Genomic DNA, 56,863 nt, shown 5'->3' with positions numbered 1-56,863 from the left:
GAGTCGACGAAGACGCCGGCGTCGCGGAGCTCGACGAAGTGCTCGACGCCCCGGACCGCGCCGGCGCTCTCCGAGATCTTGCCGGTGGAGAAGACCTTCGTGGCCTCGTCCTGGGTGATGAACCCCTGCATGATCTGCATGAGGAGCTTCTGCCCGCTCCAGTCGGAGCCGCCGACGGTCACCGGCCCGATGCCGGCGGCACGGAGCCGGTCCGCCGCGGCGACGAGCTGGTCGGACGTGGTCGGGATCTCGCTCACGCCCGCCTGCTCCAGCAGGGCGGTGTTGAACGACACCGGCCAGTTCGTCCTGGTGAACGGGAACGCCCGGACGCGGCCCTGGTCGTCGGTCCACTCGTCGATGGCCTCTGGGATGATCGCGTCCCGCAGCCCCCAGTCGTCGAGGTACTGGTTCACGGGGATCGTGGCGTGCTCCCCCGTCCAGGACAGGGTGCGCCCGACCATGTTGACGATGGCGACGTCGGCTTCCTTGCCCGCGAGCGAACTCGTCTCGAACACGATCGGCAGGTCTGACCCGTTCGACAGGAGCGCGACCCTGCGGCTCGTGCGTCGTCGGTATGCGGCGACGACGTCGGTGAACGTCCTGGCCCCCGCGACGGCACCGCTCAACTGGGTGTGCACGCTGAGGGTCCCCGGCCCGCTCGACGCCGGTGTGAGCGCGGCGCACCCGGCGAGGATCGGGGCCAGGACCCCGGCGCCGAGGCCGGCGCCGAGGAGGGTCCGCCTGCTGATTCCGTCCGTCACGGTGCCTCCTTGGCAGTGGAAGGTGGAGCGGTTCACGGGGTGGTTGGTACAGCGGTGTACTTCAGGTGACGAGCAACGTATACCGCTTTACACGAACCGGTCAACCCTCTACGCTCGTCGGCATGAGCGACACCACCGCCGGAGCCGTCGACCGTCGTCGTGTGACGATCGCGCAGGTCGCCAAGCGCGCCGGCGTCTCGACCTCGGCGGTCTCCCACGTCTTCAACGGCCGACCGAACGTCTCGGCCGCGACCGCCGCCCGGATCCGCAAGGCCGCCGACGACCTGAACTGGCGGCCGAACCTCGCGAGCCGCAAGCTCTCCGGCAGCGCTGGTCGCAGCCTCGGCCTCGTGCTCGCCCGCTCGCGTGACACCTTCCAACGCGACCCGTTCACGATGCGCCTGATCGCCGGGCTCACCGAGCCGCTCGCCGCCATCGGGTGGTCGCTCTCGCTGACCCTCGTCCGCGCCGAGGACGAGGCCGAGGTCTACCGCCAGTGGTGGACGGAGCAGCGGGTCGACGGCTTCCTGCTCGTCGACGTCCGGACCGACGACCCTCGCGTCTCGCTCCTGCAGCACCTGTCGGCGCCGGCCGTGATGCTCGGCGCCCCCGTCCCGGGCAGCACGATCCCGGCCGTCACGGTCGGGGACGCGGACGCCACCGGCGCGCTGCTCGACCACCTCGACGGCCTCGGGCACCGGCGCATCGCCCGCGTCGGCGACGGTCCGTCGCTCGCGCACACCGGCGCACGCGATGCCCGGTTCACCGCCGCCGCCCGAGCACGCGGCATCGACGCCATCGTCCTGGCCTGGCGCGCGGACGCAGAGGACCCGGTCGCCGACCTGCTCGGCCGGCTCGACGGCGCGACCGCGATCGTCCTCGACGGCGAGGCGATCGCGGCCGAGGTGATCGCGCACGCCCCCGAACTCGGCGTCCGTGTCCCCGACGACCTGTCCGTCGTCGCGTGGGAGGACTCCTGGGTGTCGTCGATCGTCCGTCCGACGCTCACCGCACTCGACGCGCCGGTGGAGGAGTCGGCGCGCACGGCGGTCGCCCTCGTCGAGCGTCTCGTCCGGGGCGAGGACGTCAGCGACGCCGAGGTGAGCGGCCGCGCGCTGCACGTCCGCGGCTCGTCCTGGCGGGCGCCGACGACCGGACGCCCGACGCCCCATGCGCCGACCGCACCGACCGAGGGAGACCGATGACCACCGCTCCGCGCTTCGGCGTGAACTACGTGCCGTCCACCGACTGGATGTTCCAGTGGCAGTCGGTGCAGGAAGACGCGGTCCGCCGTGACCTCGAGGCGATCGCGGGGCTCGGGCTGGACCACGTCCGGCTGTTCCCGCTCTGGCCCACGCTGCAACCGAACCGCACACTGATCCGCAGGCAGGCGCTCGACGACGTCGCGAAGGTCGTCGACGTCGCCGCGGAGTTCGGCCTCGACGCCAGCGTCGACGTGATCCAGGGGCACATGTCCGGCTTCGACTTCATCCCGGCGTGGCTCGTGAACTGGCACGACGGCAACATGTTCACCGATCCCCCGGCGATCCGAGCCCAGGCCGACCTGGTCGCCGCCGTGTACGACGCCGTGCGCGACCGCCCGAACTTCACCGGCCTGACGCTCGGCAACGAGGTCAACCAGTTCCAGCCGCCGAACCCGGCGGCGATGCCCGCTGACACGGACCAGGTCACGCACTGGCTGGAGTCTCTGCTCGGCGCTCCGCGGGACAAGGACCCGCGACACGTCGTCACCCACAGCGAGAACGACCACCTCTGGTACCGCGACGGGCACCCCTTCGTACCAGCCCACGCCAGCCGCCTCGGCGACGTCACCACGGTGCACTCGTGGATCTTCAACGGCGTGGCCGGGCGGTACGGCGCGCTCTCCGACGAGTCCGTCCGGCACGCCGAGTGGATGATCGAGCTCGCGAAGGCCTTCGCGACGGACCCCGGCCGGCCGGTCTGGCTGCAGGAGGTGGGCGCACCGGACCGCCACCTCGCCGACGACGAGATGCCCGAGTTCCTCGAGCGCACGATCGCAGCCGCCCTGAGCGCCGAGGACCTGCACGCCGTCACGTGGTGGTGTTCGCACGACGTCTCCCGCGCGCTCGGCGACTTCAAGGACCTCGAGTACACGCTCGGCCTGCTCGACGTCGACAACCGGGTGAAGCCCCTCGGCCGTCGCTACGCCGAGGTCGTCGCCGAGGCACGTCGGGCGACACCGTCGCCGACCCCGCGGACGATCGCCGTCGTGGTGGACGTCGACGACGCGGACCTGCCCGTCCGCCGCGCCGACCTCGCACCGGGCGGCGCGGTGTTCGACCGCTGGCACCGCCTCCGTGCCGGCGGCGAGGCGGTCACCGTGGTCACGAGCCGGACAGCGGCCGATCCAGCCGACCTGGCCGCGCGGGGTGTGACCAAGGTCGTCGAGACGGCGGCCGTCTGACGGACGTGCGCCGGGCCTCCAGTCCGGTCTGGAGGCCCTGGTCGGCTCAGTCGGTCAGCACGCGCTGGTACCGCAGCCAGTCCTCGCAGAGCCGGGTCCACCGGGACGTGTGCGGTTCGCGGACGGCGGTGCCGAGTCCGTGCCTGCCGTGCGGGAACACGTGCACCTCGACGTCCACCTCGTTGCGCACCAGCGCGTCCGCGTAGGACAGCGCGTTCGACGCTCGGACGATCCGGTCGTCCGCCGTCGTCCAGACGAACGTCGGCGGCGTGCGCGCGTCGACCCGCGTCTCCATCGAGAGCTCGCGGCGCGTCCGCCACGATGGATCGTCGCCGAGGAGCCCGACCATCGGACGCGGCCGCGTCGGGTGTTCCATCGAGATCACCGGGTAGTTCAGGACGCAGAACGCCGGCCGGTCGGCAGCGGGGTCGTCGATGCCGTTCGCGAGCGAGGCGGCCAGGTGCCCGCCGGCGCTCGACCCGACGACGCCGATGCGCTCCGTGTCGATGTCGAGCCCGGTGTCCGCGCCGGCCCGTCCCGAGCGGAGCCACGTGAACACCGCGCGGGTCGCGTCGATCGGCGCCGGGTGCAACGGGCCGACCGTCTCCGGCGTGCGGAGCGGGTAGCGGAACAGGAACGCGTGCAGGCCGATGCCGGCGTACCAGTCCGCCATCGGTTCGGAACTCGCCCGCCCGTGTTCCTCGTACCCACCGCCCGGGAGGACGATCACGGCCGGACGGGAACCGCCGACGGAGGTCGGGCGTACCGTGATGCCGTCGGGCGTGCTCATGGGGGCGACCTTACTGTTCGTCCCACGGAACGCTGCCGATCCACACAGGAAGCCGCACCTGCGTGACCGCACCGCTTGCGGCAGTTGTAACTTTGCAGACAGCGCAAAATTCTTGTCACCAGCGCTTCGGTACCCGGGAGACCCTGCACATGACCCAGACGGCGACCGCTCCAGCGGGACCCACCACGGCATCCAACGTCGTGATGAACCACCGGCAGATCCTGCTGGTGATCTACGGCCTGATGGCCGGTATGTTCCTCGGCGCCCTCGACCAGACGATCGTCGGCACCGCCATCCGCACCATCGGCGACGACCTGCACGGGCTCGACCAGCAGGCCTGGGTCACGACGGGGTACCTGATCGCCTCGACGATCACGACGCCGATCTACGGCAAGCTCTCCGACATCTTCGGCCGGCGTCCGCTGTTCCTCACCGCGATCGGCATCTTCATCGTCGGCTCCTTCGCCGCGTCGTTCTCGACCTCGATGCTCATGCTCGCCGGGTTCCGCGCGCTGCAGGGCCTCGGCGCCGGTGGTCTGATGTCCCTGCCGCTCGCGATCATGGGCGACATGCTCGCCCCCCGCGAGCGCGCCAAGTACCAGGGCTACTTCCTCGCGGTGTTCGGCATCTCGAGCGTCATCGGGCCGCTCGTCGGTGGTCTCTTCGCCGGCGCGAGCGAGATCGTGTTCATCTCCGGCTGGCGCTGGGTGTTCCTGATCAACGTGCCGATCGGCATCATCGCGCTGATCATGGTGCTGACGTTCCTGCACCTGCCGAAGGTCGGCGAGCGGAAGGCCAAGCCGCGCATCGACTGGTGGGGTGCCGCGCTCGTCATCGTGACGCTCGTGCCGCTGCTGCTCGTCGCCGAGCAGGGCCGTACATGGGGCTGGAGCTCGGCCGGTTCGATCGCCTGCTACGTGACCGGTGCCGTCGGACTCATCGCGTTCATCCTGGTCGAGCGCGCCATGCAGGACGACGCGATCCTGCCGCTCAAGCTCTTCGGCTCGCGGGTGTTCTCGATGTCCGCGATCCTGTCCGTGCTCGTCGGCTTCGGGATGTTCGGCGCGATGCTGACGATCCCGCTGTACCTGCAGATCGTGAAGGGCGTCACGCCGACCGAGTCCGGTTTCGCGATGCTGCCGATGGTCCTCGGCCTGATGATCGCGTCGATCGCCTCGGGTCAGATCATCTCCAGGACCGGCAACTACCAGGTCTTCCCGATCACCGGGACGGCGTTCACCGCGATCGGGTTCACCGTCCTGACGTTCCTCACCGCCGACCGTCCGCTGTGGTTCCTGATGCTCGGCATGTTCGGCATCGGCCTCGGGCTCGGGCAGCTCATGCAGACGCTGACCCTGGCCGCGCAGAACTCGGTGTCCCCTCGGGACATCGGTGTCGCCACCAGCGCCGCGACCTTCTTCCGCCAGATCGGCGGCACGATGGGCACCGCAGTGCTCCTCTCCGTGCTGTTCACCCTGATGCCGACGAACATCACGACGGCGATGCAGGACAAGTCCGACCTCACGAGCGCCCTGAACGCCGCCCTCACCCCGTCCGTGGCGAACGCCAAGGACAACAAGGGCGTGATGGACCAGATCTGGACGCCGATCACCGACCCGGTGAAGCAGAACGTGCAGGACGGCCTGAACAAGGGCGCCGTGCAGGCGAAGGAAGCCGCAGACGCCGCCGTCACGAAGCAGGTCACCGCGGGCGTCCAGCAGCAGGTCGCCGCCGGTGCGCTCCCCGCGGCACAGGCGCAGTCGGTCATCGACGAGCAGGTCGCGGCCGCGAAGCCGAAGGCCGAACAGCAGGCGCTCGAGACCGCAGCGTCGAAGGCCCAGGCAGACGTCGTCGACGGCACGCTGCAGGTCGACTACTCGAACGCGTCGCAGCGGAAGAACGTCGTCGACGAGGTCGCCCCGACGCTCATCAAGCAGCTCAAGAGCGGCAACTCGAAGGCCGACTCCTCCACGAGCTCCGCGACGAGCGACACCTCGTTCCTCAACGGTGCCGACAAGCGGCTGACCCGGCCGTTCCTCGTCGGGTTCAGCAGCTCGGCCGTCACGGTGTACTACGTCGGCCTCGGCGTGATCCTCATCGCGTTCGTCCTGACCTGGTTCTTCCGGGTGCCGCCGCTCCGCAAGACGTCGGCGCTGCAGGAGCAGGCGGACACCGCCCGGGCCGCGGCTGCCGGCGACGACCCCGATCGCCGCACCGTCGATGCGCAGGGCGCCGCGACGAACGCCGAGTCGCTCGTGTCGCCCGACACCGGGGGGATGGGGATCGTCCCCACGTCACCCGACGTCCCGGCGCAGCCGCGCTCGGCCCGGTCCACCGGGACGTCCGACGTGTCGGTGCTGCCGGACGACGTGTCGGTGCTGCCGGACGACGTGTCGAGCGACGGCACCCGCGCCCCGCTGCCGGACGCGCCGACGCACGGCGCGCACTCGGCCGCTGCGCCGGTGGACGAGCCCGCCACGACCACCGGGGCCATCCGCACCCGTCGTGCCGCGCACGCTGCCACCGTGGAGGCCGACCCCGCGACGGACGGGACGGACGCGCACGACGCGAGCCGGGCCTCCCGTCCGGCCGACGGCGACCACGCGCACGGCCGCCACTCGGCCGAGTAGCCGCGACCGCCGCGCCGCCCCGCCGCGCCGCGTGCCGACCCCGAACGACGAAGTCGCTGTCGTACGACAGCGACTTCGTCGTTTCCACGCGTCTGCAACAGTTGCACGCGCGTGAGGGCCACAGAACCGCTGTCGTACGACAGCGACCCTGTCGTTCCGAGTCGCCCCACGCAGCGCGCCCACGCACGCCCCACCACCTCACACGGCGGGATCCGCGGCCATCGTCGCCGGGGGCAGCACCTCGAACGTCGCGCCTGGCAGGCGTTTCCGCATCACCTCGAACGCCGTCGGGCTGTCGTCGACGAGCACGTAGCGGCGGCCGAGCGCCCCGGCGACCGCGCCCGTCGTGCCGCTGCCCGCGAAGAAGTCGAGGACCCAGTCGCCCTCACGCGACGACGCCTGCACGATCCGCCGGAGGATCCCCTCGGGCTTCTGCGTCGGGTACCCGGTCTTCTCGCGGCCGGTCGGCGACACGATCGTGTGCCACCAGACGTCCGTCGGGAGCTTGCCGCGCTCCCGCTTCTCCGGCGTGACGAGCCCCGGTGCCATGTAGGGCTCGCGGTCGACCGCCGTCGAGTCGAAGTGGTACCGGGCAGGGTCCTTCACGTACACCAGGATCGTGTCGTGCTTCGTCGGCCAGCGGGAGCGGGACTTCGCGCCGTAGTCGTACGCCCAGATGATCTCGTTGAGGAAGGCGTCACGGCCGAACAGCGCGTCGAGGAGGACCTTCGCGTAGTGCGACTCGCGGTAGTCCAGGTGCAGGTACAGCGTGCCGTCCTGCGCGAGGACCCGCCACGCCTCGAGCAGGCGGGGCTCGAGGAACGACCAGTAGTCCTCGAAGCGGTCGTCGAAGCGCATCAGGTCGCCGCGGACGCGTTCGTAGTTCCGGCCGTGGAAGCCCATCACGGGGCCGTCGGCCCTCGGGACCGCTGAGCTGGCGTGCCGGCGCTGGTACCGGCCGGTGTTGAACGGCGGGTCGAGGTAGACGACCGTGAACGCGCCGTCGGACAGGGTGGCGAGGGCGTCGAGGTTGTCGCCGAGGACGACCCGGTCCGGTGCCTCGTCTCCCTTGCTCACCCGATCATTGTCGCGCACACGGGCTCAGCTCTCGCACGTCACCGACGACACCTCGGCGTCGGCCGGCTGCCGGCCGTGGTCGTACGGCACGAAGACCTCGTTGTGGGTCGTGCTCGTCCCGTCGGCGAGCGGCTGCACGACCACGTAGTCCCGCGAGTGCTGGTCCGCGACGTCGTCGAACGCGTGCACCTCGATCGTCGCGGCGTCGCACGCGGACTCGGCGTCGAAGATGAACCCGTCGCACCCCCAGTCGTCACAGGCGGCCGGGAAGTCCGAGTCGGGCAGCTCCACCCCGGCGTCGTAGGTGCCGATCGGGTAGGGCGCGGACCCCGCGCTGACGCAGGTCAGGTGGTCGAGCCCGGCGTTGGTCTCTCCGCCGCGGAGCACGAGGGACAGCGGCACGCCAGGTGACAGCGAGACGAACCGTTCCTCGGTCCGGGTCGCCGGCGCGTTCGCATCAGGGCCGAACCGGGCCGTGACCTTCGCCTCGCACGCGGCCGGCGCGGTGAGCGACCAGGCCCAGCAGTGCGCCGGGTCCGTCCGGCCCGCCATCGCGACCCCGCAGTCGGCCTGCAGCGCCGTCCCGTCCTCGAGGACGGCGTCGACCGCCACCGTCGACGGGGCGGGCGCCGGTGTCGGATCGGTGTCCGGGGCCGGGTCGGTGTCCGGATCCGGCGACGCCGATGCCGTCGGCGGCGCCGGGGCGTCGTCCTGCAGCCCGAGGGCGAGCGTCTGGCCGACCCCGCCGACCGTCTCCTGCACGAGCGGGACGACGGCCACGGAGGCACCCACGATGGTCACGACCGCCGTGGCCGTCGCCGTCACGACGACCGCGATCCGGTTCCGACGTCGCACGGGCGAGCGGCGCTCGTCCCCGGACGCCTCGACGAAGGGGAGGGCTCCGGGGACGCCCCAAGCGGCCTCGGGGTCGATCGGGTCCGCTGCGCGACGCTCGCGGGCCACGGCGACGAGGCGGTCGGCCAGGGCGGCACGACGGACGCTGCTCGTGATCGCGACGGCGGCTCCGCCGACGACCGGCACCAGACCGAGTGCGGTGAGCCCGCGGAGTTCTCCGCCGAGGACGGACACGGTGATGACGACGGCGATGCCCACCAGGACGAGGGCGAGTCCGACCACGCTCCGTCGGTCGTGCCAGAACGCGCGCCGGTCCACCTCCCAGAAGCGCCAGCCCTGCGGGGCAGCCGGGAGGCTCGGGGCCGGGCCCCAGCCGTGTGCCGGCTCCGCCAGGTGGTGACGTTCGACCCATGCGGCCGACGGTGTCGGCCACCCGGGTGGGGTGCGGAATCGGGGCTCGACGTCGACGGGGTGCTGCTCGGTCACGCGCCGAGGGTAGCGGTCGTCACGGCAGGCGCACAGGCCCCTCTTCGGGCTCGCAGGGCTTCGGGCTCGCAGGGCGAGGCGTCCGCTGGTCAGGTGTGTGCCGCTGCCCCCGGCTGGGCGTCCGCATCGGGGCTGTCCGACGACGAGCAGGTGATCTGCGTGATCGTCGCGTCGCCGGCGAAGGACTCCACCCCGCCCGCGAAGACGGTCACGGGGACGCTGCTCTGCAACGGCGCACCGATCACCAGGTCGTGGGGATCCGGCACGTCGCGCCACTCGTCCGTGACCAGGAACTGGACCGAGGCGTCCGCGCAGTCCTCGCCCGGACGGAGCGTCCAGCCGATGCACCCGGTGAGGTCACACCCGTCCGGCTGCTCCTCGTAGGCGGGGTCGTCGGCCGGTGTCTGGTCGACGTCCACCCGGTGCGGGACCTCCCCGAGACACGAGGCGGTGTCGATGCCGCTGTAGTCCTCGTCCCCGAGCTCCGCGATGTACAGGGGTCGGCCCGCGGAGACGTGCACGGCACGGGTCACGGTCCTGGTGTCGTCCCCGAGCGCGGTGTCGGCGAACCCGATCGTCACGGAGAGGTCGCAGTCCGTCAGCGCGTCGACCTCCCAGCTCCAGCAGTTCGAGTCACCGGGTGTCGCCGCGCAGGTGGCGTCCCACGCGTCGTCGCTGACCTGGGTGATGTCGATCTGCCCGTCGTCCGAGGTGTAGGGGGCCGCGAGCTCCTCGTCCTCGGGGAGGCCGCCACGAACGCTCCCGACGGCGCCGGCCAGGGACCGCCCGGCGTCCGTCACGACCGGGGCGACGCCGGCCGATGCGCCGGCCACGAGTGCGGCCGCGGCGATGGCGGCCGTGATGCCGGTGGCCACGCGGGCCGACCTCCCGAAGCCGGCCCGTGCCGCCGGGGCCGAGACGGAGGTCGGTCCCCACACCCCGGCCGTCGCGGCGATCGATCGCGCCGTGTCCGTGGCGAGGTCCCACCATCGCACGCAGGGCACGATGTACAGCGCTCCCCCGGCCGCGATCGGGGCGACGGCGAACACCGCCGGCACGTCCGCCGCCGTCAGCACGACGACGCCGACGATCCCGAGGACCAGCAGCACGAGTCCCGCCGCGCCGAGCAGCTCGATCCGCCGCCGCCGGGTGGGCATCGCCGCCCGGAACGCCCGATGGTCGGCACGCCAGAAGCGCCACCCGGACGGCGCGGGCGGGATACCCGGGCCAGGGGAGAACCCCGGACCGGGTTCGGCGAGCTGGTGCGCCGCGACCCACTCGGTGGACGGCGTCGGCCACCCCGGAGGCGTCCGGAAGCGGAATGGCGGGCGGTGGTCGGTCACCCGCTGACGCTAGCGAGGCACACAGCGGGCGCACAGGCCCCTCTTCGGGGCCGCGGCGTAGCGTCGTCGACATGGCATTGGACGTCCGGAACGACACCGATCAGCAGCAGTACTCCCTGGTGGAGGACGACACCGTGATCGGGTTCGCCGCCTACGAGATCGCCGACGACGAGATCCGCTTCGTGCACACCGAGGTCGACCCCGCGCACCGGGGAGGGGGCCACGCCTCGGTCCTCGTGCAGCACGCGCTCGACGACGTCCGCTCGGGCTCCTCGCGCCGTGTCGTCCCGCAGTGCAGCTACGTCGCGGCGTGGATCGAGCGGCACCCCGACTACCAGGAGCTCACCACCCGCTGACGTCGTCGGTCAGGGTCGGCCGTCAGTCGGGTGGGCCGTCAGTACTGCCGGTGGTGGGTTCCGGCGCGTGCCTCGTGGCGGCCGCCGGTGCCCCTGACCGTCGGCACCTTGATGAGCACCGTCCCGCTCAGCAGGTCGTGGTCGTCGTCGGCGGGCGTCGGTGCTTCACGGGGCAGGCGGGCCTGCCGTTCGTACTCCGCCTGGGTCTCGTGGCGCGTCGGCGCGAAGACCTCGTCCATCATCGAGACGACTCCACCGGATCCCCCGCTGCTGGTCGACTTGTTCGACAGGTCGATCCACCCCAGACGATCGGCGATCCACGTCACGACGACCGCAGCGGCCACCGCCCCCAACAGGATCAACCAGTTCACGCAAGCGAGGCTACGTGCCGCCTCTGGTCGGCGGATCAGCCGCGCGGAGGATTCTCATGATCCACACGTCTCGTTCTTGGGGATGACGTCCACACTCGAAGTGCGGCGGCCGGGATCCCCCCTCTCCCGGCCGCCGACCAACGCCGGGGTCCCCACCGCACCCACCACGGCCCGGCCGCCGACCAACGCCGGGATCCCCACCGCACCCACCACGGCCCGGTCGCCGACCACGCTCACGGGACGCGCTGGAGCCACTCCTTGGTCGCGAACTTCGACTCGACGAGCTCCTGCGCCCGCTGTCGTTCGGCGTCCGTGACGGCTCCCGGCGTCGCCCCGTAGAGCGTCGTGAAGGTCCCGATCAAGGACTCGATGATCGCCGCCCGCGACAACCCCGTCTGCGACCGCAACGGGTCGACGCGCTTGGCGGCCGAGGTCGTGCCCTTGTCGCTCATCTTCTCGCGACCGATGCGGAGCACCTGGACCATCTTCTCGCCGTCCATGTCGTAGCTCATGGTGGCGTGGTGCAGCAGCGCTCCGGTGCCGAGCCGCTTCTGCGCGGCGCCGCCGATCTTGCCCTTGGTCGAGGTGATGTCGTTGAGCGGCTGGTAGTACGCGTCGATGCCGAGGGACTTCAGCGCCTCGATCACCCACTCGTCGAGGTACGCGTACGAGTCGGCGAACGTCATGCCCTGCACGAGGTCGGTCGGGACGTACAGCGAGTACGAGATGATCGCGCCGGCGTCCATGAACATCGCGCCGCCGCCGGAGATCCGCCGGACCACCTCGACGCCGTACTTCGCGGCACCCTCGGGATCGACCTCGTTCTTCAGCGACTGGAAGGAGCCGATGACCACCGCGGGCTGGTCCCACTCCCAGATGCGGAGGGTCGGCCCGCGTCGGCCGGCACCCACCTCCTCGGTGAGGACCTGGTCGAGGGCGAGGTGCTCGTTCGGGCTGATCGGCCCCTCGTGGATGATCTGCCAGTCGTAGTCGCGCCACGTCGACGCCCGGGAGAGTGCCCGGCGGACGGCCACGCCGACGGACTCCGGCGTGAAGCCGAGCAGCACGGCGTCGACAGGCAGGGCAGCGCGGACGGCTGCGGCGATGCCGGCTGCGTCCGTGGTGGCAGGCAGCCCGTTCACGGCGGCGTCGATGAGCGGGAGCGCGTCGTCCGGTTCGAGGAAGAAGTCACCCGCCAGCCGGAACTCCTGGATGGTGTCGTCGACCACGTCGAGGTCGACGACGACGAGCTTTCCGCCTGGGACCTTGTACTCACCGTGCACGGTTCGACCCTACGCGCAGCGGCCGGTCAGCGAGCGCCCCGTCAGCGAGCGACGCGCCCCAGCCAGGCGACCAGGTCCGCGACGACCTCGTCCCGGTTCGTCTCGTTGTAGATCTCGTGCCGAGCGCCCTCGTAGACCCGCACCACCACGTCGGTCAGCCCGCCGCGACGGCGGTACGCGGCTGCCAGCTTCTCGACGGACCGCGGACCGCCGAGGCTGTCGTCGGACCCGACCTGCAGCAACACGGGGACGTCGTGCGGGATCCCCCGGCGAGGCACCCCGAGCAGACGCAGCGTGTCCGGCAGTCCGAACAACCCCATCACGTCGGCGTCGACCGTGAGCGGGTCCGCGTCGAACGCGTCGACCACCGCCCGGTCCCGGCTGAGCCACTCGAACCGGGTCTGACCGAGCGCGGCGTGCCGCTTGTTGAGGTCGCCGCCGTTCATCCATCCGGGCAGGCGGTACGCGGTCGCCGACAGCACGACGCCGTCGTACGACTCGCTCGAGGTGTTCAGGATGCGCTGCGCCATCAGCGACCCCCACGACTGCCCGAACAGCACGAGCGGGACACCGGGGGTCTCCTGCCGCGCCACGGAGGTCATCTGCTCGACGACGTCGATCGCGGCCCGGAGCCCGCCGACGCCGAGCCTGCCGAGCTTCGCGTGGTCGCCGTCCCACTGGCCGAGCCCGGTCCGACCGTGACCGCGGTGGTCGTTCGCGACGACCGTCCAGCCGGCACGGACGAGCTCCTGCGCGAGCCGCTCGTACCGGAGCGAGTGCTCACCGACGCCGTGGGCGATCTGCACGATCCCCTTCGGCCGCCCGGCGCGCCAGGTCGAGTAGACGATCTCGACACCGTGCGCGTCGACGAACGAGGAGTCGCCGCGGGCGGCAGAGAACGTGGGCACGTGAGCATCCTCGCAGACGACCGGACCGACCGGACGGCCAGACGGCCTGACGTGTTCACCGGGCGTTCACCCGAGCGCGTCGCCGTGGGCCTACCGTCGCCGCCATGGACGTCCTCGTCATCGTCGTGCTCGTGATCGTGGTCGCGCTCGTGTTCGACTTCACGAACGGGTTCCACGACACCGCAAACGCCATGGCCACGTCGGTCGCCACGGGCGCACTCAAGCCCCGGACCGCCGTGCTCATCTCCGCCGTGCTCAACATCGTCGGCGCGTTCCTGTCCACCGAGGTCGCCAAGACCGTCTCGCAGGGCATCATCCGCGAGGGACAGGACGGCATCCACATCTCGCCGACGATGATCTTCGCCGGGCTGGTCGGCGCCGTCCTCTGGAACCTCGCCACCTGGTACTTCGGGCTGCCGTCGTCGTCGACGCACGCCCTGTTCGGCGGGCTCATCGGGGCGTCGATCATCGGCGCCGGCCTGAACTCGGTGGACTGGGCGACCGTCGTGTCGAAGGTCGTGCTGCCCGCGCTGCTCTCCCCCGTGATCGCCGGCGTCATCGCCCTGGTCGCGACCTACCTGGCGTACGCCCTCACGAAGAACGCCACGACGCACGGCGCTGCGACGGGGTTCCGCCACGGCCAGACGATCTCGGCCTCGCTGGTGTCCCTGGCGCACGGCACGAACGACGCGCAGAAGACGATGGGCGTCATCACGCTGACCCTCATCGCCGCGAACTACCAGGACGCCGGCACCGGACCAGCGCTCTGGGTGATCCTGGCGTGCGGCCTCGCGATCGGCCTGGGCACCTACATGGGCGGGTGGCGCATCATGCAGACGGTCGGCAAGAAGATCTCCGACGTGCAGTCCCCGCAGGGCTTCGCCGCGGAGACCAGCTCGGCCGCGACCATCCTGGTGTCCTCCCACCTCGGGTTCGCGCTCTCCACCACGCACGTCACGAGCGGCTCGGTGATCGGCTCCGGGCTCGGCAAGAAGCTCGCGGACGTGCACTGGAACGTGGTGAGCCGGATCGTCGTCGCGTGGGTGATCACGCTCCCGGCTGCAGCGGTCGTCGGGGCGCTGGCGACCTGGCTCGCGTCCACGTCGGTGATCGGGCTGATCGCCGTCGCCGTCCTGGCGCTCGCGGCCGGGCTCACCTTCTACGCCTTGGCGAAGCGCCGGCCGGTCTCGCACGAGGACATCACGACGGACGAGACCGAGCGCGAGCCGGTCGAGGCCAAGGGCTGAACGGGAGACGACGATGGACATCGACTTCGGGAGCATCGCGATCGTCGCGGGCGTCGGGTTCGTGGCGGCGGTCGGCGTCGTGCTGGTCTACACACTCGGTCTGCGGCTGCTCGGGACGGGGCAGCCCGTCGACACGGGCGGCGAGCGGACGCAGTACGGCGAGGAGACCCCGCGGTCCGGGCACACGCCCCCGGTCGCCCTCGCCGGCGCCGGCCTGTGCTTCGCGGTCTGCATCGCCGCTGTCCTGTACGGCATCTGGATGACGATCCCCCAGTTCCACTGACGGCGACGCAGCGGAACGCCTGTCGAACCGGCGGAACGCTCGCCTGCGATGATCGGACCGTGACCGCCCATCGCATCGACGCCTCGCTCGACACCGCCATCGACGTCTTCACCGCCGAGCGGGATCCGGTGCTCCGCGTCGCACCCGGGGACACCGTGACGATCCGCACGCTGAGCGCGGCGGGCTACACGGAGCGCCAACAGCACCCGGGCGACCACCCGCCGACGCTCATCGACGGGCGACGAGGACACTGCCTCGTCGGCCCGATCGCCGTCGAGGGTGCCCGGCCGGGACAGGTCCTCGCCGTACGGTTCGACGACCTCGTCCCGGACGACTGGGGCTACACGGGCTCAGGCGGCGTGGACACGCCCGTCAACCGGGCGCTCGGTCTGACCCAGGAGCGCGGCCCCCTCCTCTGGGACATCGACGACCGCACGGGTGTCGCCCGCAACCAGCTCGGCCTCGGCGTCCAGACGGCACCGTTCCTCGGGGTCGTCGGCGTCCCGCCGGAACCGACGGGTGAGCACTCGACCATCCCACCGCGACCGCTGGGCGGCGGGAACATCGACTGCCGCGAACTCGTCGTCGGGTCGACCCTCCACCTCCCGGTGACGGTGCCGGACGCGCTGCTCTTCGTCGGCGACGGACACGCGGCCCAGGGCGACGGCGAGGTCTCCGGCACGGCGATCGAGTGCGGCATGACGACGACGGTGACGCTGTCGCTCCTCGACGAGGCTCCGGTCGACGGCATCCACGCCGACACCCCTGCCGGCCGCATCACCTTCGGCTTCGACGCCGACCTGAACGCCGCGACGACGACCGCCCTCGACCGGATGGTCGACTGGATCGCCGGCCTGCACGCCATCACCCGCTCCGAGGCGCTCGCGATGGCCAGCGTCGCGGTGAGCATGCGCGTCACCCAGGTCGCGAACCAGACGTGGGGTGTGCACGCCCTGCTCCCCCACGACGCGATCACGGCCTGACGCCACGCGCGTTCTTGCCCATGTCGCCCGACTGGGAAAGCGGAATCGCGCGTCGGAGGTCGGAACTTCCGACTTCCTACGCGCGATTCGACTTCCTACGCGCGAAGGAGCCCTGCACGCGGAACCGTCAGTGGGCGGAGTAGCCGCCGTCGACCAGGTGGTAGCTGCCGGTGATGAACGAGGCCTTGTCGCTCAGCAGGAACAGGACCAGCGCCGCGACCTCGGCGTCGGTGCCGAGGCGCTTCGTGGCGTGCTCCTCCTCGAGGGCGCTGATCGCCTCCGGGGTCATCGCGTTCCGCAGCAGCGGGGTGTCGATGAAGCCGGGGCCGACCGCGTTCGTGCGGACACCCTGGGCCGAGTACTCGAGCGCGGCGACCTTGGTGAGCCCGGCGAGCGCGTGCTTCGACGCGACGTAGGCCGCGTTCTGCGCGATGCCGACGGTGCCGAGCACGGACGCCATGTTGACGATCGAGCCGCCGCCGGAGGCCAGCATCGCCGGGATCTCGTAGCGGAGCCCGTAGAAGACACCGTCCAGGTCCACGGCACGGACGCGGTCCCACGCGGCGATGTCGTACTCGCCGATCTTCTGCGGGGCGGCGCCGATGCCGGCGTTGTTCACGGCGAGGTGCAGCGCGCCGTAGGTGTCGACCGCGAACTGGACGGCCCGCTCGTTGTCGGCGGCGACGGCGGAGTTCGCCTCGAAGGCGGTGGCGGTCCCACCGGCCTGCTCGATCTCCCCGACGACCCGCTGTGCTGCGTCGAGCTTGATGTCGGTGACGACGACCTTCGCGCCCGCGGTGGCGAGCTCCTTCGCGATGGACTCGCCGATACCGCTGCCACCACCGGTGACGATGGCGACCTTGCCCTCGAACTCGGACATGAACTGCTCCAATCTTCTCGACAACACCTGTTGTCTACGGTCCAGAACCATACACCTGCATCGATGATTCCCGATGGGAACAAGTTCGTTCGCTGAACTAATTTGCTAGGCTAACGATCGTGACCATGCCCGAGACCACAAAGCGCTCCGCGCCGCACGCGTCGCTGAGCACGGACTTCCGCATCGCGGTGAACCGGCTGTCGCGGACCCTCCGCGCGCAGAAGGCCGACACGACGGTCAGCGACGCGATGTTCTCGGCACTCGCCCGGCTGCACCGCGACGGCCCGATGACCCTCGCGGAACTCAGCCGGAACGAGGGCGTCACACCCCCGTCGATGACGAAGACCGTCGCCGCGCTCGTCGACCGCGGGCTGCTGTCCAAGGGCGGGCACGGCGACGACCGCCGCAAGGTCCTCATCGGCGCCGCCCCGGCCGGTGCCGACTTCGTCGTCGAGACACGCCGCCGCCGCGACGGCTGGCTCTCACCGCGCATCGCCGCACTCACCCCGGCCGAACGGCGCGTCCTCGCCGAGGCCACCGAGATCATGAGGAGGCTGGCCCACCAGTGACGGCCATGTTCCGGTCCCTCTCGGGACGCAACTACCGCATCTGGTTCGCAGGTGCCCTGGTGTCGAACGTCGGCACCTGGATGCAGCGGACCGCGCAGGACTGGATCGTCCTGACGCAGCTCACGCACGACAACGCCATCGCGGTCGGCGTCACCATGGCACTGCAGTTCGGGCCGCAACTCCTCCTGCTGCCCTGGACCGGACTCGTCGCCGACCGCTTCGACCGCCGCCGCACGCTCATGGTGACCCAGGCCCTGATGGGGATGCTCGGCCTCGGGCTCGGCATCATGGTCGTGACGAACACCGCCACGCTGCTGTGGCTCTACGCCTTCGCCCTGGCACTCGGCATCGTGGCCGCGTTCGACACCCCGGTGCGCCAGGCCTTCGTCTCCGACGTCGTCACCGGCGAGCACGTCGCGAACGCCGTCGCGCTGAACTCCGCGTCCTTCAACGCCGCCCGGCTCATCGGACCCGCGGTCGCCGGCGTGCTCATCGCCGCGATCGGCTCCGGCTGGGTGTTCATCATCAACGCGGCCTCGTTCGCCGCGGTCCTCGGCGCCCTGCGGTTCGTCGACCCCGAACAGCTCGCGGACCGGGTCCGTGCGAAGCGTGGCAAGGGGCAGATCACCGCCGGCTTCCGGTACGTCCGCACGCGCCCCGACATCATCGTGGTGCTCTGCATGATCTTCGTCGTCGGCACCTTCGGCGTGAACTTCCCGATCTTCACCTCGACGATGGCGCGGGTGGAGTTCCACAAGGGCGCAGGCGAGTTCGGTCTGCTCAACTCCGTGATGGCGATCGGTTCGGTGCTCGGCGCGCTGCTGTCGGCACGACGGGACCGTCCACGGATGCGGTTGCTCGTCTTCGCCAGCGCCGGGTTCGGCCTGGCGTGCACGGCCGCTGCCTTCGCCCCGACGTACTGGACGTTCGCGATCGTGCTGGTGTTCGTCGGGCTCGCGTCACTGACCTTCATGACGACCGCCAACGCCCTCGTCCAGACCACCACGGCGCCCGCGATGCGTGGCCGGGTGATGGCGCTGTACATGGCGATCTTCGCGGGCGGCACCCCCATCGGCGCCCCGATCGTCGGCGCGGTCGCGGACGCGTGGGGCCCCAGGTGGGCGATCGGCGTGGGCGCCGCGTCCGGGTTCGTCGCCCTCGCCATCGCCCTGGTCTGGCTCGTCCGGTTCCAGCACTACCGCGTGCGCTACGACGCCGACAACCGCCTGCACATGGCCGTCACCCACTCGATCCCCGTGGTCGGGACGCGCGCGTCGCGCGCGGAGATCCGGCAGGACCTCGAGCGCGACGAGGCGGTCGCCGACCGCTCCAGCGCCGTCTGACCCGGCCCGGAACCGGACGGGAGGCCCTGCGCGGGGCCGCCACGAGCCTCCCGTCCGGCGCGACCTGCGCTCAGTGCGTCGGTTCCGCCGCCGCGAAGACGCGTGCGTCGAGCGCTCCGGAGACGCGGTCGGCGACCGCCGCGAGCCGCTGTCCCGCTGCGCGGGCCGCGTCGATCGCCTCGGCCGGGGCCAGCGCCTGGAGCGCGCGGCGGGCACCGCGGAGGTCGTCGAGCTCCTCGGTGACGGCAGCGGGCGCGACGTCGGCGAGGCACTCCTCGGCGCGGAGCGTGAGGAAGAGCATCGAGCGGGGACTGCGGTCGTCGAGCAGCAGGAACGCCGCCGCCTCGGACGCGGGGGCACCCGACCCGGTCGCCCGCTGGAACGCCTCGCCCGCCCCGCATGCCCGGAGCGCGGTCCCCCATGAGGCCGCGGACTCGGGGTCGAGCAGGTCGGAGGCCAGGAGCCTCGCGGTCGCTGCGCACCGTGCGAGGGACCGGCCGAGCGTGAAGAACTCCCACACCTCGTCACGGCTGGCGTCACCCTCGACGACACCGATCGCCAGGGCACTGCGCTCGCGGACCCACCCCAGGAACTCGTGCTCCCGGCCTGCGGCGATCTTGCGCGGCATCCGGGACCTCGTGACGTTGAGGCAGTCCCACAGCTCGGTGGAGACGACGTCACGGGCCCGTCGAGCGTCGTCCCGTGCGACGGCCACCGCTGCCGCGATCGAGGCGGGCTGGTGCCGGTCGAGGGCCAGGGACTCGAGGGTCGCGTGCCGATCGAGGGCCGTGGCAGGACGGACGGTGGCACCGGCGACCACGCGGAGCTCACGGCTGACGATCCGCTCCCCCGAACCGGAGGCCGCGTCGGATCGCGCCAGGTACACGTCGAGCAGCCGTGCGAGCACATCGGCTCGTTCGATCGCGGCACCGACGCGGAACACACTCCCGGCGAGTCGGCTCAGCACCGCGGCTCCTGCATGTCGCGAACCTACTGACCCCTCGTTGCAACGGTGTTTCCGGGCCGCGTCACGGGTGTTGCGCCCGAAACCCGTGCCCGTCATCACTAGACGCTCTAACTAGATCGTCTAGCATTGTCGCCATGACGACGGAGGTGACGACACGCGCCCCCGGTTTCTGGTACGACGACGGATCCCGGATCGACGCGGTCGACGTGCTGAACGCCCTCCGGCGGTACCGCACCGCCGAGAGCGCGTCCCAGCGCCGGGCGCGCGAGTCCCTCGGCATCGGCGAGAACGCGATGGCCGCGCTGCGGGTCCTCGTCGACGCCGACGCCGCCGGCCGGACGGTGAACGCCAAGCAACTCGCGGAGCGGCTCGGGATCACCGCCGCGTCGACCTCAGCGCTCGTGGACCGACTCGTCCGCACCGGTCACGTCGAACGCCACCCGGACCCGACGGACCGACGCGGTGTCATCCTCAGCGCGTCCGGACCCGCGATGCGCCGTGCACTGCTCGTCATCGACGACCTCGAGTCCGGGCCCCTCGGGGTGGCTGATCGGCTCTCTGCGGAGGATGCCGCTGTGATCGTCGGGTTCCTCGACGAGATGACCGCGATGGTCGACGCTGTCGACTCCGGATCCCACGCGTAGCCTGATCGCATGAGCGAGGCGCGGGACACCGATCACCCCCGGACGCACGAGCCCGAGGACGACATGCCCTTCGCCGAACTCGACAACCGGGCGCGGGCCGAAGCCGCACTCCGTCGCATCCGTGACGGCAGCGACCCGACCCGAGAGGCGTTCGACCTCGCGAACACCATGAACGACGAGGCCGTCGGGCGACTCGGGGCCCGCGTCAGGGGCTGGTTCCGCCGCTCCCGCTAGAAGGCCGTCCCGACCGCCGCGATGTCGTCGTCCCCGTGCCCGGCGGCACTCGCGTCCGCGTAGACCCGGCCGAGTGCGTCGAGGAGCGTCGTGGACACACCGGCAGACCGTGCCGCTTCGGTGATGAGGCCGATGTCCTTCCGGAGGCCGTCCAGCGCGAACTGCGCGGGGTACTCCCCCGACAGCATCGACTTGCCCTTGGTGTGGGCGTAGGCGGAGTCGCTCGCCGATCCCTCGATCGCCTGGAGGAAGAGCTCCGGGTCGATCCCGAGCCCCTTCGCGATCGCCAGGGACTGCCCGGTCGCGGCCGTGATCGAGGCGATCCACGCGTTGGCGGCGAGCTTCAGCGCGGTCCCTTCGCCGACACGGTCGCCGGCGCGGACGGTCTTCGCGCCGATCGCGTCGAGCACGGGGTCGACGCGGTCGAGCACCTCGGCGGGACCGGCCGCGAGCATCGTGAGCTTGCCCTGTTCCGCAGGTGCCTTCGTGCCGAGCATCATCGCCTCGACGAGGGTGATGCCGTACTTCGCGGCGATCTGCACGATGGTCTCGGTGCCGTCCACTCCGACGGTCGAGCACTGCACCCAGACCGCGGTCGCCGGTGCCTCGCCGGCGGACTGTTCGAGGACGTCGACCACCGCGTCGGTGTCGAAGAGGGTCAGCAGGACGACCTCGGCGTCCGCGACGGCAGTGCCCGGGTCGTCGGCGACCGTCGCTCCCTGGTCGCCGAGCGGCAGCGCACGTTCGCGGCTGCGGTTCCAGACGGTGACCTCGTGTCCTTCGCGGAGCAGCGACCCCGCCACGCCGGCTCCCATGGCCCCGGTTCCCAGTACCGTCACGCGCACGTGCGTCTCCGTTCCGTCGCGACACCCTGTCGTCGACGCATCGCACGCTACGCGCCGCGGGTCAGAGCAAGCCGCGGGTCAGAGCAAGCCGCGGGCTCCGAGCCAGGCGGCGGGGTCGCGCGGGACGCCTCCGATGATGACCTCGAAGTGCAGGTGCGACCCGGTCGACACCCCGGTGCTGCCGACGGCGCCGATGCGCTCGCCGGCAGCGACCACCTGGCCGACGCGGACGCCGATCTGCGACAGGTGCCCGTAGCGCGTCTGGGTGCCGTCGGCGTGCTGCAGGAGGATCTGGTTGCCGTACCCGCCGAACACCCCGGCCGAGACGACCGTGCCGGGCATCGCCGCGACGACGGTGGTCCCGGTCGGTGCTGCGAAGTCGAGACCCTGGTGGTTGGTCGAGCACGCGGCACAGCCATGCACCCAGCGCCCGCCGAAGCCGCCGGCCGCCGGGATCGTCCCGGCGACCGGTCGCACCACCGAGACGCCCGGGGCAGGCACGCCGGCAGCCCCGACCAGACCCCGGGCGGCCTGCGGGGCACGAGCGATCGAGAAGCCGTCGCGGTCGACGGAGAGCGCGACACCGTCAGGGGCGACGTACTCCTGCGTGTCCATCACCGCCATCGCCCGGTCCTCGGGCGGCGCCGCCATCGCGGACTGCGGCGAGGCGACCGTCACGAACAGGCACGCAGCGACCGCGGTCGCGGTGATCGGAACGGTCTTGGGGGTGCCGATGGCGCTGCTGATGCTGCGCAGCGGGATCGTGAGCGCCTGTGTGGCCGTCCGCAGCGCGAGGGCGGCAGGTGCGGGCCTGACCGGACGCACGTCGCGACGGCTCGGCAGGACGGTGGGGGCGGGACCCGCGGGACGCAGGTCACGACGGCTCGGCAGCACGGTGTCGGGACGGGCGAGTGGCGTCGCGACGGTGGCCGGACGGGAGGCTCGGATCCACTCCGCCCCGGATCCGTGCGTCACCCGCATGGTCGGTGCAGCGGCACGCGCGGAGTCGCGCCCGCGGAGGCGTCCTGCTGGCGTGGGTTCCGGAACGGCGGGAGTCGGCACCGCCGCTCCGGACATCGAGGACGCGACGGCTGCGTTCACCGCGTCGCGAGCCGGGCCGCGCGGACGCATCGGGAGGCCGTCGATCGTCATGTCGGGTGCCGTGGCGGATCTCAGGAACGGACGACGCCGTCGGCGACGATCCGGTCGAGCTCGGTCACGACGGCGTCGACGACGGCGCGGGTGATGGCGTCGGCGACGGCTTCGACGAGGGCGAGCTGTTCGGTGCCGACGGCGTACCCCTTCGGGAGCGCGGCACCGATGCGGGCGGGGATGTCGTCGATGGCGGCGACGAGGGCGGCCGGGACGAGCGCAGACGGCGCGTCGACCGGGGCCGTCGTCGGCGACGTCGGCGCCGGGGTGATCGTTGCGCGGACGGCGACGGGGCGCTCGCGGTGGCGGGCGATCGAGTCGAAGAGGGGCGTGGTCGACATGCTGCGTGCCTTCCGGGTCAGGTCTGCGGTGCGCCTGGTCCGGTTCGGGCGGTCAGGCGGTGCCGATCGGCACAGCCCTATTCAATCACTGATATTTCGTATGTGCAATAGGAGACTCCCAGCACGCAACGATCAGTCTGGTTCGACGGCCTCACTCGGGTCGTCGCGGTGCAACACGCGGCGCACCCGCTCGACGATCGTCGCCGGCGGGTTGTTGTACGCGTTCGCCGGCTCTTGCCCGCTCATCTCCTGGATGGCCGCCATCACCGCGTCGGTGGCGTGACGCCTCGCCCGACCGGACGACGCCTCGCCGAAGGTGGACAGGTCGATCGGCTTGCCGAACTCGATCGTCACGCGGGCGAGCTTCGGGATCCGAGAGCCGACGGGCTGGACGTCCTCGGTGCCGGTGAGCGCGACGGGCACGACGGGCGCACCACTCGTCAGCGCCAGCCATGCCACGCCGGTCCGACCGCGGTAGATCCGGCCGTCCAGGGAGCGTGTGCCCTCGGGGTAGATCGCGAAGGCCTCGCCCTCGTGCAACCGTGCGAGGCCGAGGTCGAGGGCGTGCTGCGCCGCTGCTCCTGCTCCCCGCTCGACCCCGATGGCGCCGATGCCGCCGAAGAACGCGCGGGACAGCGCACCGCGGAGCCCCTTGCCCGTGAAGTACTCCTGCTTCGCGAGGAACGAGACCTTGCGCGGCGCCATGATCGTGATCGCCGGAGAGTCGATGAACGACCGGTGGTTGCTCGCGAGGATCACCGCGCCGCGCTTCGGGACGTTCTTGCGGCCGATGATCTTCGGGCGCCAGACCGCGCGGGCGAGCGGTGCCACCACGGCACGTGCGAGCACGGTGGTGAACATCGTCGAACCGGGCACCTGCTGCCTCCTCGTGGCGGGAGGTTCCGAGTGTAGTCAGGCACCAACGGGTTCCATGCCGCGCGGGGCATAGGTCGGCAGGTCACTCGGCGGCGGCCACCACGTCGAGCACGGCACGTCCGTACGACTCGAGCTTCGCGGCACCGACACCGGAGATCTCGGCGAGCTGGTCGACGTCGGACGGCCGAACGGCCGCGATGCCCCTGAGGGTCGCGTCGTTGAAGACCACGTACGCCGGGACGCCCTGCTCGCGGGCCTGCGCCGCACGCCAGGAGCGGAGCGCCTCGAACAGGCCGAGCGCTTCCTGCGGCATGTCGGAGACCACCTGACGACGCGATCGGCTGGCACGGGGCGCCTTGACCGGGTCCCGACGCATGAGCACCTGCACGCGTCCACCGAGCACCTCCGCGCTGCTCTGGCTGAGCACGAGCGTGCCGTAGCCGTCGCCGGACACCGCGGCGTACCCCTGCGCGAGGACCTGCCGCGCCACCGTGCGCCATTCGCCCTCCGACAGGTCCGACCCGATGCCGAAGGTCGCCAGGGATTCGTGCTGGAGCTCCTGCACACGGGGCGAGTGCTTGCCGACGAGGATGTCCACCAGGTGCGCGACGCCGTACCGCTGTCCACGCTCACGGTCCAGGCGGACGATCGTCGACAGGAGCTTCTGCGCGGGGACCGTGCCGTCCCAGGACTCCGGCGGGGCGATGCACGTGTCGCAGTTGCCGCACGCGGTGGATTCCTGCCCGAAGTACGCGAGCAACCGGACCCGCCGGCACTCGATCGTCTCGCACAGCGCGAGCATGGCGTCGAGGTGCGCGCTGAGCTGCCGACGGTGCGCCGCGTCCCCCTCGGACTGGTCGATCATCCGGCGCTGCTGCACGACGTCGTTCAGCCCGTAGGCGAGCCACGCCGTCGACGGCTGCCCGTCACGACCGGCACGACCGGTCTCCTGGTAGTAGCCCTCCACCGACTTCGGCAGGTCGAGGTGCGCCACGAACCGGACGTCGGGCTTGTCGATGCCCATCCCGAACGCGATCGTGGCGACCATCACGATGCCCTCTTCGCGGAGGAACTGCGACTGGTTGCGCTCGCGCACCCGCACGTCGAGGCCCGCGTGGTACGGCAGCGCCGGGATGCCCTGGTCCACGAGCGCCGCGGCCGTGCGCTCGACGGAGTTGCGCGACAGGCAGTAGACGATGCCGGCGTCACCCTTGTGCTCCGTCCGGATGAACGTGAGGAGCTGCTGCAGCGCCCCGGTCTTCGGCTCGATGCGGTACTGGATGTTCGGCCGGTCGAAGTCCGCGACGAAGTGCGCCGCGTCGTCCAACCCGAGGCGCGCGGAGATCTCGCGGTGGGTCTGCGGCGTGGCGGTGGCGGTCAGGGCGACGCGCGGCACGGTCGGCCAGCGCTCGTGCAGCACGCTCAGTTCGAGGTAGTCCGGACGGAAGTCGTGGCCCCACTGCGCGACGCAGTGCGCTTCGTCGATGGCGAAGAGCGCGATCTGCGCACGGTCGAGCAGCGCACGGGTGGACTCGAGCCGCAGCCGTTCCGGCGCGAGGTAGAGCATGTCCACCTCGCCCTGGACGACGGCGCGCTCGACCCGAGCACGCTCGTCCGGGCCCTGCGTGGAGTTGAGGAACGCGGCCTTGACGCCGTTCGCCGCGAGGGCGTCGACCTGGTCCTGCATGAGCGCGATGAGCGGCGACACGACGACCCCCACGCCGTCGCGGACGAGCGCGGGCACCTGGTAGCAGAGCGACTTGCCGCCACCGGTCGGCATCAGGACGAGGGCGTCCCCACCGGTGACGACGCGGTCGATGATCGCCGCCTGTTCGCCGCGGAAGTCGTCGTAGCCCCACACCCGGTGCAGGACGTCGAGTGCGGCGGCGCGCGACGGCGACACCGCGGGGGGCGCAGCAGCGGCCGAGGTGGTGCTCATGCCCACGAGCCTACGGGCGACCGGCGACACCCAGTGCGTTGTCCACAGGGTCGGCCACGGCGGTGGAGCCGGCCACGCCCTCGGAGCGAGCGGGCGCGCCCGACCAGCCCGTGCCTCCCGGCCGGACCCAGCGCGACCCGCCTGCCCAGGCAGGCACCGGGCCGCGGAACCGCGGCGCCTCGGACCCCGGGAACCGGCGGTCGAGGCCGGAACGCCGGGCCATGAACTCGATCATCCCCCAGTAGAGGAGCGAGGTGCCGAGCGTGATGAGCCAACCGACGGCGGAACCGTTCGACGAGTCGAGGTCGATCTTCGACCACCCGGGCGCCTGCAGCACGAAGATCGTGACGTTGTTGAGCGCGTGCTGCAGGATCGTGGCTTCGAGGCCTCCGGTGCGGAGCACGATGATCGCCGCGATGAGCCCGAACGACCCGACGTCGAGGATGCCCCAGATGTTGTAGCCGTTCGGGACGTGCAGGATCGCGAACACCACCGTCGAGACCAGCACGGCGATGACGGCGCCGGCCTTCCGCAGCGGGATCCACGCGCCGATCGTCTGCATGAGGAAGCCGCGGAAGACGTACTCCTCTGCTGCGGCCTGGAACGGCACGAGCAGCACCACGAGGACGATCGTGAGCGTCAGCGTCCCGAGTGTCACGGTGGACTGACCGATCGCGTCGGTGTTCCAGTGCACCCCGGACCCGTCGATCGTGTACGTGCCGGCGGTCTGGATGCCGACCATGATGAGCGCCAGGACGAGGAGCGGCAGCAGGCAGCGTGCCATCCACCTCCAGCGGACCCGCATCCGCACGCTCGACAGCTGTCCGATCGGTCCGAGTCGGGCGATCCGCACCGCGATCATGATCGACGGCAGCAGCACCACCAGGGACACGATCGTCATCGAGAGCACGACCGGGTCGGTCGGGTCGAGCGCCCCTGACGACAGCTGGTCCTGGAACGCCCGGAGCCCGTCCGGGCCGCGCTGCACACCGATCGGAACGAGGTACGCGACCGCGATGAGGACCTGCGTCGCCAGGTAGAACCCGAGGAAGACGGCCAACGCCACGAGCGGCCGCCACCAGCGCCAACGGCCGTCGACCCGGAACATGCGCTGGTAGGGAACACTCACGCTGGGCAGGCTACCGGGCGGGGCAGGATGGGACCCGTGCTCACCGTGATGCTCGGCCTCAGCGGCGCGCTCGTGTACGGGTTCGCGGACTTCCTGGGTGGGCTCGCGTCGCGGCGCGTCCGACCCGTGACGGTCGCCGCGATCGCCGCTGCCGTGGGCATGGCGCCGCTCCTGGTCGGGCTGGTCGTCGTCGGGGCACGGTTCTCGTGGCAGGCGACGCTGTGGGGAGCGGTCGGCGGGGTGTCCGGCGGCGTCGGGGTGCTGCTGCTGTACGCCGCCCTCGCGATCGGGCCGATGAGCGTGCTCTCACCGCTGACCGCCGTGTTCTCCGCCGTCGTCCCCGTGGTGGTCGCACTGATCAGGGGAACGGTGCTGTCGCCGGTGGCGATCGGCGCACTGGTGGTCGCGGTGGTCGCGGTCGTGCTCGTCGCGTCGGTGCGGGACACCGGCGGCGCTCGGCTCACCACGCGCGGCGTGCTCGCGGCGGCGGTCGCGGGGTGCGGGTTCGGCGGGATCGTGCTCGCGTTCAACGAGACCCCTGGAGACTCCGGGGTCGCGCCGCTGGTGGTCGCGCGGGTGCTGCAGGCGCTCCTGCTGGGTGCGGCGGCGGTGCTGTCGGCGCGGGCGGCTCGGTCGGCGCGGCCCGCTCGGTCGGCGGGGGCGGCTCGGACCGCTCGGTCGGCTCGGTCGGCTCGGTCTGGAGGCGCGGTGGTCGTCGCGTCGTCGGCCGCGGCCGACGGGGTGGCCGGGTCCACGGCCCGCGGCGGCTCGGTTCGCGGGCTCGCGCTGGTGATCGTGGCGTGCGGGGTGTTCGACGCGATGGCGAACGTGTTCATCCAGACCGGACTGCACTCGAGCACGGACCCGGCGACGCTGCCGGTGATCAGCGTCCTCAACGCGCTCTACCCGATCGGCACGGTGGTGCTCGCGGGCCTGGTGCTCCGGGAGCGGCTCACCGTGCTGCAGGGGGTCGGCATCGGGTTGGCGCTGGCTGCGTCGGTCGCGCTCGCCCTGTCCTGACACGTCGGGCGGGGCGAGACTCGGGCTGGGCGACAGTTCTCGCGACGATCCGCCCGAGAAGTGTCGCTGAGCGCGAGACTCGGGCGGGGGACGGCGGGCGGGGTCCGTCAGGCGTCGGGGATGAGGCGCTTGCCCATCGACACCGTGTGGTCGTCCGCGTAGCCGAGGGCCTCGTAGAAGCCGATGACCTGCTCGTTGCCGGCGCGCACCTGCAGGTTCAGCTTCGGGCAGCCCATGTCGGCGAGCAGCCGCTCGAACTCGGCCATGAACGTCCGCCCGAGCCCCGATCCCTGCAGGTCGGGCTGCACGGCGAGGTAGTTGACCCAACCGCGGTGCCCGTCGAACCCGGCCATGCCGGCGGCGACGAGGCGGTCGGCGCCCTCCGGGTCGGTCGCGACGAGGAAGAGCTCCGGCTGCACCGAGAGCTTGCGCGCGATGTCCTTCCGCGGGTCGTTCCAGGGTCGGACCAGGCCGCAGGTCTCCCAGAGGGCGACCACGGCCTCGGTGTCGTCAGGGGTGAACTGCCGGATGACGTACTGCACGACACCACGCTAACTGGGGTGTGCAGAACTCCGTCAGCGTGGCGTCCTCGTGGTCTGATAGACCTGAGCGTCGTCGACCGCGACGACTGTCCCCTCCGGATCGGGAGCCACGTGACCGCACACGAGACCCTTCCCTCGCGCCGCAGCGCGCGGGACGAGCGTGCCCGGACGAAGCGGGGACCTCGTCCTCGGCAGACCGTCGGCGGCGCGATCGTGTCGCTCATCGCCGAGCTGCTCATCATCGCGGGCGCCGTCACCGGGTTGTACGTGGTGTGGACCGCGTGGTGGACCGACGTCGTGGCGAATCAGCACCAGACCTCACTGGTGAAGGACCTCGGGCAGACCAAGGCGAAGCCGACCGTCGGGACCGAGCACCGAGGTACCGCACCGGTGTTGGCGGAGCCGCCGAACGTCACGGACGTCTTCGGCACCATGCAGATCCCGCGCTTCGGAACGGACTACAACCGTCCCATCGGCGAGGGCACGAACCGCGAGAAGGTGCTCAACACCATCGGACTCGGCCACTACCAGGACACCGCGATGCCCGGCGCCGAAGGCAACTTCGCCGTCGCCGGCCACCGCGTCACCTACGGCAAGCCGCTCAACCAGATCGCCGAACTCACGACCGACGACGCGATCGTCGTCCGCGTCACCGACAAGGCCACGAACTTCGACGTCTGGTACGTCTACAAGGTCACCGACAGCCAGATCGTCACACCCGACCACATCGAGACGATCGCACCCGTCCCGAACAAGCCCGGCGTCCAGCCCACCGCCGACGACCGCTGGCTGACACTCACCGCCTGCCACCCGATGTGGTCCGCCAAGGAGCGCTACATCACCCACGCCAAGCTCGACTACTGGATGCCCGCGTCCGAGGGGACGCCCAAGGAACTCTCGGAGACGCCCAAGTGATCTTCCCGCTCGTGTGGCGACTCCTGCCCGGCCCGACCGCCCTCAAGGTCCTCGAACTGATCGTGCTGCTCGCCGCACTCGTGTTCGTCCTGTTCACCTGGGTGTTCCCCTGGGTCGCAGCCGACATCCTGCCCCCACCCGACGGCACCGTCGACACCTCGGCGACGCCGACACCCTGAGGTGGGACCGGCGGATCGAGGTCGTCCGGGTCAGACCGTGGTGCTGACCTGTGAGCCACCACCCGGAGCACGGCGGACAGCGATCCGCTCCGGGATGCGCTGCTTGAGCTCTTCCACGTGGCTGACGATGCCGACCTGCCGGCCGCCGGCGGTGAGCTTGGACAGCTGACCGATGACGCCGTCGAGCGTCTCGGGGTCGAGCGTGCCGAAACCCTCGTCGACGAACAGCGTGCCGAGCGCGACACCACCGGCTTCGGCCTGGACGACGTCGGCGAGCCCGAGCGCCAGGCAGAGCGAGAACGTGAAGGTCTCGCCCCCGGACAGGCTCCGTGGATCACGCGTCGTGTCGGTCGTGTGGTCGCGGACGGCGAGCGCGAGACCGGTCCGTCGAGCTCGGGCACCGGATTCTCGTTCGTCCGAGGTCTCGAGCGTGAAGCGGCCGCCGAGCATCGTCCGGAGACGGTCGTTCGCGGCGGCGACGACGTCCTCGAAGCGGCGCATGAGCACGTACGTGCCGAGGGTGATCCCGGTGGGGTTCTGCCCCGGTACCCCGGCAGCGATGTCGGCGAGCCGCACCACCGCTCGGCTGCGTGCTGAGGTGGATTCCCGCGCGGACACGGCACGCTCGAGATCCCCGGCACACCGCTCGCTCGCGTCGGCCCGCTCACCAGTCGTCGCCGCCGTCCTGGTCGCCTCGTCGAGGACCTGCGCGGTGCGGGACGTCTCGGCACCGGCGGCGTCGAGGTCGATCGTGGCCGGATCGTCATCGGCAGCCTGGACGACGGCGGGCTCCGCCAGCCCGGCATCGACGACCGCGCGCTCGCGATCCGCATCGTCGACGATCGTCCGGAGCCGCTCGGCGTCGTCCGCTCCGAGCACCGCTGCACGAGCAGCGGCGACATCCGCGAAGTCCTGGGCACGGACGGCTACGGTGACCTCGGTCGCACGCTCCGCGACGGCCGCGGTGGCGATCCGGACCCGCTCGACGGCCTCGGCGACCGCGCGGAGTGCCTGGATCCGGTCGTCGACGGCGGACACCGCCTCCGGCAGTCCATCCGGCTCGACGTCGAGGTGTCCGGCGAGGGTGGCGAGGGCGTCGACGACGGCAGTGGTGTCCTGCTCCACGCGATCCGAGTCGTTCGCGGTCGTCGCGAGGAGCACCTGCCGACGGGCGTCGACGTCGTTGCGGTCTTGTTCGAGGGCCCGTGTGACGTCGTCGTGCGCGGCGCGGTCCCGCTCGCGTTCGGCGACCGTCGTGGCCGCGGTCCGCGCCGCCCGGACCCGCTCGTCCGCGATGGCCGCGCGGCGATCGAGTTCTTCCGGCTCGACGCTGCCGACCGCGGCGGTGAGCCGTTCCTGCTCCGCGCGCTCGACGGCGAGGGTGGTCGCCGCGGTGGCGAGGGCATCGTCCGCCCGTCGCGCGGTCGCCGCTGCCTCGGCGATCTGCGCCGGCGTCGGGTGGTCGTCCTGCGGCGTGGCGACCGCCGGGTGCTCCACCGAGCCGCACACGGGACAGGCGTCGCCTGGCTGGAGTGCCTGACCGAGCTCTCCGGCGAGCCCCGCGATGCGCCGCTCGCGCAGGTGCTGCTCGGCGACGAGGGCGTCCTGCGCCGCCGATCGCGCCGACGCCACCGATGTCTCCGCTGCCTGGACGCGTGTACGCGCCGCCGCGAGATCGACGACCAGCCGACGGAGGTCGCGCACGGCGTCGGCTTCGTGACGGGCGGTTTCGGCGTCAGCGGCCGTCTCGGCAGCAGCGCGAGAGGCATCCACGATGCGCGCACGTTCCGCCGGACGGGCTTCGAGCGCCGCGTCGAGTTCGGCGAGCCGCGTGCCGAGTCGCTCGGCCTGCGCGCGGGCGTCGTCGACGGCCCGTCGCCGTTCGGGGAGGGCGAACGCGACGGGGACGAGGTGTCGGACGGCTCCGACGAGCTCCGAGAGGCGGTCACGCTCCCCCGCGGTGTCGTCGGCGGTGACGTCGTGCCGGAGTCGGAGCGCCGCGAGTTCCTCGGCGACGGTGTCGGCACGTGCACGAGCGGCATCGAGGCCGTCCGCGACCGCCACCACCCGCGCTGCTCGCTCGGCGAGGGACAGCCGGGCCCGGGACTCGGCGACGGCGTCCGCTCGTTCGTCGAGTGCCGCGGACCGGGCGAGCAGGGCACTGCGGCGATCGAGTGCGGCGCGGCGCTGGACGACCGACTGCTCGTGCTCGACGGCTGCACGGGCCGCCGCTGCCGCCGCGGTCCTGGCCGTGACCGCGACATCGGCGATCCGCCGGAGCTCGAGGACGATCGCCGGGACCTCGGACTCGTCGACCCCGGGGAGATCGAGCGTGGTCCGACCGGAGGCTTCGGCGAAACGCGCGAGGGCGTCTCGCACGCGTGCGTCGGCTGACTCCACTTCGGCTGCCGCTGCCCGCCGCCGTGCCGCGAGCTCGTCGGCGGTGCGGTCGTAGATCTCGGTGCCGAACAGCGACTGCAGGAGCTTCCTGCGCTCTTCACCCGGTGACTTCAGGAAGCGGGCGAACTCGCCCTGCGGCAGCACCACCGTCTGCAGGAACTGCGCGCGGTCGAGTCCGACGATCCGGGCGATCTCGGCGCCGACCTCTTGCGCGCGGGCGGAGATCGGCTCTCCCGCCGGGTCCGTCGGGTGCGCGAGCCGGACGAGCTGCGCCGAGGATTGTTGTCGCACCGTGCCGGTGCCGCGCTGCTTCGGGCGGTCGTACTGCGGCGTGCGCCGGACACGGAAGACGCCGGCACCGGTCTCGAACACGAGCTCGACGAACGGCTCGACCGCGGGGTCGGCGTGCTGGCTGTGCAGCCGGTCGGAGCTGGCGTCCGAGCCGGCGAGTCCGCCGTACAGCGCGAAGACGACGGCGTCGATGATGGTCGACTTGCCGGATCCGGTCGGTCCCTCGAGCAGGAAGACCCCCGACGCGGCGAGCGCGGCGAAGTCGATCGAGACCAGGTCCGGGTACGGACCGATGGCACGGAGTTCGAGGTGGTGCAGGTACATCAGCGCACGGTCCCCTCGTGCACGGGCCCGTCCTGCTGCGACAGGGCGGCGGCAGCGGATTCGTACGCTTCTTGCAGCACGACGAGTTCTTCGGCCGTCGGGGCCCCGCCGGTCGCGAACGTCACGAAGTCGGCAGCGACCTCGACCGGGTCGGACGTCGCGGTCACCGCTCTGGACGCCGAGCGCGCCGGAGCGTCAGCGGGTTCATGGGTGATCGCGAGTGCGTGGGGGAACCGGTCCTTCACCCTGGCGTACATCCGCTCCGGGTGGACGGTGTCGGTGACGGCGACGCGGACCCAGGCATCGGCGTGCTCGGCGAACACCCCGGACTCGATGTCGTCGAGCGGGCCACGGACGTCCACGAGTCGGCGGGGCACGGGTGTCGGGACGAGTTCGACCGAGACCGTGCCGGCGGCGTCGAGGTCGACGAGGGTCACCGACTTGGTGTGGTGCCGCTCACCGAACGAGAACGCCAGGGGCGACCCGGCGTAGCGGATCCGGTCCGAGGCCCCGACGCGCTGTGGCCCGTGCAGGTGGCCGAGGGCGACGTAGTCCACGCCGTCGAACGCGGACTCGGCCACGCGGTCGACGCCCCCGACGCGGATGTCCTGCTCGCTGTCACTCGGCTCGGCACCGCCGACGAAGGCGTGGGCGACGACGACGCTCCTGGTGCCGGACCGCTGTGCGAGGTCGCCACGGACCCGGTCCATCGCGGCGCCGACCACTGCCTGGTGCGATCGGGCGAGGGGTTCGTCCGGAACGTCGGCGAGGGCGTACCGAACCATGTCGGGCTGCAGGTACGGGATGCCGTAGACCGCGACCGGCCCGTCGGCGTCGTCCACGAGGACCGGTTCGGCGATGCGTGCCGGCTCGGCGAGGATCCGCACGCGGGCGTTCATCACTCCGGAACCGAACCCCAACCGGGCGGCGGAGTCGTGGTTGCCGGGTGTCACCACGACGGTCGCGACCGCTGCCAGTCGTTCGAGCGTCGAGGACAGCATGCGCACGGCGTCGACCGGCGGGATCGCGCGGTCGTACACGTCCCCGGCGATGACCACCAGGTCGACCGATCGCTGCACGACGACCCCGACGAGGTGGTCGAGGAACGCCGCCTGGTGCTCGAGCAGATCGGCGCCGAGCAGGGTGCGGCCCAGGTGCCAGTCGCCGGTGTGCAGGATGCGCATGCCCGTCACGGTAGCGCCGTCCTCGGACATCCCGGGGCACCGCGCCACCGGCTGTGGACAACTCAGGCGCAGCTGAGGTTCGTGCCGACGAGGGCCGTCTGGATCCGGGCGGTCGCGGTGCTGGTCGACGTCCAGTTGCCGACGAAGTTGACCCGCACGGTGACCGTGTAGACCTGGCCGAGGCTCAGGATCCCGGAGCCGACGAGCTTCACCGGGCTGGTCGTGCCCGTCGCGAGTACCGTCGTGCCGTTCATGACCGAGAACGACGTCGCGGTCGGACCGCCGTACGCGAACCCGATGTTCACGGAACCGTCGCCGTTGGCGGTGCACGCGAGCGTCGTCGCCTGCGGGACGGTGAGGGTCGCGAACGACGACGTCGGGTTCACCGTCGTCTTGGCGAACGGTGCCGCGACGGCCTGCGCGGGCAGGAGCACCCCGAGTCCGCCCGCAACGAGCACCACCGCGGCGGCGCCACCGGCACGACGGAGACGCCGCACCCGCCGGACACGACGGCGGAGCGCGCGACGCGACAGGAGGTGCCGACCGGACCGGCCGTCGGCGGCGCCGGACGGGGCGGAGGTGGGATGAGCCTCCAGTCCGTCGTCAGCAGCCGGACCGTCACCGTCGTCACCATCGGAGGACGGGGACGCCAGCCGACGCAGCGAGCCGTCGATCGTGCAGAGGAACAGGGCGGCGGTGATCGCGAGTGCGAGGAGGACCACCCTGTGCCACTCGCCGTCACGGAGCCAGACGATGGGGGCACCGATGGACGGGATGCGGAGGAAGGCGACGCCGTGCACGGCAGCCCGGTCGATCGCGGTGGAGTCGCGCTGCGGGTTGGCGTCACCCTTGGTGACGAGCGTGCCGTCCGGTCCGGCCTTCACGAAGCGGTGCATGCGGAGGTGCCCCGGCTGGTCGGGGTCGTCGGCGAGCAGGATCTGCCCGAGCCGGATCTCCGCCTGGGCGACCGGGCGGGAGACGACCACGTCGCCGGGAGCGAGCCGCGGCTCCATCGAGCCGGTCATGACGGTGGTGGGGTGCCAGCCGATCACGGCGGGCGCGGCGGCCCAGAGGGCGAGGCCGAGGAGCGTCGCGACGATGCCGCGGGCGAGGGTGGCGACGACGACACGCCCCCAGTCGAGGACGTCACGGAGCGCATCGTGCGGTGTGCGTCCACCGCTGACTTCGATGCTGACCATGACTGCCTTCGACTGGGGGCGTGCTGGGGGTGACGGACGGGCCCGCATCGGGTCCGGTCCCGGACGTCACCGGTGGAGCCGGTCGGGCGTGCTGATCACGCGCCCGGCGTCGGTTCCGAGCCTCAGCTGTTCTGGGCCTCCCACGTGAGACCGAGGGAGGCGGTGCCGCCCTGGATCGAGTTCGGGGCCGAGGTGGGGACGGTGTAGGTCACGCGGAAGACACGCGACTCGGACGCGGACCCGGTCGGGGCCCAGGTGCCGACGCCGGTCGCGAAGTTGGTCGACGCGGTGCCGAACGCGGCGAGCGTGCCCGAGTAGAGGTTGCCGCTCGTGCTCGCCGGGGTGAAGCCGGTGCAGGAGCCGAAGCCCCCGCCGGTGCCCTGGTCGATCGAGATGGTGATGTTCGACGCGAGGGCGTTCGTGGTGGCGGCGTTCGTGCCGTAGAGCTTGACCGTGGAGGCCAGCGAGCCGGTCGACGTGACGGTGATGCAGTTGGAGCCGGTCGAGCCGGGCTTCAGGCCGGTCGCGGTGAACAGCGCGGTGTTGTTGTCGTCGTCGGTGAGGGCCACGCTGCCTGCGGTCCAGTTGCTGGTCGGGTTCACCGTCGTGGCGGAGAACGCCGAGTACGAGGCGGTGGAGACGACGACACCCGATGCGACGAGTGCGGCGGGGATGGCGATCCAGGCGGCCAGACGAGCGGCGCGAGGGGTGACACGAGACATGGCGGTACTCCGGAAGTCGAGAGATCTGATCGGTTGGTTCGGCCGGGGCCGCGGTGGTTGGCCGCGCTACGTGCCGTGGTGGTGCTGAGCTCCGTTGCTACGACGATCAAGCTACTTGCCCTCCAAGCCACTCACAAGCCGAGACAACCCCCCACTGCTGGGGGTAGTTCGACGAGTGAGATACTTGTTCAATGAGCAGTACGACGGCAGGCCCGTGCCGTCGGCGTCACACGTACCCGAGAAGAGCCGCCCGATGACGGACACCCGACCACTCGAAGTCGACGCAGTCGCGCCGACCACACCAGCCGCACCCACCTCCCCCGCACCCACCTCCCCCGTGACCGCGTCGCCCGTGCCCGTCGGGCGCCGCACCACCGACGGGGTGGAGGACACCGACCTCGGCCGCCTCCTGACCGCCTTCCGCCTCATGCAGATGCAGCACGCACGCGTCCTCCACCACGAGAGCGTCGCGCGCGGCCTCAACGCGACGGACAGCCGCTTCGTGTTCTTCCTGGCGGCGGCCGACGGCGAGGGTGTCACCCCGAAGCAGTCGGGCGAGTACCTGGAGCTGTCCACCGGGGCGATGACGTCGCTGATCGACCGGCTCGAGAAGCGCGGCCACCTCGAGCGCCGCCCGAACCCGGACGACCGTCGCAGCATCCTGATCCACCTCACGGCATCCGGTGCCGCCGTCGCGCAGCAGATCGGTGCGCGCTACGCGGCAGCCTTCCGCGAGGTGACCACTGCGGAGGAACGGCAGCCCCTGGCCGACGCGCTCGCCCGGCTCGGCAACGCGCTCGAACGCCGCTCCGGACTGCACGCGGGAGCGTCCGCGTGACCGCCGTCGTCCCCGAGGACCCGACGGCACCGTTCTCCCCCGTCACCGGCGCTGCGCCGTCGACCGACCTGGAGCGCGTGCTCGAGGTCTACCGCCGCCTGCAGATCCACCACGCTCGACTCGTCCACGACGAAGCATCCGCCAGGGGCCTGGGGCTCACCGACCTGCGGTTCCTGTTCTCCCTCGCCGCACGACCAGGCGGCAGTGTGCTCCCCAAGGAGGCGACCGCGTACCTCGGGCTCTCCACCGGCGCGATGACGTCGCTCGTCGACCGGCTCGAGCGCGGTGGGTTCGTCCGACGCGTCCCGAACCCGAACGACCGGCGCAGTGTCGAGGTCGTCATCCTCGACGAGGGAGTCCGTGCCGTCGACGAGGTCAAGGAGATCTACCGGGACGCGTTCACGGCTGCGGTGCCGAGTGCGCAGATGGGGCTCCTCGCCGACGTGCTCGAGGCCTTCGACGCCGAACTGGCCGCCCACAGCCGGGCGTAGGTTCGGGGGCATGACCCCCTCCGAAGTCCTCATCGAAGCGTTCTCCCGCGTCCCGTCGACCGTCGCCCGTGCCGTCGAGGGGCTCTCCGAAGACCAGCTCGCATCACGCCCGGCAGCCGGGGCGAACACCCTCGCGTGGCTCGCATGGCACATCGCCAGGGGCCAGGACGCGCAGATCGCCGACCTCGCCGGCAGCGAGCAGGTCTGGACCGCCGACGGCTGGTACGACCGGTTCGGGCTGCCGTTCCCCGCCGAGGCGCTCGGGTACGGCATGTCCCGCGACGACGTCGGCAAGGTGCGCGCGTCCGCCTCGCTGCTCACCGGGTACCTCGATGCGGTGCACGAACGCACGGTCGCCTACCTCGGCACGCTCGGGCCCGACGACCTCGACCCGGTGGTCGACGACGCGTGGGACCCGCCCGTCACGGCCGGCGCGCGGATCGTCAGCATCCTGAACGACTGCACGCAGCACGCGGGCCAGGCCGGCTACGTGCGCGGCCTGCTCTTCTTCAACCGCTGAGCGGGAGCGCTGACGCGCAGACGGACGGGAGGCCCGGTGCCAGCTGGCACCGGGCCTCCAGTACATCCTGTGGTCGCGACTAGCGCGCGGCGAGCTCCGACACGATGCCGTCGCCAGGGGCTGCCTGGACGAGGTCGGCCTCGATCTCGGCGCGCTCGAGGATGCCCTCGATCTTGCGGACACGTCCGCGCGGGACGATGGTGACGACGGTGCCCTCCTTGCCGGCACGACCCGTGCGGCCCGAGCGGTGCATGTACGCCTTGTAGTCGTCCGGTGCGTCGGCCTGCACGACGAGCGAGACGTCGTCCACGTGGATGCCGCGGGCGGCGACGTCGGTGGCCACGAGCACGTTCACCCGACCGCTCGTGAGGAGCTGCAGGTTGCGGGTCCGGCGCGACTGGTTCAGGTCGCCGTGGAGCGAGGTCGCGCGGATGCCGGCGTCCTCGAACTGGTCGGCGAGCCGCTCGGCGTACGCACGGGTGCGGGCGAAGACGATCGTCTTGCCGTCGCCGGCGACGAGCTCCTCGAGGAGCTGGTCCTTCTGGCGCTGCTCGACCACGAGCACGCGGTGGTCGATCGTCGAGGACGCCTGGTCCTCGCCGGCGACCTCGTGCACGCTCGGCTCGTGCAGGAACTGCTCGACGAGCGCCGCGACCTGGGTGTCGAGCGTCGCGCTGAACAGCAGCTTCTGCGCGCGGTTGCCCTGCGGGGTGACCTGGGCGGTCGCCTCGAGGATCTCCTGCACGGGCTCGAGGAACCCGAGGTCGCACATGTGGTCGGCCTCGTCGAGCACGGAGATGACGACCTCGCTGAGGTCGAGCTTCCCCTTGTTCATGAGGTCCTGCACGCGACCGGGGGTGCCGACGATGATGTCGACGCCGCGCTCGAGCGCGCCCTCCTGGCGGCCGTAGGGGACGCCGCCGTAGATCTGCGTCGTGAAGAGGCCCACCGAGCGGGCGATCGGCTGCACGGTGCGGTCGATCTGCAGTGCGAGCTCGCGGGTCGGGGCGAGGATGAGCGCACGCGGGGCGCGGCCCATCTTGCGCTTCGTGCCGCCGCCGTGCTCCATGAGCTTCTCGACGAGGGGCGCGCCGAACGCGATGGTCTTGCCGGAGCCCGTGCGGCCGCGGCCGAGGACGTCCTTGCCGGCGAGCACGTCGGGGATCGTCGCCGCCTGGATCGGGAACGGGCTGGTCGCGCCCAGCTCACCGAGCGCACGGGAGATGTTGCCGCCGATGCCGAGGTCCGCGAAGGTCACGCCCTCGACGTCGGCCGCGACGGTCGCCTCGGCCTGGAGCTTCTCGAGCTTGACGTCGTCCGCGGGGACGAACCCCTTGCGCGGGGCGTCGTCGTGGTCGAACTTGCGCGGGGCACGGTCATCGCGGTCGAAACGGCGCGGGGCGCGGTCGTCGTTGTCACGACGGGGCGCACGGTCATCGCGGTCGAAGCGACGCGGTGCGCGGTCGTCACGATCTAAGCGACGCGGAGCACGGTCATCACGGTCGAAGTTGCGACGCGGACGGTCGTCGTTGTCACGACGGGGCGCACGGTCATCGCGGTCGAAGCGGCGCGGCGCACGGTCATCGCGATCGAAGCGACGCGGGCGATCGTCCTGGTCACGACGGGGCGCGCGGTCATCGCGGTCGAAGCGGCGCGGAGCGCGGTCGTCACGATCGAAGCGACGCGGGCGATCGTCGTTGTCACGACGGGGAGCGCGGTCGTCGCGGTCGAACCGACGGGGCGCGCGGTCGTCGCGGTCGAAGCGACGCGGGGCGCGGTCGTCGTTGTCCCGACGGGGCGCGCTGGGCCCCCGCGAGCCGGTTCCGGCGCGACGCGGAGCTTGCGGAGCGTCGGGGCGGCCGTGCGAGGAGGGAGCGTCGCGGTCGAAGCGACGGGGAGCGCGGTCGTCGCCACGGGCCGGACGGCCGGCGCCGCGGGGCTCCCACGAGGAACGCCCGCCGTCGCGGGGCTCCCAGTTAGGACGACCGGTGCGCTCGCCCTGCGACGAGCGGTTGCGGCGGTCCTCGGCGTCCCAGCGCTGCTTCTGGCGCGGTGCGGCGGGCTCGGCAGCGCGGAAGCCGCGGTGCTTGCTGCTGCGGGCGGCGGGGGTGCCGTTCGGGTGACGGGGACGGTCGGAGGCGCGCGAGTTCGCGCCCTTGTCGTACGGGGCCATGGATTCTTTCCGGGGTGCGGACATGCCACGCAGCCCGGCAGCGACATCGGCGGGGGCGGTTCGTGGAGAGGGGGTTCATCCCGTCGTCGGATCGACGGGATTCCAGCCCTCGAACTACACAACACCCAAACACGTCCGCGACTCACTGGCCGCGGTGTCGAAGGCCGACCGAGCGAGTCTACGCGACCACGCGCTCGGAAACCAGCCCCGCCGGTGTCCGAGGGTCCGTGGCGGAGGTGATCCGGGCCTCCAGGCCGGTGCGGATCAGGACTCGGCGAGCCGCTGTCGCTGCTCGGCCACGTCGAAGTCGGCGGCGGGCCACGAGAGGTGCATGTCCTCGAGCGCGCGGAGCAGGAGCTGCTGCACGGCGAGGCGGGCGTACCACTTGCGGTTCGCCGGCACGACGTACCAGGGCGCGACGGCGGTCGAGGTGCGGTCGAACACGATCTGGTACGCGTCCTGGTAGTCGTCCCAGAGCAGGCGCTCGTCGATGTCGCCCGGGTTGAACTTCCAGTGCTTGTCGGGGCGGTCGAGGCGGTCGCCGAGCCGGGCGCGCTGCTCGTCCTTCGAGATGTGCAGCATCACCTTGACGATCGTGGTGCCCTCGTCGGCGAGCCGGTTCTCGAAGTCGACGATCGCGCCGTAACGACGCTCGATCTCCGCCGGCGGTGCGAAGGAGCGGACACGCTGGATGAGGACGTCCTCGTAGTGGGAGCGGTCGAACACGCCGATCTGCCCGGCGGACGGGAGCTGCTGCTCGATGCGCCAGAGGAAGTCGTGCTCGCGCTCCTCGGCCGTCGGCGCCTTGAAGCCCGCGTAGTGCACACCGTTCGGGTCCACGGCACCGATCACGTGCGACACGATGCCGCCCTTGCCTGCGGTGTCCATCGCCTGCAGGACCAGCAGCACCCGGCGTTCGTCACCGCTCGTCGCCGCTGCCCAGAGTCGTTCCTGCAACGCGGCGAGGCGGTCGGCGCCGGCGGCGAGCGCCTCGAGCCCGTCGATCTTGCGGCCGGGAAAGCCCGGCGTGGACTCGGGGTCGACGTCGGCGAGGCGGAAGCCCTCGTCGACGCGCAGGAGCGGTTCCGGATCGGCGTTCCAGGCCTTGCGTCGACTCACGGGTCCTCCAGCGGTGGGTGTCCGCTCATCCTGGCACTCGTCGGTGAACGGTGTCATGCGCCGTCCACTCGCTCGGGTTACCGTTGTCGGCGATGAGGTCAGGCCGTCGCACGCTGTTCGCGCTCGTCGCCGCGGTCGTGGCGCTCGGCGCGATCGCGTCGTGCAGCGCGGATCCGACGGGCGACGAGAACGCCACCGTCACCGCCGATCCCGTCATCTACCCGCTGTCGCTCCGGTACCACGGCATCGACGTCGTCTCCGACGTGCCGTACGGGTCGGACCGGTTGCAGCAGCTCGACGTGTGCCTGCCCGCGGACAGCGCACCGGAGACGACCACGACGCCGACCGGGACCGCGGCCTCGGCGTCCGCGACGCCGGATCCGTCGGCGCTCGAGAAGGCATCGGCCGGCACCCGGCCCGCCGTCCTGATGGTGCACGGCGGCAGCTGGTCCCACGGCGACAAGGCCACCGCCGCGTACCGCTCGGTCTGCCAGTACCTCGCGTCCGAGGGGTTCGTCACCTTCAACGTCGACTACCGGCTGGCGCCGACGGACCCCTTCCCGGCCGGGCTCGACGACGTGCGACGGGCACTCGACTGGGTGTACCGGCCCACGACGCTCGAGACCTACGACGTCGACGTCGACCGGATCGGCGTGTTCGGGGGCAGCGCCGGTGGGAACCTCGCCGCGATGCTGGCCGTCGAGGACCACGCCTCCCCCGCCTACGCAGCCGGGGATCGCATCCGCGCGGTCGTCGACCTGAGCGGCCCGACGGACCTGACGACGCGGTCGACGGAGTCGGACGGGGTGTCGGCGTCGTTCCAGCGCAAGCAGCTCCTGTACCTCGGGTGCAGCGCGTACGACGCGTGCCCGGCAGCGCAACGGGCGTCGCCCGCGTACAACGTGACGTCGGAGACGGCGCCGTTCTTCATCGGGCACTCGACGCACGAGTTCATCCCGCTGTGGGAGTCGCAGGACTTCGCGGCGACGCTGCGCTCCCACGACGTCCCGGTGACGTTCGTCGCGGTGCGGGGGACGGCGCACTCGATCGCGCAACTCGACGAGGCGATGAGCAAGCGCGTGGTGTCGTTCTTGCGGCGGCACCTGGGCTGAGCGGGCGGGGCGGGCGCGGCCCGCGAGCCCGAGTCTCGGACTGAGCGACAGTTCTCGCGCTCCGGGGCCCGAGAAGTGTCGCTGAGCGCGAGACTCGCAGCGGCGCGGGCGGTCGGCAGGGGTGCGGCCGTCGCGCGTACCCCGGGTGGGTGGCACCCGGAGTCGGGACTGCCGGTCGAGCCCAGGTCGGCGGAGACTTCCGGGGTGACCGACACCACGACCAGCCCCGCACGCCCGGCGACCACCTGGGAGCAGCACTCCCCCGTCCGCACCGCCGCGGAACTGCTCCTCGGGCTGTCGTTCTTCGTGACGATGGCGTTCGGTGGGTACGGCGCGGCGACCGGTCACACCTCGATCGTGGCTGGCCTCAGCGCGATCGTGTTCCTGACGACGCTGACCTGCGTCCTCGTGTCGTGGTTCTCCGGCGCGGGAGACCCCGCTGAGAGCGACCGCTAGACGCCTGCACCGCCGGCACCAGCACCGTCGGCACCCGCACCGTCTGCCGCTGCCCGACGGTCCGCTCGTCGCTCGAACACCCGCTCGACGAGGAAGTACAGCGCCGGCAGCACGACGAGCGTCAGCAGCGTCGAGGACACCAGTCCGCCGATCACCACGAGCGCGAGCGGCTGCGAGATGAAGCCGCCCTGCCCGGTGAGCCCGACGGCCATCGGGAGCAGCGCGAAGATCGTCGCGAGCGCCGTCATCAGGATCGGCCGGAGTCGTCTCGTCGCGCCCTCGATCATGGCCTCCCGCACGCGGAGTCCTCGGCGCCGGTACTGGTTCACGAGGTCGATGAGGACGATCGCGTTCGTCACGACGATGCCCACGAGCATGAGCACCCCGATCAACGACGCGACCCCGATCGGGATGCCCGAGACGATCTGCAGCAGGATCGCCCCGGTCGCGGCGAACGGCACCGAGACCAGGAGCAGCAGCGGCTGCCGCAGGCTCCGGAAGGTCGCCACCATCACCACGTAGACGATCAGGATCGCGACCAGCGCGGCGAGCAGCAGCTGGCTGAACGCCGACGACTGGCTCGAGGCAACGCCGCCGATCGTGGCCGAGGCGCCCTTCGGCAGGTCGAGGTCGTCGACCGCAGACGTCACCGACTGCACGGCGGCCCCGAGGTTCGCGGAGTCCGGCGTCACGGTGATCGTCGCCGTGCGGACGGCGTCCGAGGTCGTGACGGACGTCGGGCCGTCCGCCTGCTCGACGGTCGCGACGTCGGACAGCGGCACCACGCCGGTCGACGTCGGCAGTGACAGGTCACGGAGCGCCTGCACGGTGGTCGGCGGTTCCGGGTCGGCGATGTACACGTCGAGCGAGGCGTCGCCGATCTCGACCGTGCCGGTGTCCCGCGGGGAGACGGCCGCGGCGACGATCCCGCCGACCTGGGTCTCCGTCAGCCCGAGCGCCGCCGCCTTCGACCGGTCGACCCGCACGGCCAGGTACGGCTCGGCCGCCGAGAGGTTGCTCGACGCCCCGGTGGTGTGCGCGACGTCGCGCATGGTGGCGAGGACCTTGTCCGCAGCGGTCCTGAGCTGCGCCTGGCTCGGCGCCGTGACGTCCACCTCGATGTCGCTGCTGCCGCCGAAGCCGCCGCCGGACGACGACAGGGAGATCGTGCCGGCGTCCGACAGCCCGTCGAGACGCTTGCGGGTGTCCGACTGGATGCGGGTCTGGTCGGCGTCCGAGTCGGTGGTGACGGCGTACTGGATCGACGCCGTGCCAGACCCCCCGAACGCCGCCTGGATCGACTGCCCGCTCGACCCGATGGTGGTCTGCACGGTGTCGACGCCGCGCACCGCCCGGAGCTGCGCCTCGACCTTGCGGGCAGCGTCGGACTGGACGTCGAGCGAGGCACCTGGATCGAGGTCCTGCGTGACCGTGAAGGTGTTCTGCCCGGAGTCGCCGAGGTAGTTCGTCTTCACGAAGGGCACCGCCGCCGCGGTTCCGCCGAGCACGAGCACGGCCAGTAGCACGACGAGCAGCGGGAACCGCAGCACCCAGTGCAGCACCGGCAGATAGCCGCGGCGCAGGCGGTCTGGAGCCCCGGCGTCGTGGAGGTCGTCGGCGGAGCGGAGCGCGGAGTCCGTGGCCGAGCCGCTGACGGCGGTCCCCGTACCCGCGTGCTTGTGTCCCTTGGGCGCGCGGAGGAACCAGTACGCCAGCACCGGCACGATCGTCAGCGCGACGAGCAGCGACGCGATGAGCGCCATGGACACGGTGAGCGCGAACGGCCGGAACAGCTCGCCCACGAGCTCCGCGACGAAGGCGACGGGCAGGAACACGACGACGGTCGTCAGGGTCGACGCCGTCACCGCGCCGGCGACCTCGCGCACCCCGTCGAGCACCGCCTGCCGCCGATCGACCCCGGGTTGCAGGTGCCGTTTGATGTTCTCGATCACGACGATCGAGTCGTCCACCACGCGGCCGATCGCGATCGTCAGTCCAGCGAGCGTGATGATGTTGAGCGTGTAGTCCGCCGCGCGCATGCCGATCGCAGCGAGCAGCACCGAGGTCGGGATCGAGATCGCCGTGACGATCGTCGACCGGACGGACAGCAGGAACACCAGGATCACGACCACGGCGAACCCGAGGCCGAGCAGCCCTTCCTCGGCGAGCGAGTCGATCGACTGCTGGATGTAGGGCGCCTGGTCGAACACGACCGTGAACTTCGGATCCCCGGTGATCTTCGACTCGATGCCGGGCAGGGCGTCGCGGACGGTCTTCGAGACGTCGACGGTGTTGGCCTGCTGGGTCTTCGTGATCGCGATGGTCAGCGATTCCTCGCCGTCGACCCGGCTGATCGACGTGCGAGGCGACTCGGTGATGGCGACCTTGGCGACGTCGCCGATCGTGGACGCCGAAGCGCCCCCGGTCAGCGGCAGCGCCTCGATGTCCGCGACCGAGGCGATCCGCTGCCCGGTCTGCACCGAGAGCGTCGAGCCGTCCTGGGTGATCGTCCCGCCGGGGATCAGCGTGCCGTTGTCGTCGAGCGCATCGGAGATCGCGGTCTCGGACAGCCCGCGCGCCGCCAGCTCGTCGCGATCGGGCGTGATGAGCACACGGCGGCCCGGGTTGCCGAACACATCGGCTTCGCGCACCCCGTCGAGCTTCTCGAGGTCGGGCACCGCCGTGGCGTTCAGTCGGTCGACGAGTTGTTCCTGGTCCTCGCCGCCGGACACCGCCAGCTGGATCACGGGCAGGTCGTCGAAGGACCCCGTGACGATCTGGGTCTGCACCGAGTCCGGCAGGGACAGGGCGTTCACGACGGTCTGGATCTTGTCCTCGGCACTCGCCAGGTTGGACCCGTAGTCGAACTCGGCGGAGACGACGCTCTGGCCGGTCGACGACGTCGCGGTGGTGGACTTGAGGTCCGGCACCGCCTGGATGCCCTGCTCGATCTTGGTCGAGACGTCGTTCGAGACGACTTCCGGCGTGGCCCCCGGGTACGCGCTGACGATCGCGATCTGCGGGAACTGCACGCTCGGGATGAGTTCCTGTTTGAGGCTCGACAGCGATATCCCGCCGAAGATCGCCACCACGATCGTCACGAGCGCGATGAGCGCACGGTTGCGGAGGCTGAAGACCGAGAGGAGGTGCACGGTCCGATCCTCGCAGCAAGTCCCCGCAACGGTTCACCGGGGAGCAGATCGGTGGAGAACGGCCAGCTACCCGCCGACCAACAGGTACGCGCCGAGGACCCCGACCGTGCCGACGACACCGACGCCGAGTGCGACCACCCGTCCGGCGGGTGACCGCGCGACCACGACCCCGGCGATCAGCACGGCGACGCCGACCGCGATCTCGACGACCCAGGCCACGACCCCGGTCGTCGCCGCGACCCGCAGCAGCGCGCGCATCCCCTCACCGATGAGCACGGCGGCGACGGCGCCGAACGCGGCTCCGCGCCACCGTCCGTCAGCCGAGCGCACGAGTCCGGCGACCGCGCCCGCGAGCGCCCCGGCCGGAACCGCCATCAGCACCCAGAAGTTCGTGATCGACAGGAAGTCCGGGTACCCGCGGAGGTTCGACGTCGCCCAGTACCCGATGTGCATGAGTTCCAGCAGCACCACCCCGGACACCATCGCGACGGGCAGCCCCACGCGGCCGATGCGGACCCCCATGAGCAGCAGCAACGCGACCGCGACGACGAACCAGGGGCCCGCCGAGTTCGAGACGGTCGACAGCCCGGGCACCGCCTGCCCGTACGAGGTGAGCACCCCGGCGAGCAGCGCGCCACCGAGCGCCATCGTCAGCCGGGCGAACGCGGGCACGGTCGGCACCGGAGCAACGGAGCGGGAGGACACGAGCGGGGTCATGCCGTCGAGCATGACGGAACCCGGACACGAGGACATCACCCCTCTGGCCGAACCGACGTCACCCCATCGGATGACCCACCACCGCGCGCCACAGCCCACGACCGACCGCCCCCGACCGACCGACGTCACACCACCGCGGCCAACGACCCCTGCACCCCCGAGGACGCCCCACCGACCCGGTCCCACGCCCGCTCGAGCACGTCGACGAGCCGCACCCGGTCCGCGGGCGGCATGGTGAACGGCACCCGGAGGAACCGCTCGAAGCCGCCGTCCGGCCCGAACACCCCGCCGGACGCGAGCACCACCCCCTCGGCACGCGCCGCGAGCACCAGCGCGCTCGACACGGGCCGCCCGAGCCCGACCCACGTCGTCAAGCCGCCGGCCGGGGACGGGACGTCCCACTCCGGGAGCCGCGCGCGCAACGCCCCCACGACCTCGTCGCGACCCTGTCTCAGGTACCCGCGCCGAGCCTCCAGGACGGCGTGGGTCAGCGGGACCAGCTCCCTGGCGACCAACTGGTCGAGGACGGGCGTGCCCAGGTCGCCCGTCGGCCGGGCGAGCAACAGCCGCTGCAGCAGGTCGGGCGACGCGCGGATCCAACCGATCCGCAGGCCGCCCCAGAAGACCTTGTCGGCGGACCCGATCATCACGACGGACGCACCGGAACCGGCGGACCCACCGGAACCGGCGGACGCACCGGAAGCACCGGAAGCGCCGGAAGCGCCGGAACCGGCGAACGCCGCCAACGGCACAGCAGCGTCCCCGTCGATCCGCAGCTCCCCCATCGTCTCGTCCGCGATCACCGTCGTGCCGGTCGACGCCGCGACGGAGAGCAGCACGGACCGCACCGACGCCGACATCGTGGCCCCCGTCGGGTTGTGCAGCTCCGGCATCACGTAGGCCACCGCGGGTGCCGACCGCCGCAACGCCGTCTCGAGCACCCCGACGTCCCACCCGGAGCGCGCGTCGACGGGCACGCCGACGAGTCGCCCGCCGGCTTCACGGAAGGCCTCGTGCGCGTGCGGGTAGGTCGGCGACTCGACGAGGACGGCGTCGCCGCGCCGGACGAGCACCCGCGCGAGCAGGGCGATCGCGTGCTGCGCCCCGATGGTCACCACGATCTCCGACGGGTCGGTCGGCAGACCGCGAGCGGTGTACCGCGCAGCGATGGCCGCACGCAGCCCAGGGTCCCCGACGGTGTCGTACCCGATGCCGGCGAGCGCCGCCGGCACGTGTCGCATCGCCCGCTCGACGGCCTCGGCGACACCGGGCGCGGAGTGCAGGGCCGCCTTGCGGAGGTCGAGCACGTCGCCGGACACCACCCCGCCGAGCCGTTCGGGGTCCGGCCGCCCCGCGAGGTCCCGCGGCAAGCGCACGACACTGCCAGAGCCCCGCAGGGACACCAGGTACCCGGAGTCGCGCAGCCGGGCGTACGCGTTCGCCACGGTGGTCCTGGAGACGCCGAGCGCCTCCGCCAGCCCACGCTCGGCGGGCATCCTGGCGCCGAGCGGGATCCTGCCGTCGATCACGAGCACGCGGATCGCATCGGCGAGGGCCTCGTACGCGGGGGCGTCGGAGCCGTCGCGCCACTCGTGGAGCAGGAGCGCCACGGAGCGGGAACTGAGGAGGACCGGCGTCATGGATCCACGCTAGCGCAATTGGCTCTCGACCAGCAGTCCAATCACGGCGAGCATCGGAGCCATGTCCCGCCCCACCGCCCTCACGCTCCGCTTCGTGCAGCTCTTCGTCGGCCTGTTCCTCTACGGCGCATCCACTGCCCTGCAGGTCAGGGCGATCGTCGGCGTGAGTTCGTGGACGGTCCTGACCGAGGGTCTCGAGAACGTCGTGCCGTGGTCGTTCGGCCTCATCACCGTGGTCTCGAGCGGCGTGATCCTGCTGTTCTGGATCCCACTCCGCCAGAAGCCCGGCATCGGCACGTTGCTGAACGCCCTGGCGATCGGCCCGTCGGCCGACCTGGTGCTGTGGCTCGTCCCGACGCCGGCGGACCTCCTCGGCAGGATCGGGCTGTTCGTCGCAGGACTGCTCCTGCTGGCGGTCGCGACGGCGTTCTACATCGGCGCCGGGTTCGGCACGGGAGCACGCGACGGGCTGATGGTCGGGCTGCACGAGCGACTCGGCTGGCCGATCTGGCTCGCGCGCACCCTGGTCGAGGTCACGGTCGTGATCGTCGGCTGGTTCCTCGGCGGGGACGTCGGCGTCGGCACGGTGATCGCGGCGTTCGCGATCGGCCCGATGGTCCAGCCGCTCATGCCGCTCTTCCGCCGGTTCCCGTGGAGCCCCGACCGGGCACCAGGCCTGGAGGCCCGCCCCACCCCCGCCTCGGAGCCCACGCCTGTCCCGTGACGGCTCCAGGGCCGTGACGACCGCAGCGCACCAGGCGCCTCTTGCGGATCCTCGAGACGCGATATAACGTGTCGTCACCAGACGCGATACATCGCGAGTTCGAGGAGACAACATGGCTCAGGAGAAGTGGCTCGTCGAGGAGCCCAAGGTCATCGACACCGGCATCGTCCGGTCACTGCGCGTCGGCCTCGTCGGCGGGCAGGTCGACGTCGTCGCACACGACGAACCCACCGCACGCGTCGAGGTCCACAGCGTGTCCGGCAAGCCGCTGAAGGTGGAACTGGACGGCGACACCCTGACGGTCGACCACCCGCAGATCCGCTGGGACGACCCGATCGGGTTCCTGAAGTCCTTCCGGGGCAAGGCCCACGCCGACGTCAGCATCCTGGTCCCGCGCGACGCCGGCGTGACCCTCGGTGTCGTCTCGGCCGGCGCACTGCTGTCCGGCACGAACCGCGGCGCGACGCTCAACACCGTCTCCGGGGACGTGGTCGTGGACGGCGTCGCGGGTGACGTCACCGTCAACGCGGTGTCCGGCGCGACCACCATGCGCGACCTCGACGGCGCCCTCACGGTCCACACCGTCTCGGGCGACGTCGTCGCGACCGGTGCGATCCCGCGGTTCTCGGCCGACGGCGTCTCCGCCGACGTCGTGCTCGACCTGCACGGCACGCCGGACTCGGCGCGTGTCAACACGGTGTCCGGCTCGGTGAGCGTCCGGCTCGAGGACGGCGTCGCCTTCCGGTGCACCGTCAGCACGGCGTCCGGCAAGCTCCAGTTCGACGACGCGGAGATCAAGGGCGTCAGGGGCTCGTACGTCAAGCAGGGCGGGGAGCTCTCCGGCCAGTGGCTCGACCTCCGGGTGAACTCGGTGTCCGGGGACATCGCCGTGCTGCACGCCCCGCCGGTGACGACGCCAGCGGACACCGAGAGCGAGGTGTTCGAATGAGTCCGGTCTTCGCCCACGGCCACCTGCGGCTGTACCTGCTCGTCCTGCTCGCCGACCACCCGATGCACGGGTACGAGGTCATCCAGGCCCTCGGGGACCGCTTCGGCGGCACGTACGTCCCGAGCGCCGGCACGGTCTACCCGCGCCTGGCGAAGCTGGAGGAGGACGGCCTCGTGTCCAAGACCGCGGACGGCCGCAAGACCGTCTACGCGATCACCGATGCGGGCCGCGCCGAGCTCACCGCACGCGCGGAGGAGATCGCCTCGCTCGAGGCCGGCGTCAACGACTCGGTGAAGTCCCTCGCCGACGGTGTCCGCGCCTCGGTCAGCGACGCGATGCGGTCCCTCCGCGCCGACCTCGCCGCTTCAGCGCAGTCGACGAACGCGCAGTCGACGAACACCGAGGAACCCGTCTCCGTCCCGTCCGAGAGCGCCCGCGCCCTCCGCGAGCTCGAGATGGCACTGTCGTCGTTCCGGCAGCAGGTCCGCGCCGACCTGCGCCGCCGTGCGACACGTGGCACGCTCACCGCGGACACCGTGACGCGCCTGCGCGACGGCCTCGAGGAGCTCCGCAAGTCCCTCTGAGTCCCGCGCCGGCGGGGCGGCGGCGACCCCCGCCTCCCGTCCGCTCGCCGCACAACCGAAAGCACTCCGCACCACGGAAACCCGTGGTGCGGAGTGCTTTCGGTTGTGCGGGAGCAAACCGTCCCCACGCCTACAATGCCGCGTCGGCGAACGCGTGCATCGCGTCGCGCAACGCGCGGGACGCACCGGCGCCCGCCCACTCGTACGCGTGGGTGAACCGCTCGTCCGCCACGTACATGTCGGCCAGCGTGCGGAACCGGTCGGCCGTCAGCTCCGCGGGCGGGGTCGCCTGCGCCAGCCAGTCGAACTGGCGCCGCGCGAGCGTGACCCCGCGCGAGGACGCCGGCCCGTCACCGGATGCGGCGAGCGCTGCCGCGTCGGCGGCGATGGCGCGCTGCTCCGCCTGGAACGCCTCCTTGCCGGCTGCGTCCTTCGCCGCCCACCAGGTCGTGCCGCGCTGCCACGCGTCCGCGCCCCAGCGCTCCTCGACCTCGGCGCGGAACCGCGACTGGTCGAAACCGTCGAACGTGTCGTCCGTGTTCATGTCCTCTCCCTTCCGGAGTCTCGTGATGGTGGTGCGCACCGCGGCGAGCTGCCGAGCGAGACGGTCCCGTTCGCGTTCCAGCCACGCCACGTGCGCGGTGAGGGCGGCGACGTCGTCGAGCTCGCCGTCGAGGACCTCGCGGATCGCCGGCAGCCCGAGCCCGAGGCCCCTGAGCAGCAGGATGCGCTGCAACCGGACGAGCGCACGGTCGTCGTACCGGCGGAGTCCGCCGTCACCGACCGCCGTGGCCGGGAGCAGTCCGATGGCGTCGTAGTGCCGGAGCGTCCTGCTCGACACCCCCGCCGCACGCGCCACGTCGGCGATGCCGTGCGGGGCTTTGGCAGCTGGCGACGCCGTGTCTGTCGATTCCCTCATGGAGACGACGGTAGCGGTTGACGCAGCGTCAACCGCAAGGGCTTTCGGCGGATCCGCTGGGGTTGCGTTCGACGGAAGCGGAATACCGACCCCTCGACCCGTGTTGACTCGCGCCCGGAAATGAGTAGGTTTGCCGCTCGTGACGAACGAGATCCGGTCGCTGAAGTCGCGACTGATCGGGGACCCCCTCCCCTCCGAGAAGCTCGAAGGACAGCTCCTCCCGAAGCACCTGGCACTGCCGATCTTCGCGAGCGACCCGCTGTCCAGCGTGGCGTACGCGCCGCAGGAGCTCCTGATGATCCTGCTGCTCGGCGGGATGTCGTTCCTCACCTTCGCACCGTGGGTCGCCGCGCTCGTGGTCCTGCTGCTGCTGGTGGTCGTCGCCTCCTACCGGCAGCTCATCAAGGCGTACCCGTCCGGCGGCGGCGACTACGAGGTCGCACACCGCAACCTCGGCGAGAAGGCCGGGCTCGTCGTCGCGAGCGCCCTGCTCGTCGACTACGTGATGACGGTCGCCGTGTCGGTGGCCTCCGGTGTGGACAACATCATCTCCGCGCTCCCGGTGCTCAACGAGTTCCGCGTCGAGCTCGCGCTGGTCTTCGTCATCCTGCTCGCGGCCGCGAACCTCCGCGGCGTGCGGGAGTCGAGCAAGGCCTTCGCCGTCCCGACCTACCTGTTCGTGGCGAGCGTGTTCGTCATGGTCGTGACCGGCCTGATCCGGGTGCTCGCGGGGAACGCCCCCGTGGCCGAGTCCGCCGCGTACACGGTGCAGAACGTCGAGCACACCACGCAAGCGGCGTTCATCCTGCTGCTCCTCCGTGCCTTCGCGTCCGGCTGTTCGGCGCTGACCGGCGTCGAGGCGATCGCGAACGGCGTGCAGGCCTTCCGCCGACCGAAGGTCAAGAACGCCCAGATGACGCTCGTGTTCATGGGCGGCATCGCGATCGTCCTGTTCGTCGGCCTCATCACCCTGGCGCTGGTGTCCCGCGTGCACTACGCCGAGAGCGCGTGCGACCTGCAGGGCTTCGCGAACTGCGCCACGACACCACAGCGTTCCCTCATCGCCCAGATCGCGTCGGCGACGTTCGGGAACAACACGATCCTGTTCTTCGTCATCCAGGCGACGACCGCTGCTGTCCTGCTCCTCGCCGCGAACACCGCGTTCAACGGCTTCCCGCTGCTCGGCTCGATCCTGGCGCGCGACTCCTACGCGCCGAAGGCACTCTCCACCCGCGGCGACCGCCTCATCTACTCGAACGGCGTCATCGTGCTGGCGCTCGTCGCGGCCGCGCTGCTCGTGGTCTACCGGGCGAACGTCACGAGCCTGATCCAGCTCTACATCATCGGTGTCTTCGTGTCGTTCACGCTCGGGCAGACGGGCATGGTGCGGCACTGGACCCGGCTGCTGCGCGAGGACCGCGCCGGCACGGCGACGGAACCGGTGAACCGCGGCCAGGTCATCCGCTCCCGGCTCATCAACGCAACCGGCGCCACGTTCACCTTCGTCGTCCTGGTCATCGTCACGATCACGAAGTTCACGCACGGGGCGTGGCTGGTCTTCGTCATCATGCCGGTCCTGTTCGTGCTGATGCTCGGTGTGAACCGCTACTACCGCGACGTCAAGCACGAGATCGAAGCAGACGTCGAGACGGAGTTCGGCGCGACGGGCGACCACGCGATCGTCCTCGTGAACAAGCTGCAGAAGCCGGTGCTCAAGGCGCTCGACTACGCCATCGCCGCGAAGCACGCCGGCCTCGAGGCGGTGCACGTCTCCATCGACGAGGCCGAAGCCGCACTCCTGGTCGAGCAGTGGGCCGAGCACGGCATCGAGGTCCCGCTCACCATCGTCCCGAGCCCGTACCGCGACATCTCGATGCCGCTGATCAAGTACATCAAGGCACACCGGATGGAGCACGGCTCCGAGGTCGTCACGGTCTACACCCCTGTCTTCGTCGTCGGCCACTGGTGGGAGGGACTCCTCCACAACCACCGCGGCCGTCGGATCCGCAAGAAGCTCCTGCTCGTGCACGGCGTCACCGTGGCGCTGGTGCCGTGGCTCCTCGACTCGTCCGAACTGCTCTACGGCCGCCGCTCGCGACCGTTCCCCGGCCAGGAACGCCGTGGCGAGCCCGTCCGACCGGCGCTCCGCCGCTCGCCGAACGGCGTCTTCCGCAGCGAAGAAGAGGACCGCGTCCTCCGCTCCGACCAGCGCAACAACCTGCTCAGCCCCGCGCAGCGCGCCAGCATGCAGTCGCGTCGCGCGAGCCGCCCGGCCGGACCGGCGGACGGGGTGGACCCGGCTCTCTGCACCGGTGAGATGCAGGTCCTGGTGCCGGCGTCCCCCGGACGTACGCCGACGTCTGCGGAGTGATCCGCGCCTCCCGGCATACGATCTGAACCCATGACCGACGCACCCGACCTGCGCACCTTCGCGACGTTCGACGGCCACGGCGGCAAGGTGTCCAAGCGCGTCGAGGTCCTCGACCACTCCGACGACCGGTACGAGGGGCTCGTCGCGGTGCGCGGCGAGCACCCGATCGGCGCGCTCGACGAGCGGCCGGTCGGCACTGCGAGCATCGGCTGGGTCGACCCGGCCACCCTCCGCGACTGGTACCGACCCGACCGGATCGTGGTGTCGTCGCTCGAAGCGCGTCGCTCGGACCTGCAGCCCGGCACCTACGCGGACACGCGTGGACGCGGTCGCGTCCGCATCGACGGCCTGGAGGCCCACCTCGGCCCCGACGGTCGGCCCGCGTTCCGCGCACTGGCCGGGTCGGGGGTCGTGGACCTGCCGTTGCCGAAGGACCAGGTGGTCCGACTGGTCGTCGTCACCGCTGACGCGGTGACCGCCTCCGGCGCGGCCGGCGTGGAGATCGTGACGACGCCGATCAGCCCGCTCCTGGCGCCGGGGACGTACCCGGCGTACGCGGACGACGTGCCGGGGCTCCCGCCGCGGCCCGCGTCCGGACGGGTGAGCGTGTCCGCCGCGGTGCTGCTGGACGGGTCGCTGTCCCCGGTCGAGCGGCTCGACGAGCCGGGCAACACGCTCTGGATCACCCGGGAGGGGCGGTCGGTGCCGATCGCGGCGAACGAGGTCGGGCCGGACCTGGTGCGGTACACGGCGGTACCGGTCTGACGGCTGTCCGGCTGTCCGGCTGTCCGGCTGTCCGGCTGTCCGGCTGTCCGGCTGACGTTTGTCCCCCGTGGGGGCGCTCGGGCTGACCGCGGTGTCGTGGGTCGCGCGTAGCGTCCCGCACATGAGTGACAGCACTGGTGAGACCCTCGGCGGCGCACGCCCCGACCCCACGACCGACGCGAGCAAGGACCCGGAGACCTGGGTCACCGGTGACGAGCCGATGACCGGGCCGCAGCGGAGCTACCTCGACACCCTGGCGCGCGAAGCCGGCGAGGAGCTCCCCGCCGACCTGACCAAGGCCGAGGCGTCGGAGCACATCGACCGACTGCAGTCGAAGACGGGGCGCGGCGACTCCTGACGCGTCGCTCGGTGTCGGTCGTCGGCGCTGTCCGTCGTTCTGGGGACCCGGGGCTGGGCATGTCCTGGCGATACCCGGGCAGACCCCCGAACGAGGGGCGATCGATGACACGTCACTGGTTACGGTCGGGGCCATGCGAACGACATCGACCTCGATCGGCCTCACCGTCCTCCGCGTCGTCCTCGGCGTGGTGTTCATCGCCCACGGCGCGCAGAAGTTCGGGCAGGGCATCCCCGCCGTCGCCGACGGATTCGCCGGCCTGGGAGTGCCGCTCGCATCGATCGCGGCGCCGTTGGTCGCCGGGCTCGAGCTCGTCGGTGGTGCGCTCCTCGTGCTCGGGGTCGCCACCAGGGTCGTCGGCGTGCTGCTCGCGGTCGACATGGTCGTCGCGGGGTTCCTGGCACACGCGTCCGCCGGGTTCTTCTCGCAGGAGGGCGGGTTCGAGTACGTGCTCGTCCTGGCCGCCGGTGCCCTCGCCGTGGCGCTGACCGGGCCGGGCCGGCTGTCGCTCGATGCGCTGGTGCTGCGCGCGTCGCGGCGTCGGCGTGGTGTCGCCGAGCCGCTGCCTGCGTAGGGGCGCCTTCCGGGCTCCGTTTCGCGTTGCGCCCCTCCCCGTTTCACGCCTCGCGCTTCGCGCCTCGCTCCCCGTTTCGCGCTCAGCGACACTTCTCGCGGGTTCGCGCCCGAGAACTGTCGCTCAGCGCGAGTCTCGCGTCGGTCGAGGCGAGACTCGTGCCACTCAGGGGACGGGGAGCGCGTCCATCACCTGGCGCGCGATGAGACGGCCCGCCCGGTTCGCCCCGATCGTCGACGCCTGGGGACCGTAGCCGGCGAGGAACAACCGGGGCTCGTCCGCCGACCGCCCGTCGGCGACCACCACGCCGCCGCCCGCTGTCCGGAGCCGCAGCGGTGCCAGGTGCCGGAGGTCGGCCCGGAAGCCCGTCGCCCAGATCACCGCGTCGGCGTGCACGTGCTCGCCCTCGCGGGTGACCACCCCGTCCGGCTCCATCCCGACGAACACGGGTTCCGCGTGCAGGATCCCGCGGTCGATCCCCGCGCGGATGCGGCGTGAAACGGGGACGCCCGTGCCGCTGACGATGCTCGGCAGGGTCTCCCCCGCCCGGGCCGCGCGGTCCTGCTCGTCCACCGCGGCGACCGCTGACTCCAGGTCGAGCCCAGCGGTGTCGGACCACTCCACGGGTCGACGGGTGAACCACCTCGTCGACCGCGCGACACCGTCGAGTTCGAGCAGGAAGCCGATCGCGCTCGTCCCACCGCCGACCACGACAACGTCCTGCCCCCGGAACTCCGAAGCCGACCGGTACTCGGTCGTGTCGATCTGCCGCCCGCGGAAGGTGTCGCGCTCCGGGTACCACGGGACGAAGGGCGTGCCCCAGGTGCCCGCCGCGGAGACGACCACATCCGCCGTGATCCGGGCGACACGGCCGTCCGGCGTCCGGGTCGTCACGCACAGTCCGGTTCCCGCACGGGTGACGCTCGTCACGGTGACCGGCCGTCGGACCTGGAGGTCGTAGTGCTGCTCGAACCGGCGGTAGTACTCACCGACGACGTCGCGCGCGGGTCGGGACCGATCGGCGTCGTCGAACCGCAGGCCCATCGCCCGCATGCCGGGGAGGTCGTGGACGCGGTGGGCTGACCCGAGCCGGAGCGCTTCCCAGCGGTACTGCCACGCGCCGCCCGTGCTCGGCGCCCGGTCCAGGACGATCAGGTCGCTCCCCGGCCGCAGTCCGAGCCGCCGCAGGTGGTAGGCCACGGAGAGACCGGCCTGCCCCGCACCGATCACGACCACCCGGGCGTGCTGGTCGTCAGGGGTCGGTGTCGCGTCCGTCATCACATCCGATTCTGCTGGACGCGCGCACCGCTCGGCCATGTCCAGATAGGGGTACATGGTAGAGTGATCGGCAGATTTCCAACCACGAACCGTTCGGATTCTCCGGGTGATGACTCGTCTCCCGTAGCACCGGACACGAGCCGATCACGAGGGGGTCACGCATGGGGCGCGGCCGTCAGAAGGCAAAGCACACCAAGGTCGCCCGGGAGCTGAAGTACTTCAGCCCGGAGACGAACTACGGTGCGCTCGAACGCGAGCTCTCCGCCGGGCACGACTCGGACGAGAACTCCTACGTCGACCGCTGGGCAGACCAATACGGGGATGACCAGCTCGAGGGCGACGACGAGTTCGAGCCCCAGCAGGACCAGAACAAGTCCGCCTGACCTCCTGGTCAGCTGACGCCGCGCACCCTCCGGGGTGACGCGGCGTTTCCGCGTGCCGCTCGCCCTCGCGACCCAGAACGACAGGGGCGCTGTCGTACGACAACGGCGCTGTCGCACCTTGCGCGCGACGACGGCCCGCACACGCAACAGCCCGCGCCCGCAACCAACGACAGGGCCGCCGTCGTACGACAACGACGGTGTCGCACCTTGCACACGCAACAGCCCG

General features: G+C 71.5%; 54 protein-coding genes and 1 pseudogene (1 of these 55 only partly in view). 27 read left to right on the top strand and 28 right to left on the bottom strand.

Annotated elements, in window-relative coordinates:
- A protein-coding gene (locus AAEP80_RS06940; protein ID WP_413602792.1) for an ABC transporter substrate-binding protein crosses the window boundary here: on the bottom strand, positions 1-761 show its 5' portion. It extends 529 nt beyond the left edge of the window; only the first 761 of its 1,290 coding nucleotides appear in the window; its start codon is at positions 759-761; its stop codon lies off the left edge, out of view.
- A gap of 122 nt (positions 762-883) precedes the next feature.
- Here AAEP80_RS06940 and AAEP80_RS06935 point away from each other — a divergent pair, with 122 nt between their 5' ends.
- Entirely contained in the window at positions 884-1,966 is a 1,083-nt protein-coding gene (locus tag AAEP80_RS06935; protein WP_420366483.1) for a LacI family DNA-binding transcriptional regulator, read from the top strand.
- On the top strand, positions 1,963-3,207 hold the full coding sequence (locus AAEP80_RS06930; RefSeq protein WP_420366482.1) for a glycoside hydrolase 5 family protein: 1,245 nt from the start codon (positions 1,963-1,965) through the stop codon (positions 3,205-3,207). The genes AAEP80_RS06935 and AAEP80_RS06930 overlap by 4 nt, the downstream gene beginning before the upstream one ends.
- Positions 3,208-3,253: 46 nt before the next feature.
- On the opposite strand, the gene AAEP80_RS06925 is transcribed toward AAEP80_RS06930, so the two are convergent.
- On the bottom strand, positions 3,254-3,997 hold the full coding sequence (locus tag AAEP80_RS06925) for an alpha/beta hydrolase (protein ID WP_420366481.1): 744 nt from the start codon (positions 3,995-3,997) through the stop codon (positions 3,254-3,256).
- Between the two features lie 203 nt (positions 3,998-4,200).
- Here AAEP80_RS06925 and AAEP80_RS06920 point away from each other — a divergent pair.
- Positions 4,201-6,093: pseudogene (locus AAEP80_RS06920) on the top strand (MDR family MFS transporter); the annotation flags it as partial.
- A gap of 732 nt (positions 6,094-6,825) precedes the next feature.
- On the opposite strand, the gene AAEP80_RS06915 reads toward AAEP80_RS06920, so the two are convergent.
- The 3 genes from AAEP80_RS06915 to AAEP80_RS06905 all read right to left on the bottom strand — a co-directional run bounded on the left by AAEP80_RS06915 (position 6,826) and on the right by AAEP80_RS06905 (position 10,388).
- Positions 6,826-7,704 (bottom strand): DNA-methyltransferase, encoded by an 879-nt coding sequence (locus AAEP80_RS06915; protein ID WP_420366480.1) that lies wholly within the window; start codon positions 7,702-7,704, stop codon positions 6,826-6,828.
- Between the two features lie 24 nt (positions 7,705-7,728).
- Complete coding sequence (locus AAEP80_RS06910; protein WP_420366479.1) at positions 7,729-9,045, bottom strand: hypothetical protein; 1,317 nt, start codon at positions 9,043-9,045, stop codon at positions 7,729-7,731.
- An 89-nt stretch (positions 9,046-9,134) separates the two neighbouring features.
- Positions 9,135-10,388, bottom strand: a complete 1,254-nt coding sequence (locus AAEP80_RS06905) for a hypothetical protein (RefSeq protein WP_420366478.1) — start codon at positions 10,386-10,388, stop codon at positions 9,135-9,137.
- 71 nt (positions 10,389-10,459) lie between these two features.
- On the opposite strand from AAEP80_RS06905, the gene AAEP80_RS06900 reads away from it, so the two are divergent.
- Positions 10,460-10,744, top strand: coding sequence for a GNAT family N-acetyltransferase (locus tag AAEP80_RS06900; protein ID WP_281266961.1), 285 nt, complete (start codon positions 10,460-10,462; stop codon positions 10,742-10,744).
- 38 nt (positions 10,745-10,782) lie between these two features.
- On the opposite strand, the gene AAEP80_RS06895 is transcribed toward AAEP80_RS06900, so the two are convergent.
- The 3 genes from AAEP80_RS06895 to AAEP80_RS06885 all read right to left on the bottom strand — a co-directional run bounded on the left by AAEP80_RS06895 (position 10,783) and on the right by AAEP80_RS06885 (position 13,306).
- Positions 10,783-11,115, bottom strand: coding sequence for a hypothetical protein (locus AAEP80_RS06895; protein ID WP_420366477.1), 333 nt, complete (start codon positions 11,113-11,115; stop codon positions 10,783-10,785).
- A gap of 233 nt (positions 11,116-11,348) precedes the next feature.
- The gene (locus AAEP80_RS06890) at positions 11,349-12,398 is read right to left on the bottom strand and encodes a lipoate--protein ligase family protein (RefSeq protein ID WP_420366476.1); all 1,050 of its coding nucleotides are present in this window, start codon (positions 12,396-12,398) and stop codon (positions 11,349-11,351) included.
- A 41-nt stretch (positions 12,399-12,439) separates the two neighbouring features.
- Entirely contained in the window at positions 12,440-13,306 is an 867-nt protein-coding gene (locus AAEP80_RS06885) for an alpha/beta fold hydrolase (RefSeq protein ID WP_420366475.1), read from the bottom strand.
- 104 nt (positions 13,307-13,410) lie between these two features.
- Here AAEP80_RS06885 and AAEP80_RS06880 point away from each other — a divergent pair, with 104 nt between their 5' ends.
- Genes AAEP80_RS06880 through AAEP80_RS06870 form a run of 3 tightly spaced genes read left to right on the top strand, consistent with a single transcriptional unit; the run spans position 13,411 to position 15,819 of the window.
- On the top strand, positions 13,411-14,553 hold the full coding sequence (locus AAEP80_RS06880) for an inorganic phosphate transporter (protein ID WP_413602800.1): 1,143 nt from the start codon (positions 13,411-13,413) through the stop codon (positions 14,551-14,553).
- Between the two features lie 13 nt (positions 14,554-14,566).
- The gene (locus AAEP80_RS06875; protein ID WP_420366474.1) at positions 14,567-14,836 is read left to right on the top strand and encodes a hypothetical protein; all 270 of its coding nucleotides are present in this window, start codon (positions 14,567-14,569) and stop codon (positions 14,834-14,836) included.
- 59 nt (positions 14,837-14,895) lie between these two features.
- A complete protein-coding gene (locus tag AAEP80_RS06870) occupies positions 14,896-15,819 on the top strand; it encodes an acetamidase/formamidase family protein (RefSeq protein WP_420366473.1) in 924 nt (307 codons plus the stop codon).
- A gap of 127 nt (positions 15,820-15,946) precedes the next feature.
- Here AAEP80_RS06870 and AAEP80_RS06865 read toward each other — a convergent pair whose 3' ends face one another.
- Positions 15,947-16,699: an SDR family NAD(P)-dependent oxidoreductase gene (locus AAEP80_RS06865; RefSeq protein ID WP_281266954.1), complete on the bottom strand. Its 753-nt coding sequence runs from the start codon at positions 16,697-16,699 to the stop codon at positions 15,947-15,949.
- A gap of 125 nt (positions 16,700-16,824) precedes the next feature.
- On the opposite strand from AAEP80_RS06865, the gene AAEP80_RS06860 reads away from it, so the two are divergent.
- On the top strand, positions 16,825-17,268 hold the full coding sequence (locus AAEP80_RS06860) for a MarR family winged helix-turn-helix transcriptional regulator (RefSeq protein ID WP_420366472.1): 444 nt from the start codon (positions 16,825-16,827) through the stop codon (positions 17,266-17,268).
- Positions 17,265-18,611, top strand: a complete 1,347-nt coding sequence (locus AAEP80_RS06855; protein ID WP_420366471.1) for an MFS transporter — start codon at positions 17,265-17,267, stop codon at positions 18,609-18,611. Before AAEP80_RS06860 ends, AAEP80_RS06855 begins: the two co-directional genes overlap by 4 nt.
- Positions 18,612-18,681: 70 nt before the next feature.
- On the opposite strand, the gene AAEP80_RS06850 is transcribed toward AAEP80_RS06855, so the two are convergent.
- A complete protein-coding gene (locus AAEP80_RS06850) occupies positions 18,682-19,578 on the bottom strand; it encodes an alpha-E domain-containing protein (RefSeq protein ID WP_420366470.1) in 897 nt (298 codons plus the stop codon).
- Between the two features lie 134 nt (positions 19,579-19,712).
- On the opposite strand from AAEP80_RS06850, the gene AAEP80_RS06845 reads away from it, so the two are divergent.
- Positions 19,713-20,222 (top strand): MarR family winged helix-turn-helix transcriptional regulator, encoded by a 510-nt coding sequence (locus tag AAEP80_RS06845; RefSeq protein ID WP_420366469.1) that lies wholly within the window; start codon positions 19,713-19,715, stop codon positions 20,220-20,222.
- A 9-nt stretch (positions 20,223-20,231) separates the two neighbouring features.
- Positions 20,232-20,456 carry a hypothetical protein gene (locus AAEP80_RS06840; RefSeq protein ID WP_402728165.1) on the top strand — a complete coding sequence of 75 codons (225 nt, stop codon included), beginning with the start codon at positions 20,232-20,234 and terminating at the stop codon, positions 20,454-20,456.
- Here AAEP80_RS06840 and AAEP80_RS06835 read toward each other — a convergent pair.
- The 6 genes from AAEP80_RS06835 to AAEP80_RS06810 form a co-directional block, all read right to left on the bottom strand.
- Entirely contained in the window at positions 20,453-21,295 is an 843-nt protein-coding gene (locus tag AAEP80_RS06835) for an NAD(P)-dependent oxidoreductase (RefSeq protein ID WP_420366468.1), read from the bottom strand. The two genes, AAEP80_RS06840 and AAEP80_RS06835, sit on opposite strands and share 4 nt — an antisense overlap.
- 84 nt (positions 21,296-21,379) lie before the next feature.
- Positions 21,380-22,453 carry a peptidoglycan DD-metalloendopeptidase family protein gene (locus AAEP80_RS06830; RefSeq protein ID WP_420366467.1) on the bottom strand — a complete coding sequence of 358 codons (1,074 nt, stop codon included), beginning with the start codon at positions 22,451-22,453 and terminating at the stop codon, positions 21,380-21,382.
- Between the two features lie 20 nt (positions 22,454-22,473).
- Positions 22,474-22,794 (bottom strand): hypothetical protein, encoded by a 321-nt coding sequence (locus AAEP80_RS06825; RefSeq protein WP_420366466.1) that lies wholly within the window; start codon positions 22,792-22,794, stop codon positions 22,474-22,476.
- 132 nt (positions 22,795-22,926) lie between these two features.
- Positions 22,927-23,670 carry a lysophospholipid acyltransferase family protein gene (locus AAEP80_RS06820; RefSeq protein ID WP_413602809.1) on the bottom strand — a complete coding sequence of 248 codons (744 nt, stop codon included), beginning with the start codon at positions 23,668-23,670 and terminating at the stop codon, positions 22,927-22,929.
- 82 nt (positions 23,671-23,752) lie between these two features.
- The gene (gene recQ, locus AAEP80_RS06815) at positions 23,753-25,609 is read right to left on the bottom strand and encodes a DNA helicase RecQ (protein WP_413602810.1); all 1,857 of its coding nucleotides are present in this window, start codon (positions 25,607-25,609) and stop codon (positions 23,753-23,755) included.
- 10 nt (positions 25,610-25,619) lie between these two features.
- Entirely contained in the window at positions 25,620-26,738 is a 1,119-nt protein-coding gene (locus AAEP80_RS06810; protein ID WP_420366465.1) for a CPBP family intramembrane glutamic endopeptidase, read from the bottom strand.
- Between the two features lie 36 nt (positions 26,739-26,774).
- Between AAEP80_RS06810 and AAEP80_RS06805 the strand changes: the two genes are divergently transcribed.
- Entirely contained in the window at positions 26,775-27,758 is a 984-nt protein-coding gene (locus AAEP80_RS06805; RefSeq protein ID WP_420366464.1) for an EamA family transporter, read from the top strand.
- 107 nt (positions 27,759-27,865) lie between these two features.
- Here AAEP80_RS06805 and AAEP80_RS06800 read toward each other — a convergent pair whose 3' ends face one another.
- Positions 27,866-28,300 (bottom strand): GNAT family acetyltransferase, encoded by a 435-nt coding sequence (locus AAEP80_RS06800; protein ID WP_281266942.1) that lies wholly within the window; start codon positions 28,298-28,300, stop codon positions 27,866-27,868.
- Between the two features lie 111 nt (positions 28,301-28,411).
- On the opposite strand from AAEP80_RS06800, the gene AAEP80_RS06795 reads away from it, so the two are divergent.
- Complete coding sequence (locus AAEP80_RS06795; RefSeq protein ID WP_420366463.1) at positions 28,412-29,215, top strand: class E sortase; 804 nt, start codon at positions 28,412-28,414, stop codon at positions 29,213-29,215.
- Positions 29,212-29,394 (top strand): hypothetical protein, encoded by a 183-nt coding sequence (locus tag AAEP80_RS06790; RefSeq protein WP_420366462.1) that lies wholly within the window; start codon positions 29,212-29,214, stop codon positions 29,392-29,394. The genes AAEP80_RS06795 and AAEP80_RS06790 overlap by 4 nt, the downstream gene beginning before the upstream one ends.
- 30 nt (positions 29,395-29,424) lie before the next feature.
- On the opposite strand, the gene AAEP80_RS06785 is transcribed toward AAEP80_RS06790, so the two are convergent.
- The 4 genes from AAEP80_RS06785 to AAEP80_RS06770 form a co-directional block, all read right to left on the bottom strand.
- Entirely contained in the window at positions 29,425-32,409 is a 2,985-nt protein-coding gene (locus AAEP80_RS06785; protein ID WP_420366461.1) for an AAA family ATPase, read from the bottom strand.
- Positions 32,409-33,593, bottom strand: a complete 1,185-nt coding sequence (locus tag AAEP80_RS06780) for an exonuclease SbcCD subunit D (protein ID WP_420366460.1) — start codon at positions 33,591-33,593, stop codon at positions 32,409-32,411. The genes AAEP80_RS06785 and AAEP80_RS06780 overlap by 1 nt, the downstream gene beginning before the upstream one ends.
- Positions 33,594-33,655: 62 nt before the next feature.
- A complete protein-coding gene (locus tag AAEP80_RS06775; RefSeq protein ID WP_420366459.1) occupies positions 33,656-34,792 on the bottom strand; it encodes a S24/S26 family peptidase in 1,137 nt (378 codons plus the stop codon).
- A gap of 122 nt (positions 34,793-34,914) precedes the next feature.
- Positions 34,915-35,514 (bottom strand): hypothetical protein, encoded by a 600-nt coding sequence (locus AAEP80_RS06770; RefSeq protein ID WP_420366458.1) that lies wholly within the window; start codon positions 35,512-35,514, stop codon positions 34,915-34,917.
- 253 nt (positions 35,515-35,767) lie between these two features.
- On the opposite strand from AAEP80_RS06770, the gene AAEP80_RS06765 reads away from it, so the two are divergent.
- Genes AAEP80_RS06765 through AAEP80_RS06755 form a run of 3 tightly spaced genes read left to right on the top strand, consistent with a single transcriptional unit; the run spans position 35,768 to position 37,363 of the window.
- Positions 35,768-36,352, top strand: coding sequence for a MarR family winged helix-turn-helix transcriptional regulator (locus tag AAEP80_RS06765; protein ID WP_420366457.1), 585 nt, complete (start codon positions 35,768-35,770; stop codon positions 36,350-36,352).
- A complete protein-coding gene (locus AAEP80_RS06760) occupies positions 36,349-36,843 on the top strand; it encodes a MarR family winged helix-turn-helix transcriptional regulator (protein WP_420366456.1) in 495 nt (164 codons plus the stop codon). Before AAEP80_RS06765 ends, AAEP80_RS06760 begins: the two co-directional genes overlap by 4 nt.
- Positions 36,844-36,853: 10 nt before the next feature.
- Positions 36,854-37,363, top strand: coding sequence for a mycothiol transferase (locus AAEP80_RS06755; RefSeq protein ID WP_281266933.1), 510 nt, complete (start codon positions 36,854-36,856; stop codon positions 37,361-37,363).
- A 79-nt stretch (positions 37,364-37,442) separates the two neighbouring features.
- On the opposite strand, the gene AAEP80_RS06750 is transcribed toward AAEP80_RS06755, so the two are convergent.
- Positions 37,443-39,536, bottom strand: coding sequence for a DEAD/DEAH box helicase (locus AAEP80_RS06750; protein ID WP_420366455.1), 2,094 nt, complete (start codon positions 39,534-39,536; stop codon positions 37,443-37,445).
- A gap of 264 nt (positions 39,537-39,800) precedes the next feature.
- Complete coding sequence (locus tag AAEP80_RS06745) at positions 39,801-40,655, bottom strand: polyphosphate kinase 2 family protein (protein ID WP_413602822.1); 855 nt, start codon at positions 40,653-40,655, stop codon at positions 39,801-39,803.
- A gap of 92 nt (positions 40,656-40,747) precedes the next feature.
- Here AAEP80_RS06745 and AAEP80_RS06740 point away from each other — a divergent pair, with 92 nt between their 5' ends.
- A complete protein-coding gene (locus tag AAEP80_RS06740) occupies positions 40,748-41,767 on the top strand; it encodes an alpha/beta hydrolase (protein ID WP_420366454.1) in 1,020 nt (339 codons plus the stop codon).
- Positions 41,768-41,971: 204 nt separating this feature from the next.
- A complete protein-coding gene (locus tag AAEP80_RS06735) occupies positions 41,972-42,223 on the top strand; it encodes a hypothetical protein (protein ID WP_402728147.1) in 252 nt (83 codons plus the stop codon).
- Here AAEP80_RS06735 and AAEP80_RS06730 read toward each other — a convergent pair.
- The 3 genes from AAEP80_RS06730 to AAEP80_RS06720 form a co-directional block, all read right to left on the bottom strand.
- Complete coding sequence (locus tag AAEP80_RS06730) at positions 42,220-45,375, bottom strand: efflux RND transporter permease subunit (RefSeq protein WP_420366453.1); 3,156 nt, start codon at positions 45,373-45,375, stop codon at positions 42,220-42,222. The two genes, AAEP80_RS06735 and AAEP80_RS06730, sit on opposite strands and share 4 nt — an antisense overlap.
- A 66-nt stretch (positions 45,376-45,441) precedes the next feature.
- The gene (locus AAEP80_RS06725; RefSeq protein ID WP_413602826.1) at positions 45,442-46,092 is read right to left on the bottom strand and encodes a DUF6518 family protein; all 651 of its coding nucleotides are present in this window, start codon (positions 46,090-46,092) and stop codon (positions 45,442-45,444) included.
- Positions 46,093-46,217: 125 nt separating this feature from the next.
- Complete coding sequence (locus AAEP80_RS06720) at positions 46,218-47,732, bottom strand: PLP-dependent aminotransferase family protein (protein WP_420366452.1); 1,515 nt, start codon at positions 47,730-47,732, stop codon at positions 46,218-46,220.
- A 61-nt stretch (positions 47,733-47,793) separates the two neighbouring features.
- On the opposite strand from AAEP80_RS06720, the gene AAEP80_RS06715 reads away from it, so the two are divergent.
- From AAEP80_RS06715 to AAEP80_RS06705, 3 genes are all read left to right on the top strand, one after another.
- Complete coding sequence (locus AAEP80_RS06715; protein WP_420366451.1) at positions 47,794-48,456, top strand: YczE/YyaS/YitT family protein; 663 nt, start codon at positions 47,794-47,796, stop codon at positions 48,454-48,456.
- Between the two features lie 112 nt (positions 48,457-48,568).
- Entirely contained in the window at positions 48,569-49,405 is an 837-nt protein-coding gene (locus tag AAEP80_RS06710) for a DUF4097 family beta strand repeat-containing protein (protein WP_413602829.1), read from the top strand.
- Positions 49,402-49,989, top strand: coding sequence for a PadR family transcriptional regulator (locus AAEP80_RS06705; RefSeq protein WP_420366450.1), 588 nt, complete (start codon positions 49,402-49,404; stop codon positions 49,987-49,989). The genes AAEP80_RS06710 and AAEP80_RS06705 overlap by 4 nt, the downstream gene beginning before the upstream one ends.
- Positions 49,990-50,119: 130 nt before the next feature.
- On the opposite strand, the gene AAEP80_RS06700 is transcribed toward AAEP80_RS06705, so the two are convergent.
- Positions 50,120-50,908, bottom strand: coding sequence for a MerR family transcriptional regulator (locus AAEP80_RS06700; RefSeq protein WP_420366449.1), 789 nt, complete (start codon positions 50,906-50,908; stop codon positions 50,120-50,122).
- Positions 50,909-51,038: 130 nt separating this feature from the next.
- Between AAEP80_RS06700 and AAEP80_RS06695 the strand changes: the two genes are divergently transcribed.
- The 4 genes from AAEP80_RS06695 to AAEP80_RS06680 all read left to right on the top strand — a co-directional run bounded on the left by AAEP80_RS06695 (position 51,039) and on the right by AAEP80_RS06680 (position 54,976).
- A complete protein-coding gene (locus tag AAEP80_RS06695) occupies positions 51,039-53,279 on the top strand; it encodes an APC family permease (protein WP_420366448.1) in 2,241 nt (746 codons plus the stop codon).
- Between the two features lie 30 nt (positions 53,280-53,309).
- A complete protein-coding gene (locus AAEP80_RS06690; protein WP_402728138.1) occupies positions 53,310-54,044 on the top strand; it encodes a hypothetical protein in 735 nt (244 codons plus the stop codon).
- Between the two features lie 121 nt (positions 54,045-54,165).
- Positions 54,166-54,402: a DUF3072 domain-containing protein gene (locus tag AAEP80_RS06685; protein WP_281266919.1), complete on the top strand. Its 237-nt coding sequence runs from the start codon at positions 54,166-54,168 to the stop codon at positions 54,400-54,402.
- 133 nt (positions 54,403-54,535) lie between these two features.
- Positions 54,536-54,976, top strand: coding sequence for a DoxX family protein (locus AAEP80_RS06680; RefSeq protein ID WP_420366447.1), 441 nt, complete (start codon positions 54,536-54,538; stop codon positions 54,974-54,976).
- A gap of 165 nt (positions 54,977-55,141) precedes the next feature.
- On the opposite strand, the gene AAEP80_RS06675 is transcribed toward AAEP80_RS06680, so the two are convergent.
- Positions 55,142-56,254 carry an NAD(P)-binding domain-containing protein gene (locus tag AAEP80_RS06675; protein WP_420366446.1) on the bottom strand — a complete coding sequence of 371 codons (1,113 nt, stop codon included), beginning with the start codon at positions 56,252-56,254 and terminating at the stop codon, positions 55,142-55,144.
- Between the two features lie 161 nt (positions 56,255-56,415).
- Between AAEP80_RS06675 and AAEP80_RS06670 the strand changes: the two genes are divergently transcribed.
- Positions 56,416-56,637 (top strand): DUF3073 domain-containing protein, encoded by a 222-nt coding sequence (locus tag AAEP80_RS06670; RefSeq protein ID WP_281266916.1) that lies wholly within the window; start codon positions 56,416-56,418, stop codon positions 56,635-56,637.
- Positions 56,638-56,863: the final 226 nt, after the last annotated feature.

The sequence above is a fragment of the Curtobacterium sp. L3-7 genome (genome assembly GCF_048756585.1).
GTDB lineage: Bacteria > Actinomycetota > Actinomycetes > Actinomycetales > Microbacteriaceae > Curtobacterium.
Note: the sequence above shows the minus strand (reverse complement) of the source record. Positions and strands in the feature narration are given on the sequence as shown.

Coding starts and splice junctions, on each gene's coding strand:
- AAEP80_RS06935 (WP_420366483.1), top strand. CDS start 884: ATGAGCGACACCACCGCCGGAGCCGTCGACCGTCGTCGTGTGACGATC.
- AAEP80_RS06930 (WP_420366482.1), top strand. CDS start 1,963: ATGACCACCGCTCCGCGCTTCGGCGTGAACTACGTGCCGTCCACCGAC.
- AAEP80_RS06925 (WP_420366481.1), bottom strand. CDS start 3,997: ATGAGCACGCCCGACGGCATCACGGTACGCCCGACCTCCGTCGGCGGT.
- AAEP80_RS06900 (WP_281266961.1), top strand. CDS start 10,460: ATGGCATTGGACGTCCGGAACGACACCGATCAGCAGCAGTACTCCCTG.
- AAEP80_RS06880 (WP_413602800.1), top strand. CDS start 13,411: ATGGACGTCCTCGTCATCGTCGTGCTCGTGATCGTGGTCGCGCTCGTG.
- AAEP80_RS06875 (WP_420366474.1), top strand. CDS start 14,567: ATGGACATCGACTTCGGGAGCATCGCGATCGTCGCGGGCGTCGGGTTC.
- AAEP80_RS06865 (WP_281266954.1), bottom strand. CDS start 16,699: ATGTCCGAGTTCGAGGGCAAGGTCGCCATCGTCACCGGTGGTGGCAGC.
- AAEP80_RS06860 (WP_420366472.1), top strand. CDS start 16,825: ATGCCCGAGACCACAAAGCGCTCCGCGCCGCACGCGTCGCTGAGCACG.
- AAEP80_RS06845 (WP_420366469.1), top strand. CDS start 19,713: ATGACGACGGAGGTGACGACACGCGCCCCCGGTTTCTGGTACGACGAC.
- AAEP80_RS06840 (WP_402728165.1), top strand. CDS start 20,232: ATGAGCGAGGCGCGGGACACCGATCACCCCCGGACGCACGAGCCCGAG.
- AAEP80_RS06830 (WP_420366467.1), bottom strand. CDS start 22,453: ATGACGATCGACGGCCTCCCGATGCGTCCGCGCGGCCCGGCTCGCGAC.
- AAEP80_RS06825 (WP_420366466.1), bottom strand. CDS start 22,794: ATGTCGACCACGCCCCTCTTCGACTCGATCGCCCGCCACCGCGAGCGC.
- recQ (WP_413602810.1), bottom strand. CDS start 25,609: ATGAGCACCACCTCGGCCGCTGCTGCGCCCCCCGCGGTGTCGCCGTCG.
- AAEP80_RS06785 (WP_420366461.1), bottom strand. CDS start 32,409: ATGTACCTGCACCACCTCGAACTCCGTGCCATCGGTCCGTACCCGGAC.
- AAEP80_RS06780 (WP_420366460.1), bottom strand. CDS start 33,593: ATGCGCATCCTGCACACCGGCGACTGGCACCTGGGCCGCACCCTGCTC.
- AAEP80_RS06775 (WP_420366459.1), bottom strand. CDS start 34,792: ATGGTCAGCATCGAAGTCAGCGGTGGACGCACACCGCACGATGCGCTC.
- AAEP80_RS06770 (WP_420366458.1), bottom strand. CDS start 35,514: ATGTCTCGTGTCACCCCTCGCGCCGCTCGTCTGGCCGCCTGGATCGCC.
- AAEP80_RS06765 (WP_420366457.1), top strand. CDS start 35,768: ATGACGGACACCCGACCACTCGAAGTCGACGCAGTCGCGCCGACCACA.
- AAEP80_RS06755 (WP_281266933.1), top strand. CDS start 36,854: ATGACCCCCTCCGAAGTCCTCATCGAAGCGTTCTCCCGCGTCCCGTCG.
- AAEP80_RS06750 (WP_420366455.1), bottom strand. CDS start 39,536: ATGGCCCCGTACGACAAGGGCGCGAACTCGCGCGCCTCCGACCGTCCC.
- AAEP80_RS06740 (WP_420366454.1), top strand. CDS start 40,748: ATGAGGTCAGGCCGTCGCACGCTGTTCGCGCTCGTCGCCGCGGTCGTG.
- AAEP80_RS06725 (WP_413602826.1), bottom strand. CDS start 46,092: ATGACCCCGCTCGTGTCCTCCCGCTCCGTTGCTCCGGTGCCGACCGTG.
- AAEP80_RS06720 (WP_420366452.1), bottom strand. CDS start 47,732: ATGACGCCGGTCCTCCTCAGTTCCCGCTCCGTGGCGCTCCTGCTCCAC.
- AAEP80_RS06715 (WP_420366451.1), top strand. CDS start 47,794: ATGTCCCGCCCCACCGCCCTCACGCTCCGCTTCGTGCAGCTCTTCGTC.
- AAEP80_RS06710 (WP_413602829.1), top strand. CDS start 48,569: ATGGCTCAGGAGAAGTGGCTCGTCGAGGAGCCCAAGGTCATCGACACC.
- AAEP80_RS06705 (WP_420366450.1), top strand. CDS start 49,402: ATGAGTCCGGTCTTCGCCCACGGCCACCTGCGGCTGTACCTGCTCGTC.
- AAEP80_RS06700 (WP_420366449.1), bottom strand. CDS start 50,908: ATGAGGGAATCGACAGACACGGCGTCGCCAGCTGCCAAAGCCCCGCAC.
- AAEP80_RS06690 (WP_402728138.1), top strand. CDS start 53,310: ATGACCGACGCACCCGACCTGCGCACCTTCGCGACGTTCGACGGCCAC.
- AAEP80_RS06685 (WP_281266919.1), top strand. CDS start 54,166: ATGAGTGACAGCACTGGTGAGACCCTCGGCGGCGCACGCCCCGACCCC.
- AAEP80_RS06680 (WP_420366447.1), top strand. CDS start 54,536: ATGCGAACGACATCGACCTCGATCGGCCTCACCGTCCTCCGCGTCGTC.
- AAEP80_RS06675 (WP_420366446.1), bottom strand. CDS start 56,254: ATGACGGACGCGACACCGACCCCTGACGACCAGCACGCCCGGGTGGTC.
- AAEP80_RS06670 (WP_281266916.1), top strand. CDS start 56,416: ATGGGGCGCGGCCGTCAGAAGGCAAAGCACACCAAGGTCGCCCGGGAG.